General features: G+C 33.1%; 41 protein-coding genes, 1 pseudogene and 2 riboswitches. Of the genes and pseudogenes, 35 read left to right on the top strand and 7 right to left on the bottom strand.

The window, feature by feature from the left end:
- The 4 genes from ABJD66_RS13935 to ABJD66_RS13920 all read right to left on the bottom strand — a co-directional run.
- Positions 1-1,470, bottom strand: a 1,470-nt coding sequence (locus tag ABJD66_RS13935) for a nucleoside transporter C-terminal domain-containing protein (RefSeq protein ID WP_348132713.1), incomplete at its 3' end; no start/stop codon positions are given.
- Entirely contained in the window at positions 1,415-2,047 is a 633-nt protein-coding gene (locus ABJD66_RS13930) for a bifunctional nuclease family protein (RefSeq protein ID WP_303540721.1), read from the bottom strand. The genes ABJD66_RS13930 and ABJD66_RS13935, both read right to left, overlap by 56 nt.
- A 91-nt stretch (positions 2,048-2,138) precedes the next feature.
- Complete coding sequence (locus ABJD66_RS13925) at positions 2,139-3,107, bottom strand: electron transfer flavoprotein subunit alpha/FixB family protein (RefSeq protein WP_348132709.1); 969 nt, start codon at positions 3,105-3,107, stop codon at positions 2,139-2,141.
- Between the two features lie 3 nt (positions 3,108-3,110).
- Entirely contained in the window at positions 3,111-3,857 is a 747-nt protein-coding gene (locus ABJD66_RS13920; protein WP_348132707.1) for an electron transfer flavoprotein subunit beta/FixA family protein, read from the bottom strand.
- Positions 3,858-4,025: 168 nt separating this feature from the next.
- Between ABJD66_RS13920 and ABJD66_RS13915 the strand changes: the two genes are divergently transcribed.
- The 4 genes from ABJD66_RS13915 to ABJD66_RS13900 all read left to right on the top strand — a co-directional run bounded on the left by ABJD66_RS13915 (position 4,026) and on the right by ABJD66_RS13900 (position 10,775).
- Entirely contained in the window at positions 4,026-5,003 is a 978-nt protein-coding gene (locus ABJD66_RS13915; protein WP_100893806.1) for a pyruvate dehydrogenase complex E1 component subunit beta, read from the top strand.
- Positions 5,004-5,106: 103 nt separating this feature from the next.
- On the top strand, positions 5,107-7,605 hold the full coding sequence (locus ABJD66_RS13910; protein ID WP_348132704.1) for a DUF5686 family protein: 2,499 nt from the start codon (positions 5,107-5,109) through the stop codon (positions 7,603-7,605).
- An 84-nt stretch (positions 7,606-7,689) separates the two neighbouring features.
- Positions 7,690-8,217 (top strand): inorganic diphosphatase, encoded by a 528-nt coding sequence (locus ABJD66_RS13905; RefSeq protein WP_100893804.1) that lies wholly within the window; start codon positions 7,690-7,692, stop codon positions 8,215-8,217.
- 119 nt (positions 8,218-8,336) lie between these two features.
- The gene (locus ABJD66_RS13900) at positions 8,337-10,775 is read left to right on the top strand and encodes a sodium-translocating pyrophosphatase (protein ID WP_348132701.1); all 2,439 of its coding nucleotides are present in this window, start codon (positions 8,337-8,339) and stop codon (positions 10,773-10,775) included.
- 59 nt (positions 10,776-10,834) lie between these two features.
- On the opposite strand, the gene ABJD66_RS13895 is transcribed toward ABJD66_RS13900, so the two are convergent.
- Positions 10,835-11,455, bottom strand: coding sequence for a deoxynucleoside kinase (locus ABJD66_RS13895; RefSeq protein ID WP_100893802.1), 621 nt, complete (start codon positions 11,453-11,455; stop codon positions 10,835-10,837).
- 284 nt (positions 11,456-11,739) lie between these two features.
- Here ABJD66_RS13895 and ABJD66_RS13890 point away from each other — a divergent pair, with 284 nt between their 5' ends.
- From ABJD66_RS13890 to ABJD66_RS13790, 21 genes are all read left to right on the top strand, one after another.
- Positions 11,740-12,573: a GLPGLI family protein gene (locus ABJD66_RS13890; RefSeq protein ID WP_348132696.1), complete on the top strand. Its 834-nt coding sequence runs from the start codon at positions 11,740-11,742 to the stop codon at positions 12,571-12,573.
- Between the two features lie 28 nt (positions 12,574-12,601).
- A complete protein-coding gene (locus ABJD66_RS13885; RefSeq protein ID WP_348132693.1) occupies positions 12,602-15,370 on the top strand; it encodes an outer membrane beta-barrel protein in 2,769 nt (922 codons plus the stop codon).
- 278 nt (positions 15,371-15,648) lie between these two features.
- Positions 15,649-16,905, top strand: a complete 1,257-nt coding sequence (gene metK, locus ABJD66_RS13880) for a methionine adenosyltransferase (protein ID WP_100893799.1) — start codon at positions 15,649-15,651, stop codon at positions 16,903-16,905.
- Positions 16,906-17,237: 332 nt separating this feature from the next.
- Positions 17,238-17,352: riboswitch (SAM riboswitch) on the top strand.
- A gap of 140 nt (positions 17,353-17,492) precedes the next feature.
- The gene (locus ABJD66_RS13875; protein WP_348132690.1) at positions 17,493-18,785 is read left to right on the top strand and encodes an O-acetylhomoserine aminocarboxypropyltransferase/cysteine synthase family protein; all 1,293 of its coding nucleotides are present in this window, start codon (positions 17,493-17,495) and stop codon (positions 18,783-18,785) included.
- Between the two features lie 69 nt (positions 18,786-18,854).
- Positions 18,855-22,238, top strand: a complete 3,384-nt coding sequence (thrA, locus tag ABJD66_RS13870) for a bifunctional aspartate kinase/homoserine dehydrogenase I (RefSeq protein WP_348132687.1) — start codon at positions 18,855-18,857, stop codon at positions 22,236-22,238.
- A gap of 107 nt (positions 22,239-22,345) precedes the next feature.
- Positions 22,346-23,509 (top strand): aminotransferase class I/II-fold pyridoxal phosphate-dependent enzyme, encoded by a 1,164-nt coding sequence (locus tag ABJD66_RS13865; RefSeq protein WP_348132684.1) that lies wholly within the window; start codon positions 22,346-22,348, stop codon positions 23,507-23,509.
- A gap of 110 nt (positions 23,510-23,619) precedes the next feature.
- Positions 23,620-24,027 carry an Rrf2 family transcriptional regulator gene (locus ABJD66_RS13860; protein WP_100893794.1) on the top strand — a complete coding sequence of 136 codons (408 nt, stop codon included), beginning with the start codon at positions 23,620-23,622 and terminating at the stop codon, positions 24,025-24,027.
- Positions 24,028-24,244: 217 nt separating this feature from the next.
- A complete protein-coding gene (locus ABJD66_RS13855) occupies positions 24,245-24,508 on the top strand; it encodes a DUF2061 domain-containing protein (RefSeq protein WP_013621535.1) in 264 nt (87 codons plus the stop codon).
- 20 nt (positions 24,509-24,528) lie between these two features.
- The gene (locus tag ABJD66_RS13850; protein WP_348132680.1) at positions 24,529-25,152 is read left to right on the top strand and encodes a phosphoadenosine phosphosulfate reductase family protein; all 624 of its coding nucleotides are present in this window, start codon (positions 24,529-24,531) and stop codon (positions 25,150-25,152) included.
- A 65-nt stretch (positions 25,153-25,217) separates the two neighbouring features.
- Positions 25,218-26,144, top strand: a complete 927-nt coding sequence (gene cysD / locus ABJD66_RS13845; protein WP_100896775.1) for a sulfate adenylyltransferase subunit CysD — start codon at positions 25,218-25,220, stop codon at positions 26,142-26,144.
- Positions 26,145-26,254: 110 nt separating this feature from the next.
- Positions 26,255-27,502, top strand: coding sequence for a GTP-binding protein (locus tag ABJD66_RS13840; protein ID WP_348132677.1), 1,248 nt, complete (start codon positions 26,255-26,257; stop codon positions 27,500-27,502).
- Between the two features lie 107 nt (positions 27,503-27,609).
- Positions 27,610-29,700: a HEPN domain-containing protein gene (locus ABJD66_RS13835; protein ID WP_348132674.1), complete on the top strand. Its 2,091-nt coding sequence runs from the start codon at positions 27,610-27,612 to the stop codon at positions 29,698-29,700.
- A gap of 4 nt (positions 29,701-29,704) precedes the next feature.
- Positions 29,705-30,487 carry a uroporphyrinogen-III C-methyltransferase gene (cobA, locus tag ABJD66_RS13830; protein ID WP_348132671.1) on the top strand — a complete coding sequence of 261 codons (783 nt, stop codon included), beginning with the start codon at positions 29,705-29,707 and terminating at the stop codon, positions 30,485-30,487.
- A gap of 63 nt (positions 30,488-30,550) precedes the next feature.
- Positions 30,551-31,138, top strand: coding sequence for a bifunctional precorrin-2 dehydrogenase/sirohydrochlorin ferrochelatase (locus ABJD66_RS13825; protein ID WP_100893789.1), 588 nt, complete (start codon positions 30,551-30,553; stop codon positions 31,136-31,138).
- A gap of 49 nt (positions 31,139-31,187) precedes the next feature.
- The gene (locus ABJD66_RS13820) at positions 31,188-32,249 is read left to right on the top strand and encodes an NAD(P)/FAD-dependent oxidoreductase (protein ID WP_348132668.1); all 1,062 of its coding nucleotides are present in this window, start codon (positions 31,188-31,190) and stop codon (positions 32,247-32,249) included.
- A gap of 127 nt (positions 32,250-32,376) precedes the next feature.
- Positions 32,377-32,494, top strand: a riboswitch (SAM riboswitch).
- A gap of 200 nt (positions 32,495-32,694) precedes the next feature.
- Complete coding sequence (locus ABJD66_RS13815) at positions 32,695-33,702, top strand: homocysteine S-methyltransferase family protein (RefSeq protein ID WP_348132665.1); 1,008 nt, start codon at positions 32,695-32,697, stop codon at positions 33,700-33,702.
- The gene (gene metH, locus ABJD66_RS13810) at positions 33,702-36,392 is read left to right on the top strand and encodes a methionine synthase (RefSeq protein ID WP_348132662.1); all 2,691 of its coding nucleotides are present in this window, start codon (positions 33,702-33,704) and stop codon (positions 36,390-36,392) included. Before ABJD66_RS13815 ends, metH begins: the two co-directional genes overlap by 1 nt.
- Before the next feature lie 114 nt (positions 36,393-36,506).
- Positions 36,507-37,460: a methylenetetrahydrofolate reductase [NAD(P)H] gene (metF, locus tag ABJD66_RS13805; RefSeq protein ID WP_303540748.1), complete on the top strand. Its 954-nt coding sequence runs from the start codon at positions 36,507-36,509 to the stop codon at positions 37,458-37,460.
- A 62-nt stretch (positions 37,461-37,522) separates the two neighbouring features.
- On the top strand, positions 37,523-38,611 hold the full coding sequence (locus tag ABJD66_RS13800; RefSeq protein WP_100893784.1) for an acyloxyacyl hydrolase: 1,089 nt from the start codon (positions 37,523-37,525) through the stop codon (positions 38,609-38,611).
- Between the two features lie 4 nt (positions 38,612-38,615).
- A complete protein-coding gene (locus tag ABJD66_RS13795; RefSeq protein ID WP_348132658.1) occupies positions 38,616-39,422 on the top strand; it encodes a head GIN domain-containing protein in 807 nt (268 codons plus the stop codon).
- Positions 39,423-39,441: 19 nt separating this feature from the next.
- Positions 39,442-40,530 carry a serine hydrolase domain-containing protein gene (locus tag ABJD66_RS13790; RefSeq protein ID WP_348132655.1) on the top strand — a complete coding sequence of 363 codons (1,089 nt, stop codon included), beginning with the start codon at positions 39,442-39,444 and terminating at the stop codon, positions 40,528-40,530.
- On the opposite strand, the gene gldA is transcribed toward ABJD66_RS13790, so the two are convergent.
- Complete coding sequence (gene gldA, locus ABJD66_RS13785; RefSeq protein WP_348132652.1) at positions 40,520-41,410, bottom strand: gliding motility-associated ABC transporter ATP-binding subunit GldA; 891 nt, start codon at positions 41,408-41,410, stop codon at positions 40,520-40,522. The genes ABJD66_RS13790 and gldA overlap by 11 nt on opposite strands.
- Positions 41,411-41,823: 413 nt before the next feature.
- On the opposite strand from gldA, the gene ABJD66_RS13780 reads away from it, so the two are divergent.
- From ABJD66_RS13780 to ABJD66_RS13765, 4 genes are all read left to right on the top strand, one after another.
- Positions 41,824-42,651, top strand: coding sequence for a prephenate dehydratase (locus ABJD66_RS13780; protein WP_348132649.1), 828 nt, complete (start codon positions 41,824-41,826; stop codon positions 42,649-42,651).
- The gene (locus tag ABJD66_RS13775) at positions 42,648-43,793 is read left to right on the top strand and encodes an aminotransferase class I/II-fold pyridoxal phosphate-dependent enzyme (protein WP_348132647.1); all 1,146 of its coding nucleotides are present in this window, start codon (positions 42,648-42,650) and stop codon (positions 43,791-43,793) included. The genes ABJD66_RS13780 and ABJD66_RS13775 overlap by 4 nt, the downstream gene beginning before the upstream one ends.
- Positions 43,794-43,863: 70 nt before the next feature.
- A complete protein-coding gene (locus tag ABJD66_RS13770; RefSeq protein WP_348132644.1) occupies positions 43,864-44,724 on the top strand; it encodes a prephenate dehydrogenase in 861 nt (286 codons plus the stop codon).
- 6 nt (positions 44,725-44,730) lie between these two features.
- A complete protein-coding gene (locus ABJD66_RS13765) occupies positions 44,731-45,813 on the top strand; it encodes a bifunctional 3-deoxy-7-phosphoheptulonate synthase/chorismate mutase type II (protein WP_100893777.1) in 1,083 nt (360 codons plus the stop codon).
- Between the two features lie 63 nt (positions 45,814-45,876).
- Here the strand turns inward: ABJD66_RS13765 and ABJD66_RS13760 are convergent, their stop codons facing one another.
- Positions 45,877-46,320: a hypothetical protein gene (locus tag ABJD66_RS13760; RefSeq protein ID WP_100893776.1), complete on the bottom strand. Its 444-nt coding sequence runs from the start codon at positions 46,318-46,320 to the stop codon at positions 45,877-45,879.
- A gap of 110 nt (positions 46,321-46,430) precedes the next feature.
- On the opposite strand from ABJD66_RS13760, the gene rsgA reads away from it, so the two are divergent.
- The 6 genes and pseudogenes from rsgA to ABJD66_RS13730 all read left to right on the top strand — a co-directional run.
- Entirely contained in the window at positions 46,431-47,384 is a 954-nt protein-coding gene (gene rsgA / locus ABJD66_RS13755; protein WP_348132639.1) for a ribosome small subunit-dependent GTPase A, read from the top strand.
- The gene (gene dtd, locus ABJD66_RS13750; RefSeq protein ID WP_303540766.1) at positions 47,381-47,833 is read left to right on the top strand and encodes a D-aminoacyl-tRNA deacylase; all 453 of its coding nucleotides are present in this window, start codon (positions 47,381-47,383) and stop codon (positions 47,831-47,833) included. Before rsgA ends, dtd begins: the two co-directional genes overlap by 4 nt.
- A 64-nt stretch (positions 47,834-47,897) precedes the next feature.
- The gene (locus ABJD66_RS13745; RefSeq protein WP_348132635.1) at positions 47,898-49,811 is read left to right on the top strand and encodes a DUF3857 domain-containing transglutaminase family protein; all 1,914 of its coding nucleotides are present in this window, start codon (positions 47,898-47,900) and stop codon (positions 49,809-49,811) included.
- 45 nt (positions 49,812-49,856) lie between these two features.
- Positions 49,857-51,872: a DUF3858 domain-containing protein gene (locus ABJD66_RS13740; RefSeq protein WP_348132632.1), complete on the top strand. Its 2,016-nt coding sequence runs from the start codon at positions 49,857-49,859 to the stop codon at positions 51,870-51,872.
- Positions 51,872-52,198: a nucleotide pyrophosphohydrolase gene (locus ABJD66_RS13735; RefSeq protein WP_100893771.1), complete on the top strand. Its 327-nt coding sequence runs from the start codon at positions 51,872-51,874 to the stop codon at positions 52,196-52,198. The genes ABJD66_RS13740 and ABJD66_RS13735 overlap by 1 nt, the downstream gene beginning before the upstream one ends.
- 33 nt (positions 52,199-52,231) lie before the next feature.
- Positions 52,232-52,610: pseudogene (locus tag ABJD66_RS13730) on the top strand (3-phosphoshikimate 1-carboxyvinyltransferase); the annotation flags it as partial.

The following is a 52,610-nucleotide window of genomic DNA, read 5'->3' as shown; positions in this document are numbered from 1 at the left end:
ATTAGGAGCTAAAGATCCTATACCGCCTATTTGTATACCAATTGAAGCAAAGTTGGCAAAGCCACAAAGCATATAAGTAGCCATTAAAATAGATTTGTTGTAAGTAAAATGCGGATTAGCAGCAATATTTTTTAGTTCTGCTAATTGCTTGTATCCAATAAATTCACTGGCGGCCAATTTTACTCCTAGTAATTGTCCCATAAGCATTACATCTTCTTTTGCAACACCTATTAGCCACATTAATGGCGCAAAAATGTAGCCTAAAATAAACTCTAGTGACAAGCAGTCGTATTGTTTGTGATTGTTGTCTATTATGGTGTTTAATGATGTAAAATGCCAAGATATGTCTAAAGATTTTATTGTAATACCATCAAAGCCTGCAGCACCACTTAGGATTCCGTTAACCATTGCAATAAGGGCAACAAATACTAAAAGCATTGCGCCAACATTTACAGCTAATTTTAAACCTTCAGTTGTTCCGTTTGCAATAGCGTCTAATATATTAGCACCTATTTTGTCTTGTGAAACGTGTACATTTGTATCAACTTTTTCGGTTTGTGGGTATAATATTTTAGAAATTACAATAGCACCAGGAGCAGCCATTACAGAAGCGGCTAATAAGTGCTTAGCAAATTCTAATCTTAAACCAGGATCATTTCCTCCTAGAAACCCAATATAAGCAGCTAAAACAGCGCCAGCTACTGTTGCCATACCGCCAACCATAACTAATAAAATTTCAGACTTATTCATTTTTTCTAAATAAGCTTTTATTAATAGTGGAGCTTCAGTCTGGCCTAAAAATATATTACCAGCTACAGATAAACTTTCTGCGCCAGATATACCTAGTGTTTTTGTTAATAGTTTGGCTAGTGCTTTTACAACACGCTGAATTATTCCTAAGTAAAACAATACTGATGTTAATGCTGAAAAGAAAATGATAGTTGGTAAAACTTGAAAAGCAAATATGAATCCAAACTTATCCATATCTGTTACCAATCCTTCAAATAAAAATTTACTCCCTTTAGTGGTAAAATCAAGTATGCTAACAAAAACTTTACCTACGCTATCAAAAACAACGGCAATAAATTCAATTTTTAACACACCAATTGCAATAATTAGCTGCAAGCCCAGACCAATACCAACTGTTTTCCAGTTTATGGCTTTACGGTTTGCGCTAAATAAAAAGGCTATTAGTATTAAAACAGCCATACCTAAAAGTCCTCTTAATAAACTGCTAACGGAAAATCCTGCATTGTCTATAATAGGTTTTATTGTAGTATCTGTTGTTGTGGTTTGTATGGTCTCTACAGCTGCTTGCGCAGGTATAGAGTCTTGTGCTATAGATGGAAATATAACAAAAAAAGCAAATAGGAAAATCCAGTAACTTTTTTTCATAGTAAGTTTTGTGTAAGTGTTATTTTCTTTTTGAGATTTCATCTCGTAATTTTGCAGCTTTCTCGTAATCTTCATTTGTAACTGCTTTGTTTAATTCTTCGTGTAGCTCACTTAAATTTAATTCTCTGTAAGCATCAGAAGGGTTAGATTCTAGTTCTACGGTTTCTCCTTCTTGTAGAATTTCATCAACCATAATACTATCATCTTTATCTGGGTCATCATCTTCATCTTTAGAAGAGAATTTTAAGAAAATACCAGCTTTGTCTAAAATAGTTTTGTAAGTAAATATAGGGGCGTCAAAACGTAATGCTAATGCTATAGCGTCACTTGTTCTGGCATCTATAATTTCTTCAACCATATCTCTTTCGCAAATAATACTAGAGTAAAAAACGCCATCTACAAGTTTGTGTATTATAACTTGTTTAATTACGATAGCAAATCTATCTGCAAAATTTTTAAAAAGATCGTGCGTTAGTGGTCTTGGTGGTTTAATTTCTTTTTCTAAGGCAATTGCTATAGATTGGGCTTCAAAAGCACCAATAACTATAGGTAGTTTTCTATCACCATCTACTTCATTTAATATAAGGGCATAAGCGCCATTTTGTGTTTGGCTGTATGATATTCCTTTTATTTTTAGTCGTACTAAACTCATATTAAAATTTAAAATTACTAAGGGCTGCCTAAATAAAAGGGATTACCTTGTATTTAAGCAGCCCTTTAGTATGGGCACAATTTATAAAAAATTAAGCGTTTTGCGCTTTAAATTCTTTTAATTTTTCGATTAAGGTAGGAACTACTTCAAAAGCATCGCCAACAATACCATAATCTGCAGCCTTAAAGAAAGGAGCTTCTGGATCTGTATTAATTACAACTTTTACTTTAGAAGCGCTAATTCCAGCAAGGTGCTGTATAGCTCCAGAAATACCAATAGCAATGTATAAATTACTTGCTACAGGTTTACCTGTTTGTCCTACGTGCTCGCTGTGAGGTCTCCATCCTAAGTCTGATACTGGTTTAGAACAAGCTGTTGCAGCACCAAGTACGTCTGCTAATTCTTCAATCATTCCCCAGTTTTCTGGACCTTTTAAACCTCTACCACCAGATACAACTACATCTGCATCTGCAATAGTTGCTTTACCAACAACTTTATCTATTTCTATAGATTTTGTAGAAAAGTCTGCATCTGTAATAGCAGGAGAAAAATCTTCTACTGCTGCAGTTGCGCTATTTTCTTTAGCGCCAAATGCATTGTTAGATACGCCAACAACCTTAATATCTGTGTCTATAGTTGTGTGGGCAAAACCTTTGTTACTAAATACTGTTCTTTTTACTTTAAATGGTGATGTGCTTTCTGGAGCATCTACCACGTTTGGAGCATAACCAGCTTTTAATTTAGCAGCCACCATAGGTGCTAAATATTTACTGTCTGTGCTAGATCCTATTATAACAACTTTAGCTGTTTCTTTCTCAACTGCTTCTGTTAACGCGTGTGCATATGCTTTTGCGTTAAAAGTTTTTAGAGTGTCATTGCTAATATTTAACACTTTAGTAACACCATAGTTACCTAGAGTGTCATTACCTTCTGCATTAAAAGATACAGCGGTAACAGTTGTGCCTAATTGTTGAGCTACTGCGTAAGCATAAGAAGCTACTTCAAAAGCACTCTTTTTAAATTTTCCGTTTTCTGATTCTGTGTATACTAAAACTGACATAAATTAGATTGCTTTTGCTTCGTTATGTAATAAGTTAATTAACTCGTCTATGTTATCTGCATCAACTAGTTTTACAGCTCCTTTTGCAGCAGGCTTATCAAAACTAACATCGTTAGTTGCGGCATCTGCTCCGGTTGGTTCTACAACTGTTAGTGCTTTTTTACGAGCCATCATAATACCTCTCATATTAGGTATCCTTAAATCGCTTTCTTCAACTAAACCTTTTTGTCCGCCTATAACTAAAGGTAATGACGTACTTATTTTTTCTTTACCACCATCTATTTCTCTAGTAGCTGTAACAGTGTCGCCATCAATCTCTAAGCCGGTACAAGTATTTACAAAGTTCATGTCTAATAATGTGGCAATCATACCTGGTACCATACCTCCATTATAGTCAATAGACTCACGACCTGCAATTACAAGATCGTAACTTCCGTTTTTAATTACTTCGGCTAGTTGTTGTGCTACAAAAAAACCATCAGTAGGTTCTGCGTTAATACGTATTGCTTCATCAGCACCAATTGCTAATGCTTTTCTTATTGTAGGTTCTGTTGTTGCGGTGCCAACGTTCACAACATGTACAGTTGCTCCTTGTTTTTCTTTAAACCACATTGCTCTTGTAAGACCAAATTCATCATTTGGATTAATTACAAATTGTACACCGTTTGTATCAAACTTAGTATCTCCTTCTGTAAAGTTAATTTTAGAAGTAGTGTCTGGTACGTTACTTATGCAGACTAATATTTTCATCTTTTATCAATTTTATAATAACTTGGCTAAGATACCAATAAAATTTGTAATTTACTATGCATGCATAGTAAATTTTATCGTTTTTTTGCCAGTATGTTAACTGTAATTGAAAGATTATTTCCTATTTTTGCTAGCGTTTTTATCATTATATTAATTTATTCCACGTAAATGAAAACATTACAGTTTAGAGAGGCTATTGCTGAGGCTATGTCTGAAGAGATGCGAAAAGATGAATCTATCTATTTGATGGGTGAAGAAGTAGCTGAGTATAATGGTGCTTACAAAGCATCTAAAGGTATGTTAGATGAATTTGGCGCTAAAAGAGTAATAGATACTCCAATTTCTGAATTAGGCTTTGCTGGTATAGCTATTGGTTCTGCAATGAACGGAAATAGACCTATAGTGGAGTTTATGACATTTAACTTTTCTTTGGTTGGTATAGACCAAATAATAAATAATGCTGCAAAAATTAGACAAATGTCTGGTGGGCAATTTAATTGTCCTATAGTTTTTCGTGGTCCTACTGCTTCTGCTGGCCAGTTAGCTGCTACTCACTCACAAGCTTTTGAGAGCTGGTTTGCTAATTGTCCTGGTTTAAAAGTTGTTGTGCCGTCTAATCCTATGGATGCAAAAGGCTTATTAAAAGCAGCTATACAAGATGATGACCCTGTTATTTTTATGGAGTCTGAGCAAATGTATGGTGATAAAGGTGAAGTTCCTGAAGGAGAATATACATTGCCTTTAGGTGTTGCAGATATTAAAAGAGAAGGTACAGATGTTACTATAGTTTCTTTTGGAAAAATTATTAAAGAGGCTTACACTGCTGCAGATGAGTTGGCAAAAGAAGGCATTAGCTGTGAAATTATAGATTTAAGAACAGTTAAACCTTTAGATTACGATGCGGTTTTAAAATCAGTTAAAAAAACCAACAGATTAGTAGTATTAGAAGAAGCTTGGCCTTTTGGTAACATAGCAACAGAAATTACATACCATATACAGTCTAATGCATTTGATTATTTAGATGCTCCTGTAGAAAGAATAAACACAGCAGATACACCTGCTCCTTATTCTCCTGTTTTATTAGAAGAATGGTTGCCTAACCATACAGACGTTATTAAGGCAGTTAAAAAAGTTTTATATAAATAAGATTTTAGTTTTTTATAAAGAACTAAAGCTTTGCCTGTGTGGCAAAGCTTTTTTCTTTTTCTAAAAACTTTATAAATCAATAGGTTGCTTTTAAGAATTAGTTATGATAAAAAAATTCTTTTTTGTTCTATTTTGTTTTGTTTGCCTCTTAAATTATGCGCAAACAAAAGTAAGTGGTGTTGTTGTAGATGAATTTGGTGAGCCAGTTGCATTTGCCAATGTTTTATTTAAAAATTCTACCGAAGGTACCATAACTAACGATGATGGTCGCTTTTATATGGAGTCTGATAATAATCACAGTCTTTTACAAGTGTCATTTGTTGGATATGAAACTTTAGAGATAACACTTAAAACAAAGGTTACCTATAAAATTGAAGCAGTATTAAAAGAATCTGGAGAACAGTTAGACGAAGTTGTTATTTTTTCGGGCAAACTTTCTAAAAAAAATAATCCAGCAATAGATATTCTTAAAAAAATATGGGCTAAAAAACGAGAAAATGGCTTACGTAAATACAATCAATATGAGTATGATAAGTATGAGAAAGTAGAGTTTGACCTAAATACCATAGACAGTGCTTTAATAAAAAGTAAAATGTTTAGAGGTTTAGAGTTTGTTTTTAACGATTTAGATACCTCAAGAGTAACGGGTAAAACGTACTTGCCAATTTTTTTAAACGAAACTTTTCATAAAGTTAATGGTGATAATGTTTTAGGAGTTAAAAAAGAAAAGTTACAAGGAAGTAAAAATTCTGGCTTTTCTAATAATCAAGCTATATCAGCATTTGTAGAGGATTTATATTCAGATTATGATATCTACAACAATTACTTAAAGTTTTTTGATAAAAGCTTTACTAGTCCACTTTCTAAAACTGGTGTAGATGTTTACAACTATGCTTTAGCAGATAGTGCTTTTATAGACAATAAATGGTGTTACAATATTATTTACTATCCTAGACGTAAAAATGAGCTTACTTTTAAAGGAGATTTTTGGGTAAACGATTCTACTTACGCAATAAAAAAAATAAATTTAGAGGTTACAAAAAGTGCCAATATAAACTGGGTAAAAGAAATTTATATAGAGCAAGAGTTTGATGTTGTTAACGATTCTGTTTTTCTTTTAAAAAGAGATTATATGTTAAGCGATTTTAGTCTTAACAAAAAAGAAACTTCTAAAGGTATTTATGGTAAGCGTACTACTATTCATAATAACTATAAGTTTGATGTACCTAAAGATAAAAAATTCTATAAAGAGAGCGTGGACGAGTACAGTCCAGAAGCTTTTAGTAGGGATGATAATTTTTGGACAGAAAATAGGTTAGAGCAGCTTAATAAAGATGAAAAAGGTGTATATCAATTGCTAGACACCTTAAAAACAGTTCCTAAATTTAACACCTACTATAACATAGTTAGTATACTGGGTTCTGGTTATGTAGAGATTGATAAATGGAATTTAGACATTGGTGATGTATACAGTGTTTTTGGATATAATGATGCAGAAGGTGTTAGGGTAAGGGCAGGTGCGCGTACATACTTTGGGCAAAATGACCCTTGGCGTATAGAAGGTTATTTGGCTTATGGTTTTGGCGATGATAAAGTAAAACACGGTATTTCTGGAAAGTGGTTGGTAGATAAAAAAAGTAGACTAATAATCTCTGGAGGGCATAGGCAAGATGTTGAGCAAATGGGTTTAAGTTTAACAGCTACTAATGATGTTCTGGGTAGAAGTATTGCTTCTTCATCTGTATTTACTGTTGGTTCTAATGATAGGTTAACAAATATAGATTTATCTGCTTTTAGCGTAGAGGTAGAACCTGTAAACAATGTAAGACTAAGAGTTGGCAATTCGTATAGAAAACTTAGTTCTGCTTTACCAGATGCTTTTAGTTTAGATTATGTAGATGCAGAGTCTGCAACAGGAGTATCATCAGAAATTAAGCAATTAGATTTTACGGCTACCTTAATTTATACACCAGGAAAACGTACTATTGGTTATGGCGTTGAACGTAAAAGTATTAATGACGAGTATAGTACATTGTTGTTTAATTATTCTAAAGGATTTAAAGGTCCAATGGAGAGCAATTTTGATTATAATAAAGTGCAATTCTCTTACGGTCAGCCTTGGCAAATTGGCGGTTTTGGTAGGCTGTATAGTACTGTAGAAGTAGGTAAAACATTTGGTGAAGTGCCTTTGGGGCTGTTAAATGTTGTGCCAGGTAATCAAACATTGTTTTCAATATATAACACATTCCCAAATTTAGATTTTTACGAATTTGTAACAGATACATACGCATCTGTGCATTTAGAACATAATTTTAATGGAAGGTTGTTTTCTCGTATTCCTTTTATGAGAAAATTAAACTTAAGAGAAATTGTAGGTTTAAGAGGTGTTTGGGGAGAGTTGTCATCAGAAAATATTGCATTAAATGCTCCAACTAATATTCCGTTAATGGCACCATCTGATGAGATGTATTGGGAATATTCTTTTGGGATAGGCAATATATTTAAAATATTACGCGTTGATTTTAACTTTAGAGGGAACTATTTTGATAATCCAAATGCACGCCCTTTTAGTGTAACAGGCTCTTTTGGGTTTAATTTTTAATAGTAAGCTATCAATAATTTAAACTAAAAAATACTTTTTGTTCCTGTAGATTACACTATTTTTGTATAATAATTAATAATAAGAATGACTAAACACGGAAAAACATCTTTTGATGTATTAATAGAGATTCCAAAAGGAAGTAGAAATAAGTACGAATACGATTTTGATTTAAAAAAGATACGTTTTGATAGAATGTTGTTTTCTTCAATGATGTATCCTGCAGATTATGGTTTTATACCAGAAACACTAGCATTAGATGGTGACCCGTTAGATGTATTAGTTTTAGGAGGTGAACCAACTTTTCCTATGTGTGTTGTAGAAGTAAAGCCAATTGGGGTTTTTCATATGGCAGACGAAAAAGGTCCAGATGAAAAAATAATCTGTGTACCTGTATCGGATCCAATCTGGAATATATTAAATGATTTATCGGATATGAATCCTCACCAAATAAAAGAAATAGAACATTTCTTTCAGGTGTATAAAGATTTAGAAAAGAAAAAAGTAGACGTAGGTGCTTGGGGAGATGCCAAAGAAGCTTACCAAATACTAAATAAATGTATCGAAAGATATGATGAAAGTGAATTTAAAGCTAAAGACGCCTTTAAGATTTAAAATAGCAAATCATCAGTAATTTACTTAAAAACCCTTTCATATGATAAATATGAAAGGGTTTTTTTGTTAAGTTTCATTTTGTTACATTTACTAGGCTAATAATTAAACAATTACAAAATATGGAGTCAATGATTATTTATGCGCCAATTGTAATGGCGTTGTTGGGATTAGTTTATATGGTTGTAAAACAATCTTGGGTAATGAAACAAGATGCAGGTGATGGTAAAATGAAAGAAATTTCAGATCACATTTATGAAGGTGCTTTAGCTTTTTTAAAAGCAGAGTACAAGCTTTTAGCAATCTTTGTAGTAATTGTAAGTGTGCTACTTGCTATAGTATCTGTAGTAGTGCCCACTACTCATTGGTTAATTGTGGTTGCTTTTATTTTTGGAGCTGTGTTTTCTGCTTTTGCAGGTAATATAGGAATGAAGATCGCGACAAAAACAAATGTAAGAACTACCCAAGCAGCACGTACAAGTTTGCCAAATGCATTAAAAATATCTTTTGGTGGTGGTACTGTAATGGGACTTGGAGTTGCTGGTTTGGCTGTTTTAGGTTTAACAGCTTTTTTTATTATTTTTTATCAATTTGTTTTTATGCCAAACGGTTGGACGGGTGTAAAAGATATGACTATTGTTTTAGAGACGCTTGCTGGTTTTTCTTTGGGAGCAGAATCTATAGCTTTATTTGCTAGAGTAGGAGGTGGTATTTATACAAAAGCAGCAGATGTTGGTGCAGATTTAGTAGGTAAGGTAGAGGCAGGTATCCCAGAAGATGATCCTAGAAACCCGGCAACAATAGCAGACAATGTAGGTGATAATGTAGGTGATGTAGCTGGTATGGGAGCAGATTTATTTGGTTCTTATGTGGCTACAGTCTTAGCTGCTATGGTTTTGGGTAATTATGTTATTAAAGATATGGGAGGCTCTATACAAGATGCCTTTGGAGGTATTGGGCCAATTTTACTACCAATGGCTATTGCAGGTGCGGGTATTATAATCTCTATTATTGGTACAGTGTTGGTTAAAATTAAAAGTAACGACGCTAAAGAAGCACAAGTTATGGGGGCATTAAATTTAGGAAATTGGGTTTCTATAGGTTTAGTGGCTGCTTCTTGTTTTGGCTTGGTTACTTGGATGCTACCAGAGACTATGCAAATGGAATTTTTTGGAGAGGGTAAAATAGTAATCTCATCAATGCGTGTTTTTTATGCAACGTTAGTCGGTTTAGTAGTAGGTGCTGTAATTTCATCGGTAACAGAATACTATACAGGTTTGGGTAAAAAACCAATTTTAAAAATTGTACAACAATCTAGTACAGGTGCAGGTACAAATATTATTGCTGGTTTGGCAACTGGTATGATTTCTACTTTTCCGTCAGTATTATTATTTGCAGGAGCCATATGGGCTTCATACGCATTTGCTGGTTTTTATGGTGTTGCACTGGCAGCTTCTGCAATGATGGCTACTACGGCTATGCAATTGGCTATAGATGCATTTGGACCAATATCAGACAATGCAGGTGGTATAGCAGAAATGAGTGAGCAAGAACCAATTGTGCGTGAGCGTACAGATATTTTAGACTCGGTTGGTAATACAACTGCAGCAACAGGTAAAGGTTTTGCTATTGCTTCTGCCGCATTAACATCGTTAGCATTGTTTGCTGCTTATGTTACGTTTACAGGTATAGACGGTATTAATATTTTTAAAGCTCCAGTTTTAGCTATGTTATTTGTTGGCGGTATGGTGCCTGTAGTATTCTCTGCATTGGCAATGAATGCTGTTGGTAAAGCAGCTATGGAAATGGTACAAGAAGTACGCAGGCAGTTTAAAGATATTCCGGGTATTATGGAAGGTACAGGAAAACCAGAATATGATAAGTGTGTAGCAATTTCTACACAAGCATCTTTAAAGGAAATGATGTTACCTGGTTTGTTAACCATAGGTTTTCCGTTAGTAATAGCGTTTGTTCCTATGTTATTTGGAATGAATAATATGGCTATTGCAGAAATGCTTGGTGGTTATATGGCTGGCGTTACAGTAAGTGGTGTGCTTTGGGCTATTTTTCAGAATAACGCAGGTGGTGCTTGGGACAATGCTAAAAAATCTTTTGAAGCAGGAGTAGAGATTAACGGAGAAATGACATTTAAGGGGTCTGATGCACATAAAGCTGCAGTTACAGGAGATACAGTTGGTGATCCTTTTAAAGATACTTCTGGTCCGTCAATGAATATATTAATAAAATTAACGTGTTTAATAGGTTTAGTTATAGCTCCTATTTTAGGCGGACATATAGAGGATGGTTCAACGTCAACAGAGCATCAAACAAAAAAAGAATTGAATGTAAAAATTGATGCTAGTAATAATGATTTAGCTATGGCAACTATTACAACTATAATTACAAAAGAAGGAGAAGTAAATAAAAATATACAGGTTGTAAATGGTACTGTAGAAGAAATTACAGAAAAGATAAAACCTGCTAAGGAAAAAGAAGGGGTAGAGATTAATATTGTTAAAGACAATAACTCTAAAACTATAGAGGTAGACTATAAAAACTAATATTAGACTTTATTAAGGAAATAAAAAAACCACACTATTTAGTGTGGTTTTTTTATTTTTTATGGCTGAAATAATCCATTTATTTCTGCATCAATTTTATTAATTACAAATCCTAAATCCTCAGGATCATCAACAAAATTTAAATTATCTACATCAATAATTAATAAGTTTCCTTTGTCATAACCGTGTATCCAAGCTTCATAACGTTCATTTAATCTACTTAAATAGTCAATAGAAATTGTGTTCTCATAATCTCTTCCTCTTTTATGTATTTGGTTTACTAAATTAGGAATAGAACTTCTTAAATAAATAAGTAAATCTGGTGGTTGTACTAAACTTTCCATTAACTCAAAAAGACTTGTGTAGTTTTCAAAATCTCTGTTAGTTAATAAGCCCATTGCGTGTAGGTTAGGAGCAAAAATAAAGGCATCTTCATATATTGTTCTGTCCTGTATTATGTCTTTACCACTTTCTCTAATTTGTAAAATTTGTCTAAATCTGCTATTTAAAAAGTAAATCTGCAAATTAAAACTCCAACGTTCCATTTGGTTGTAAAAATCATCTAAGTAAGGATTGTCTACAACATCTTCAAAATTTGGTTGCCAATTAAAATGTTTGGCTAGCAATCTGGTTAAAGTTGTTTTCCCTGCACCTATGTTTCCTGCTACTGCAATATGCATATTCTGTATGTGTTTATATATTTTTATTAGACCGATATAGGGGTCGCACAATATACAAGATAAGACTAGTATCTAAAAATGTTTGCAGTATTAAAGCTAAAACTTTTTAAAAACAGTACTAAACCATTGTATTTATGCAAAGTTACAACGATAAAATAAGTCATATACGTATGTTTAAAGCGATTTTTTCAAAAAAAACACGAATAAGCATTAAACTAAATTGAAAGATGATAGTCTAAGTAGTTGAAAGCTAACTATCCGCTATGGATATAAAACATATAAATATGAAGAATATTTTTTTTGTTGCAATTACTTTAATTAGTTCTGTATTTGCAGTAACGGCACAAGACTTCCAAGGAAAAGCCATTTATGAAACAAAAGTTACAAAGGCTCCAGATTTTGGAGGTAGAGATATGCCAGAAGCTCGTAAAAAGGAAATTATGGAGCGTATGAAAAGCGCTATGGAAAAAACATATATTTTAACGTTTAACAGAACCGAGTCTTACTATGTAGAAGATGAAAAGTTAGAGGCTCCTGGAGGTGGCGGACCAGGTTGGTTGCGTTTTGTAGGTAGTGGTTCTACTGGTAAATATTATAAAAATATAAAGGAGCAAAATTACACCAACCAAGTAGAAATGTATAGTAAAAACTTTTTAATTAAAGATGAGTTAAAAAAGCCTGAATGGAAAATGGGCTCAGAGACTAAAAAAATAGGAAACTATACAGTTTACAAGGCAACACTTACAACTCCAATAGATACTACAGGTGTAGGTGCTATGACTAGAATGTTTAGGCGTGGTAGACAAGGAGAGCAGTCTGAACGTAAAATACCTACAGAAAAAACAGTTGTGGCTTGGTATACATTAGATATTCCTATTAGTCAAGGTCCAGCAGAATACTGGGGTTTACCTGGCTTAATATTAGAAATAGAGCAAGAAGGATCTACTTTGGTATGTAGCAAAATTGTTATGAACGCAGATGATGTTGTAGAGGTAAAAGCACCAACTAAAGGAAAAGATATTAACCAAAAAGACTTTGACGAGCTTATGATAAAAAAGCGTCAGGAGATGATGCAGAATTTTCAGCAGCGTAGAGGATCAGGTGGTAGAGGTCGTTAAATTTCATCAGTTTTAATATAAATTTATAATGAAAAAAATCATAAAGTTTTTTATGGTTATGGCTTGTATTGCCATAACCGGAGTGGTACACGCACAAAAAATTACAGTTACTGGTGTTGTTAAGGATAGTCTTAATAACCCTTTAGAAATGGCTAATGTAGTGGCTATTAATGCAGAAACTAAAGCGTTGGATGGTTTTGGAATTACCAATGAAAAAGGTATTTACAAAATGAATGTAGAGGAAAACTCTAAATACAATATTAAGGTAAGTTATCTAGGTTTTAAAACAAGGGAAATTATTTTAGAAACTAAAGAGGTAGATATTAAAAGAGATTTTACACTATTAGATGAAGCTGAAAGTTTAGATGGTGTAGAAATTACGTATGAGATGCCCGTTAATGTAAAAGGAGATACTATAGAGTATAATGCAGATTCTTTTGCCACAGGAACTGAAAAAAAGCTTGAAGACGTTCTTAAAAATTTACCAGGTGTAGAAGTTAATGATGATGGTGAAATAGAAGTAGAGGGTCAGTCTGTTGGTAAAGTAATGGTAGAGGGTAAAGACTTTTTTGATGGTGATAGTAAATTGGCATCAAAAAATATACCTGCAAATGCCTTGGATAAAATACAGGTTTTAAAAAACTACAATGAAGTTGGTCAATTAAAAGGCGTTACAGACAACCAAGACAGTTACGCAATTAATATTAAGCTTAAAGAAGGTAAAAAGAATTTTTGGTTTGGAGAAATAACTGCGGGTGTTGGTAATAAGGAACGCTACATAGCTCACCCTAAATTATTTTATTACAACCCTAATTATAGTGTAAACTTAATTACCAATTTTAATAATATTGGCGAGGTACCATTTACACGTAGAGATTATTTTAGGTTTACGGGTGGTTTTGGTAATGGCGGTAGTGCTAACACTGGTACAAGTTTTAATGTAGGTTCTAGTGATATGGGTTTTTTAACATTACAAAATAATAGAGCTCAAGAAATTAGTTCTAAGTTTGGTGCTGCTAACTTTAGTTATTCTCCTAAAAAAACTTGGGATTTAAGTGGTTTTGCAATCTACTCTGGTAACGTTACAGATATGCAGCAAAATACATTTAGACAATACAAAGCTAATGCAGATGGTAGCCAGCCTTCACCAGATGAATTAACAGAAAGTGTTACAAACCAAAGAAGTGATTTGGCTTTAATTAAGTTAAGTTCTAGCTACAAGCCTAATGCAGATAATCATTTTGATTATGATATTTTTGGTAGAATATCTAGCCAAAAAGAAGTACAAGATTTGTTCTCTAATTTAACAGGTAATATAGACGAGGTTCAAAAACAAGATCCATACAGTATAAATCAAAACGCTAATTACTATTACACATTAAACGCTAAAAATATATTTGCAGTAGAAGCGCAGTATCTAATACAAGAAGAAGACCCTTTTTATAATGCAGCGCTAGCACAGAGTGACCAGTTTAGGTTAGATGAGGTTTTAGGTATGGACCAAAACCAAGATGGTTATGATGTAGTACAAGACAAAAGAGTAAAAACCAATAAGCTAGATGCAAAAATAGATTACTGGTATATTACAGGCGATAAGAGTAATGTAAAGTTTACGCTTGGTTCTTTATTAAGTATACAAAAATTTAATTCAGAAATTTTTCAGATTCTAGACAACGGAAACAAGTTTACATTAAACGATGCTGTTAGCTCTGTAGAAAATGATGTAAAGTATAACTTTACAGATATTTATATGGCTTTTGAGTACAGAGTAAAAGCTGGTGCATTTACATTTACACCTGGTTTGTCTGTACATAACTACACTACAAAAAATGAACAATTAGGATCTACTGTTACAGATGACTTTGTTCGTTTACTACCAAGTTTTAATACAAGGTTACAACTAAAAAAGAGTGAAGATATCAACTTTAGTTACAGAATGATGACGAGTTTTTCTGATATTAACCAGTTTGCATCTTCTTTTGTTATGAACAATTATAACTCTCTTTTTCAAGGTAACAGAGATTTAGAAAGTGCACTATCTCATAACTTAAGCTTGCGTTACAATAATTTTAATATGTTTAATTTTAGTAATATTAGAGCATCACTTTCATATAACAAAAGGGTAGACCAAGTACGTAATATATCAGACTTCTTAAATTTCCCTAATCCAGATTATCCAGCAACATCAGATGATGAGTTTATACAAACATCTAACAGAATATCGTCTCCATTTAATTCTAACTTTGCAGACGAAACTTTTTCTGCAAACGGATCTTTTGAGCGTACTTTTGGTAAAATAAAAGCAGGTTTAGGAGCAACTATGAACTATTCTAAGTTTAACCAAATAGTAGATAATGAGCAGGCAATTAACGAATCTTTTACAACTACTTACAGAGGTAGTTTGGGAACACGTTTTTTAAATGCGCCAAATATAGAGTTTGGTTATAATTTAGCGGTAAACAATTACGAGCAGCCAAATGGCTCTAGTATAAAATATTATACACATCAGCCAAGTGTAAAACTAGATGCTACTTTTTTAAGAGATTTTATTTTTAATGCAGACTACTCTTACTACAATTATAAAAACGAGATAGAAAGTTTAAATACATATTCTTTTATGGATGCTACCTTAGGTTATCAAAAAAAGGATAGCAAATGGGAGTATATTTTAGGGGTAACTAACTTATTTAATACAGAATCTTTAAATCAGGATAGTGATAATACCTTGTTTGTTAGCACAAGCGAGTATTTTATACAGCCAAGATATGTAACCTTAAAAGTAAGGTACAACCTGTAATACAGCATTGTTTGTTAATAAAGAGGTTATGGTATACAAAGCAATTTGTAACTGTAGCCTCTTATTTTTTCGTTAAAACTATTTTAGAACCAATCTAATTTTATACTTTTGCAGTCTAAATTAAGAGGAAGGATTTGACTGATTGCAACCTCGTATACTGTTACTCAGTACTACAAAAAATGCTAAAACAGATTTTAGCTGATTTTTTATCAGCACCTTTTCCTGTTTTGTTGCAATCTACCTTAACATTCCTCTACTAACAATAGAAGTACAATATTATGGCATATTTATTCACATCAGAATCTGTAAGTGAAGGACATCCAGATAAAATTGCAGATCAAATTAGTGATGCATTATTAGATAATTTTTTAGCTTTTGACCCAGAAAGTAAAGTAGCTTGTGAAACACTAGTTACAACTGGGCAAGTAGTACTTGCTGGTGAGGTAAAAAGTAACACTTACGTAGATTTGCAAAACATAGCACGTGAGGTAATTAATAACATTGGTTACACAAAAGGAGCTTACCAATTTAGTGGAGATTCTTGTGGTGTTATTTCCTTAATTCACGAGCAGTCACAAGACATTAATCAAGGTGTAGACCGTGGTTCTAAAGAAGAACAAGGTGCCGGTGACCAAGGTATGATGTTTGGTTACGCAAGCAAAGAAACAGAAAACTATATGCCATTGGCATTAGATATTTCGCATAAAATATTACAAGAGCTTGCAGCATTGCGTAGAGACGGTAAAGAAATCTCTTATTTACGCCCAGATGCAAAGGCGCAGGTAACTATAGAATATTCAGATGATAACGTACCACAGCGTATAGATACTATTGTTGTATCTACACAGCATGACGATTTTGATGCTGACGATGAAAAAATGTTAGCGCAAATAAAATCAGATATCATTTCTATTTTAATGCCAAAAGTAATAGCGCAATTTCCAGAGAAAGTGCAAGCGTTATTTACAGACAAAATACAGTACCATATTAACCCAACAGGTAAATTTGTAATTGGTGGTCCTCACGGAGACACAGGTCTTACAGGACGTAAAATTATAGTAGATACCTATGGTGGTAAAGGTGCTCACGGAGGTGGTGCATTTAGTGGTAAAGATCCAAGTAAAGTAGACCGTAGTGCAGCATATGCAGCAAGGCACGCAGCTAAAAATTTAGTAGCAGCTGGTATTGCAGACGAGATTTTGGTACAAGTAAGTTACGCCATAGGCGTAGTAGAGCCAACTTCTATTTATGTAGACACATATGGTACAGCAAAAGTAAATTTAACAGACGGAGAAATAGCAAAAACAGTAGCGCAAATTTTTGATATGCGTCCGTTTGCAATAGAAGATCGTTTAAAGCTAAGAAACCCTATTTATTTAGAAACCGCAGCTTATGGTCATATGGGTAAAGAGCCAAAAACAATCACAAAAGTTTTTGAGTCTCCATACAATGGTAAGGTAGAAAAAGAAGTAGAACTTTTTACTTGGGAAAAACTAGATATGGTAAACGCAGTAAAAGCTGCTTTTAATCTTTAAAATAAAGTTTTTAATAATATATAAAAGTGCTTTGCTGTAATGGTAAAGCACTTTTTTTATACTCAATATTCTACTTTTTATTTGGGTGTTACCACAAGGGTCGGGCTTTTTGTTGCAATCTTTTTTAAGAAAAATAAAAAAGGATTTTCACTACAATCCCTAACACAAATAAAGTTTCAATTTAATAAATCGTTACAAAAACAAACAAAAATTATGTTTCTGTTATTTAACGGTACTTAGAAAGTAAATTTCAATATTTTTTCAAAAAAGATTAGGATATTAAATTTTTCTGAACATATATTTGTAACTCAAAGTTCAAAACACTTATTGAATAGTTATCAAGAAAGGCGGAGGGATTAGACCCAATGAAGCCTTAGCAACCCTTTGTGCAATACAAAGAAGGTGCTAAATTCTACCAAGTACAGCGGTACTATAGGCAGATAACGAAACAAGCTTTTTTATTTCAAAAAAAGTAAATTTCCAATTTCTTTTTAACTCATTTAATTTTTAAACCATCTTGCAAAGTCGGCAAGACGCGGTTTTGACTTTTTTATTTTATCAATTTTAATAATTAAAAAATCAAAATTATGAGTACTCAAAAATTAGCAACAAACGCATTACACGCAGGTCACAACCCATCAGAAACAGCAGGTACAAGAGCAGTGCCTATTTACCAAACGTCTTCATACGTTTTTAAAGATACAGACCACGCGGCAAATTTATTCTCGTTATCAGAACTAGGATTTATTTACACACGTTTAAACAACCCAACAAATCAAATATTGCAAGACAGGTTGGCTGCAGCAGAAGGTGGTGTAGGAGCAGTAGTATTTGCATCTGGTACAGCAGCAATTTCTACAGGCTTATTAACTCTTTTACGTGCAGGAGACCACATTGTAGCATCTAGCAGTTTATATGGTGGTACGTTTAATTTGTTAAATGTAACCTTGCCAAGGTTAGGTATTACAACCACTTTTGTAGATGCATCTAACCCAGAAAGTTTTGGTAAAGCTGTACAAGAAAATACAAGAGCATTTTTTGTAGAGTCGCTAGGAAACCCAAAATTAGACGTACTAGATTTAAAAGCAATTTCTAAAGAAGCAAAAGCAGCAAAGGTGCCTTTTATTGTAGATAATACAGTAGCATCACCAGCATTGCTAAACCCAATAGAGCACGGAGCAAATTTAGTAATACACTCACTAACAAAATACATAGGCGGACAAGGAACTTCTTTAGGAGGAGCAATTGTAGATGCAGGTACGTTTGACTGGACAAACGGGAAGTTTCCAGAGTTTACAGAGCCGTCTGCAGGTTACCACGGTTTAGTGTATAGTGAGGCTCTTGGTAATGCTGCATTTACGTATAAATTAATTTTAGAGGGGTTAAGAGATTTTGGTGGAGCTTTAAGTCCGTTTAATGCTTTCCAAATTATACAAGGGTTAGAAACTTTGCCTGTACGTATAAAACAACATAGTGCAAACGCATTAGAATTGGCTACTTGGTTAGAGGGTAGAGATGAGGTTGCTTGGGTAAATTACCCAGGATTAGAAAGTAATAAATACTATGACCTTGCCAAAGAATATTTGCCAAAAGGACAAAGCGGATTAGTAACGTTTGGTTTAAAAGATGGTTTTGAAGCGGCTAAAAAAGTAACAGATGCTACTAAAATATTTTCTCTTTTAGCAAACATAGGAGATACCAAATCTTTAATAATTCATCCGGCAAGTACAACGCATCAACAATTAACAGCAGAGCAGCAAGAGTCTGCTGGTGTTGGTCAAGATTTAATTCGTTTGTCTGTTGGTTTAGAAGATGTAGACGATTTAAAATTAGATTTAGAGGAAGCTTTTAAAGTCATAAAATCAGAAGTTACAGCTTAAGTTAGTTCCTCAATTTCATTAAAATTAAAAAATAATCTAGTGTAATTTTCTAGGTTAAAACAGCTTACTATGTTGCATCATATCAAACTAAAAAAATATACAACGCTTGGTGGTACCACACAAGATATAGACTTGTCTTACCAAATATTTGGAGCAGAGTTGCACACAGCTCCAATTGTACTTGTAAATCACGCTTTAACAGGTAACTCTAATGTGTCTGGGGAAGACGGTTGGTGGTCTACATTAATTGGCGAGGGCAAATGTATAGATACCACAAAATATACAGTGCTATCTTTTAACATCCCTGGCAATGGTTTTGATGGTTTTGTAATAGAAAACTACAAAGATTTTGTTGCTAAAGATATTGCTCATTTGTTTTTGTTAGGTTTAGATGAATTAAAAATAAATTCGCTTTACGCAATTATTGGAGGCTCTTTAGGTGGAGGTATTGCTTGGGAAATGGCAGCATTAAACCCTAAATTAACAACACATTTAATACCTGTGGCTTCCGACTGGAAATCTACAGACTGGTTAATAGGTAATTGCCAAATTCAAGAACAGTTTTTGGTAAATTCAAAACAACCAGTGCATGATGCTCGTATGCACGCTATGTTGTGCTACCGCACGCCAGAATCTTTTAAAGCACGTTTTAATCGTAGTACAAATACAGAGGAACAGCTGTTTAATGTAGAAAGTTGGTTAACGCATCATGGTAAAAAACTACAAGAACGTTTTCAGTTATCTGCCTATAAATTAATGAACCAGTTGTTAAAAACCATAGACATTACTAGAGATGGTAACGAGGCTTTTATCAACCTACAAAATAGCAAAACCTCTATACATATTATTGGTGTAGATTCTGATTTGTTTTTTACGGCTAAAGAAAATAAAGATACGTTTAAGCAACTAGCACAAGCTAATAGTAATGTTACCTATGGAGAAATACACTCACTACATGGTCATGATGCTTTTTTAATAGAGTTTAATCAGTTAGAGCAATTATTAAAAGGAATTTTTAGTGACCAAAAAAGCACCGAAGATTTAAAAGTAATTAAGTTTGGTGGTAAATCTTTAGGAAACGGAGAGGGTATTTCTAATGTGGTGCGCAAAATAGAATCTAAGATTAAGGCACAAGAAAATATTGCGGTAGTAGTTTCTGCTCGTGGAAGTTCTACAGATACACTTGAGGAATTATTAGATTTAGCAGCAGAAGGAGAAGCATATATTTCAACTTTTGAGGATTTTAAAGGTTATCAGCAAAATGGTTTAGAGTTAGATTTTTCTGCGGAATACAAAGAGATATTAAAAATTTTAGAAGGGGTTGCGCTGCTAGGAGATTATAGCTTAAAAATTAAAGATCAAGTATTGGCATACGGAGAGTTACTTTCTGCACAATATGTAGTAAAAGCATTAGGTGAAAAGGGTGTAAAGGCAACCGTTGTAGATTCTAGAAAAATTTTAAAAACAGATGCTAATTTTGGTAATGCAAACGTATTAGAAGAGGTTTCTAAAGCAAATACGCAACAATTATTTTCTAGTATAACAAGTGATGTATTGCCTGTAATTACTGGTTTTATTGGGTCTACAGAAGATGGTAAAACCACAACCTTGGGTAGAAATGGTAGTAACTATTCTGCATCTTTATTTGCAAACTTTTTAAATGCTGTAGAGTTACAAAGTTACACGCACGTAGATGGTATTTTTACTGCTAATCCAGATTATGTTTCCGATGCCAAAAGAATAGAACAATTAAGCTATTCTGAGGCTAATGAACTGGCAAATTTTGGTGCGACTATTTTGCACGCAAAAACAATTATTCCGTTGTTAGAAAAAAATATCCCACTACGTATTCTAAATACATTCAACGGTGATAATGAAGGTACTTTAATTAGTGCAAAAACAACCAAAGAAGGTATAAAATCACTTTCTGTTATAGAAAATGTGGCGCTAATTAATTTAGAAGGCCGTGGTTTGTTAGGTAAAGCAGGTATAGATGCGCGTATATTTAAAACTCTTGGTGATGAAAAAATTAGTGTTAGTATTATTTCCCAAGGTTCATCAGAACGTGGAATTGGTTTGGTGGTAGATGCAGAAAGTGCAGAAAAAGCAAAGCAGGTTTTAGAGCGTGAGTTTGCTTCAGATTTTTACTCTAAAGACATCAACCTAATAACTGTACAAAAAGATGTGTCTGTAATATCTATTGTAGGTCAGGATTTAAGTACGTTTCATAAACCATACAATGCATTAATAAAAAACCAAATTGTACCATTGTTGTTTAATAATACGGTGTCTGGTAAAAACGTGAGTTTGGTAGTTAAAAAATCTAGCTTACACAAAGCTTTAAATGTAATGCACGGACAAATATTTGGTGTTGCTAAAAAAGTAAACATAGCCATTTTTGGTCACGGAACTGTTGGTGGTACATTAATAGAGCAATTATTAAAATCTGCTAAAGCCATAGAAGAACGTAAAGGGGTTAACCTTAATGTTTTTGCAGTTGCCAACTCTAAAAAAGTATTACTAAGTAAAAAAGGAATTGGAGAAGATTGGACTTCTAAGTTAGATGAAAAAGGAAAACCCTATGAGCTAGCAGATATTTTTGAGTATGCAGAAAAACATCATTTAGAAAACTTAATTGCTATAGATAATACTGCAAATGAAGCTTTTGTAGCCAATTATGTAGATTTAGTAGAAAACGGATTTGACTTGGTTTCTTCTAACAAAATAGCAAATACGTTAGGGTTTGATTATTACAAAAAACTTAGAGAAATATTAGCTAAAAATCAAAAGCAATACTTGTATGAAACTAATGTTGGTGCAGGCTTACCTTTAATAGATACTATTAGGTTATTGCATTTGTCTGGTGAAAATATTACCAGAATTAAAGGGGTGTTCTCCGGATCTTTAAGCTATATTTTTAATACGTATTCTGAAGCAGATGTACCTTTTTCTGCTATTTTAAAAGAGGCTATGGAAAATGGTTACACAGAGCCAGATCCGCGTGAAGATTTATGTGGTAATGATGTTGGTAGAAAATTATTGATTTTAGCACGTGAGTTAGAATTAAGTAATGAGTTTGCAGATATCAATATTCAAAATTTAATTCCAGAAGCATTAAGAGAAGGTAGTAAAACAGAATTTTTAAGTCAGTCTGATGCTCTAGATACCGAATTTGACAAAATTAAAGCAGACCAAAAACCAAATCACGTTTTACGTTATGTTGGCGATTTGCACGGTAATCTTCAGGAGGAAAAAGGAATTTTAGATGTGAAGCTAGTTTCTGTGCCAAAAGAAAGTGCATTGGGACAAGTAAAAGGTTCAGATTCTATCATAGAAATTTATACCGAGTCTTACGGAGAAAATCCATTAGTAATACAAGGAGCAGGTGCTGGTGCAGCCGTAACTGCAAGAGGTGTATTTGGAGATATTTTAAGAATTGCAGAAAAAGGATAGCTTTTGTTTAGAGATAAGTAAGGGACAATAGACAGGAGAATTGAGTAAAGAAAATAGAATATAGCGCTAATGACTAAAAGTAGGTAGTCACTAACAAAAAGAATACTATGGATAATAAATTTGAAACCAACGCAATACGCACACAAATAGAACGCTCACAATTTTTAGAGCATTCGGCACCTTTATATTTAACATCTAGTTATGTTTTTGAGGATGCAGAAGATATGCGTGCGTCTTTTGCAGAGGAAAAGGATAGAAACATTTACTCTAGATATTCTAATCCTAATACATCAGAATTTATAGAGAAAATATGCCAAATGGAAGGGGCAGAGACTGGCTTTGCTTTTGCTTCTGGTATGGCTGCTGTATTTTCAACCTTTGCTGCGTTAGTAGAAAGTGGAGATCATATTATTTCATCTAAAAGTATATTTGGCTCTACGCATAGTTTATTTGTTAACTTTTTCCCCAAATGGAACGTGACTACAAGTTACTTTGATGCTCATAACTTAGAGAGTATAGAGGCTTTAATCACCCCAAAAACTAAAATTTTATATGCAGAGTCACCTACCAATCCTGCTGTAGATATTTTAGATTTAGAAGTACTAGGAGCTATTGCTAAAAAACACAATCTTATTTTAATTATAGATAATTGTTTTGCATCGCCTTATTTACAACAACCTATAAAATTTGGTGCAGATTTGGTGATACATTCTGGCACAAAATTAATAGATGGTCAAGGTCGTGTACTAGCAGGCATTACGGTTGGTAGTGCAGATCTAATAGATAAAGTGTATCGTTTTTCTAGAATATCAGGGCCAGCATTGTCTCCTTTTAACGCGTGGGTATTGTCTAAAAGTCTAGAGACATTAGCAATTAGAGTAGATAGGCATTCTGAAAATGCATTAAAGTTAGCAGAGTTTTTAGAGGCGCACCCAAAAGTAAACTGGGTTAAATACCCTTTTTTAAAATCGCACCCACAATACAAAGTAGCTATAAAACAGATGAAAGCAGGTGGTTGTATTGTTGCTTTTGAAGTAAAAGGAGGTTTGCAAGCAGGACAAGAATTTTTTAATGCTATAAAGTTGTTATCACTTTCTGCAAACTTAGGAGATTCTAGGAGTATTGTAACTCACCCAGCATCTACAACACATAGCAAACTGGCAGCAGAAGATAGGGTAGCTGTAGGTATTACAGATGGTACAGTTAGAGTTTCTGTAGGTTTAGAACATATAGATGATATTATTGCAGATATAAAACAAGCATTGGGATAATTTATAGCAATAAAGTATATATTTAGGCATTTAATTAAAAGGTTAATTTAAAATTAGTTGCAGTATTTAACAGCACTTTTTTAAATCCCAATTTTGCCTATCTTTGTACTATGCTATCCAAAAAAACCAAATACGGGCTAAAAGCCTTAACTTATTTAGCTCAAAAAGAAGATAGGAATCCTGTTCCTATTGGAGAAATTGCACAACAGAATAATATTTCTCAGAAATTTTTAGAGAGTATACTATTAATGTTGCGTAGAACTGGTGTTTTGTCATCTAAAAAAGGCAAAGGTGGTGGTTACTATCTTATAAAAGAACCAGCAGAAATTTTAATGACAGATGTTATTAGAGTTTTAGAAGGCCCTATTGCAATGGTACCCTGTGTTAGTTTAAATTTTTATGAAAAGTGTGATGACTGCCCAGATGAAGGTACTTGTTCTGTTCATAAATTAATGCTTAAGGTAAGAGACAGTGCACTAGAAATATATAGGAATACAACACTTAACGACTTAATCTAAAGCTTCTATTTTCATTTTTTAAATTTGTAAATACTGTTTTTGATACAATTATTCTATTGTGTTCTCTTACAGATACTTCAGATTCATCAATAAAACTTCTTATTTTTTATTAATCTACTAAAACCATAGGATTTATGCGTTTTTTAACAACTTATGTCATATAAAGTTTTACATTTGTAATTCCTACTAATTAAATAGGGTAATAAAAATTAACAAAATGATTGCTGATCAATTGATTTTAAATAAAGAAACTTCTAAAGGAAGTTACAAGTCAGACAAACAGTCAGAGAGTCCAAAAAGGAGTATAGTTAAGTCTATTAGCTGGAGAGTAGTTGGTACAATAGACACGGTTTTAATTTCTTGGTTTGTTACAGGAACATTAAAATTGGCTTTCTCTATTGGTTTAATAGAATTAGTTACAAAAATGGTATTGTATTTTTTTCACGAACGTGTTTGGAATTCAATTAAGTGGGGTAAATAATAACGTATAAGTATAGCAAAATGGGTTTTACAGAAGATATAATAAAAAATTTAAATGCTCAGTTTAGAGGTATTCCGCCAGAAGAAATTATTTCTTGGGCTGTAGAATATGCAAGAAATGCTGTAGTTACAACTAATTTTAGACCGTATGAGGTTGCTATACTAAATGCAGTTACAGCAATTAAAAAAGATATTCCTGTTGTTTGGTGTGATACTGGTTACAATACGCCAAATACATATAAGCACGCAGAAGAGTTAATTTCTACATTAAATTTAAACGTAAAACTATATGTGCCTTTACAAACTAGTGCTCATAGAGATGCTATAATGGGTATACCATCTATAGACGATCCAAAGCATAAAGAGTTTACAGAGCAAGTTAAGTTAGAGCCTTTTAAAAGAGCTATGGCAGAACACAAGCCAGATGTATGGTTTACTAACCTAAGAAAAGGACAAACTGCACTTAGAGATTCTTTAGGGATTTTAAGCTTAAGCAAAGACGGAGTTTTAAAAGTTAGTCCGTTTTACCACTGGTCAGATGCGCAATTAGATGCATACTTAGCAGAACGTAATTTACCAAATGAACATAAATATTTTGATCCTACTAAGGTATTAGAAAATAGAGAGTGTGGTTTGCACACTTAGGATAAAATAGGATTTAAAAAGATATAAAATAAAACACCAATATTTTGGAAACATTGATAAACGATATAAAATCACAAACAACAACTAGCACTTCATTACAAGGGTTAGGTAATGCTTTAGAAAACGAAGCTATATACATTTTTAGAGAAGTAGTAGCTCAGTTTGAAAAGCCAGTTTTGTTATTTTCTGGAGGAAAAGACAGTATTACGCTTGTGCGTTTGGCGCAAAAAGCATTTTGGCCAGCAAAAATTCCTTTTCCATTAATGCATATAGATACAGGACACAACTTCCCAGAGACTATAGAATTTAGAGATAAATTGGCTAAGGAATTAGGCGTAGAGCTTATTGTTAGAAATGTACAAGATTCTATAGATCAAGGAAAAGTAGTAGAAGAAACAGGTAAGTATGCAAGTAGAAATATGTTGCAAACAACCACGCTTTTAGATGCTATTGAAGAATTTAAGTTTGATGCTTGTATTGGTGGTGCTCGTAGAGATGAGGAAAAAGCCAGAGCAAAAGAACGTATTTTTTCTGTTCGTGATGATTTTGGACAATGGGATGAAAAGAACCAGAGACCAGAATTGTTTGATATGTTAAACGGTACTATAGAAATAGGACAAAATGTACGTGTTTTTCCTATTAGTAACTGGACAGAATTAGATGTGTGGAGCTATATTCAAAAAGAACAAATTGAAATTCCATCTATTTATTTTGCACACAAAAGAAACATCTTTTTAAGAGATGGTTTAATCTGGTCTGCAGAAGATGATGTTGTTTTTAGAGCCGAAGATGAGGTAGTAGAGGAACGTTGGGTAAGATTTAGAACCGTTGGTGATATGTCTTGTACGGCAGCAGTTTTATCTAAAGCGGATTCTATAGATAAAGTAGTAGAAGAAATTAGAGATTCTAAAATATCTGAACGTGGAGCACGTATAGATGACAAGCGCTCCGAGGCTGCTATGGAAAAAAGAAAACAACAAGGATACTTTTAAAAAGTACAGCGTACTTAGTCTAAAGTATATAAGTTAAAAAGAAGTTTAAAATAAAAAAGTAAGAGTAACAAAGTCTTTGTACTTGCTACTTTATACTTAATACACATAAAATGAACGTACTAAAAATAGCAACAGCAGGTAGTGTAGATGATGGTAAAAGTACCTTAATTGGTAGGTTACTTTACGATACAAAATCGCTTACTGAAGATAAATTAGAGGCCATAAAAAAGAGCAGTGAACAACGTGGGTATGATTACCTAGATTTTTCATTAGCTACAGATGGTTTAGTTGCAGAACGTGAGCAAGGTATTACTATAGATGTTGCTCATATCTATTTTTCAACACCAACAAAGAGTTACATTATTGCAGATACTCCTGGTCACGTAGAGTATACCAGAAATATGGTTACAGGTGCATCAACATCTCAGGTGGCTATTATTTTAATAGATGCCAGAAAAGGAGTTATAGAACAAACATACCGACACTTTTTTATCAATAATTTATTACGTGTTAAAAACGTAATAGTTGCTGTTAATAAAATGGATTTGGTAGACTATTCTGAAGAGGTATTTAATAATATCAAAAAAGATTTTGAAGCCTTAAATGCAAAAAGTACTTATGCAGAACAAATTGTAAGTTACATACCTGTAAGCGCACTTAAAGGGGATAATATTGTAGACAAAACAGATGCAATGTCTTGGTACAATGGTGATACAATTTTAGGGCATTTAGAAGAATTAGAGGCGCAAGATGTATATGATGCTGGTAAAGTACGTTTTCCTGTGCAAACCGTAATCAGGCCAAAAACAGATGAGTTTCACGATTTTAGAGGCTATGCAGGTAAAATTACAGGTGGAAGCTTAAAAGTAGGAGATGCTGTAACTGTTTTACCTTCTTTAACTCAGTCTAAAATAAAAGAGATATTCTTTTTTGATAAGACTTATAATGAGGCACCAGCAGGTAGTTCTGTTAATATCACTTTAGAAGATGATATTAACATTACAAGAGGAGATATGCTTGTTAAAACAAATGAGCTTCCTAAAATTGAAAAGCAGGTTACCGCTACAGTTTGTTGGATGGATAGTAAAAACCTAGTGCCAGGAACAAAGTATATAGTACAACACAACACCAACCGTGTATTATCTAAGATAGATAGCATAAACAGTGTTATAGCAACAGATTATACTGGTGAACAGGAAAACAATAACAAGCTATCTTTAAATGAAATAGGAGAAGTGAGTATAAAACTTAGTAAGCCTATTTATTTTGATAGTTATAACGATAATAAATCTAACGGAGCTTTTATTTTAATTGATGCGCAAACCAATACAACGGCTGGTGCAGGATTTATAAATTAAGCCAAAAGATATAGTAAAGAGTGTTTATTTTAAGCACTTTTTTGTCTAAAATCCTATTATATCTATAGGATAATAGTAATTATAAAAAAAGCCATAATCACAAGCAAATGCAAAGTTTTAGAACAGAAATAGAAAACCCAGTAGTAGCTAAAGATATTATAGATTTAGAAGCTAAAATTAGACAGTTTAATGACGGTAAGTTAGACGAAGAAAAGTTTAGAAGTTTGCGTTTGGCTCGTGGTATATATGGTCAGCGTCAGCCAGGCGTACAAATGATTCGTATAAAATTGCCATATGGTAAAGTAACATCTACACAGCTTAAGCGTATTTGTGATGTATCTGAAGAATATTCTACAGGACGCTTGCACATTACTACGCGTCAAGATATACAAATACATTATGTAGATATAGAGCGTACACCAGAGCTTTGGGCACAACTAGCAAAGGATGATATTACAATTAGAGAAGCTTGTGGTAATGCAGTACGTAATATAACTGCTAGTGAAACTGCAGGTATAGATGTAGATGAACCTTTTGATGTATCTCCATATGCACACGCAATGTTTCAATACTTTTTAAGAAACCCTATTAGTCAAGAAATGGGAAGAAAATTTAAAGTTTCTTTCTCTTCTAGTGATACAGATACAGGACTTTCTTATATGCATGATCTTGGTTTTATTGCTAAAATTGAAAACGGAGTTAGAGGTTTTAAAGTGCTTTTAGCAGGTGGTTTAGGTTCGCAGCCACGTCACGCAGAAGAATTATATACTTTTTTAGAGGCCGATAAAATTATTCCGTTAATGGATGGTGTTATTCGTGTTTTTGATAGATATGGTGAACGTAAAAGTAGAGCAAAAGCCAGAATGAAGTTTTTGCTTAAAGATATTGGTCTAGACGGATTTAGAGCATTGTTAGAAGAAGAGCAAAATGCAATTCCGCAAAATTCTTTTCCTGTAGATGTAGATGCATATCCTAAGGTAAAAGTTGCAGATGCTAAAGCTCCAGAGGTAGCTATTAATAATAGAACTGCTTTTGAGCAATGGAAAAGCACAAACCTTGTGCCTCAAAAACAACAAGGCTATGTAGCTATTGGTATAAAAGTAAAATTAGGAGATTTTTATATTGAAGAGGCACGACAATTAGCAGATTTAGTAGATGCGTATGCAGCCGGAGAATTTCGTTTGTCATTGCGCCAAAACATACTAATACCGTATGTAAAAGAGGAGTTAGTTCCTTTCTTTTATACAGAGTTAGAAAAACTTGGCTTTGTAGAGGCAGGTTATAACAAAGCATCAGATATTACTGCTTGTCCTGGTACAGATACGTGTAATTTAGGTATTGCAAGTAGTACTGGTATTGCAGCAGAATTAGAGCGTGTTATTACAGCAGAATACCCACAGTACATAAACAATAAAGATGTTGTTATAAAAATTAGTGGATGTATGAATGCCTGTGGTCAGCACAATATGGCAAACATAGGTTTTCAAGGAATGTCTGTGCGTACAAAAGATAAACTAGTAGCGCCTGCTTTACAAGTATTGTTAGGTGGTGGTAATTTAGGTGATGGTAATGGTGTTTTTGCAGATAAAGTTGTAAAAGTACCAAGTAAAAGAGGTCCAGAAGCATTGCGTTTAATTTTAAACGATTTTGATGCCAATGCAAACGGACAATCATTTACTGAGTATTACAAAGAAAAAGGAGAGCATTATTTTTATGATTTTCTAAAACACCTTACAGCTATAGATAATTTAACTCAAGAAGATTTTATAGACTGGGGAAATACAGAACGTTATGAAAAAGCTATTGGTGTAGGTGAGTGTGCAGGTGTGGTTATAGACTTAATAGCAACCTTGTTGTTTGAAAGTGAAGAAAAAATTGAAAACGCTGCAACGGCATTAGAAGATAAAAAATGGTCTGCTAGTATTTTTCATTCATATTCTGCAATGGTAAACTCTGCTAAAGCATTGCTTACAGCACAAAACACAAAAACAAACACACATATTAGTATTATTAAAGATTTTGATACCCATTTTGTGTCAAACGGATTAATAGAGTTACAAACTTCTTTTGAGGATTTGGCTTTGCAAATAAAAAGCAACAAGCCAACACAAGAGTTTGCAGAAGCATACCTTAAAGATTCTAAAGTATTTTTAGAGGTAGTGCAAAAGTTTAGAGAAAAAGAATTAGCAGAAGCTTAAAATTATGGCAAACAAACAAAATACAAACGGACTACTTACAGTAGTTGGTGCAGGTCCTGGAGATGCAGAGCTTATTACGCTAAAAGCCATAAAAGCATTGCAAAATGCAGATGTTGTTTTGTTTGATGCTTTGGTGAATAAGGAGTTGCTAGAGTATGCAGTAAGTGCAGAGCAAATTTTTGTAGGTAAAAGAAAAGGGTGTTATGCGTACCAACAAGATCAAATTAACGAGCTTATTGTAAGTAGAGCAAAAAGTCACGGTAATGTAGTACGTTTAAAAGGTGGCGACCCATTTATTTTTGGTCGTGGCTCAGAAGAAATGGAATATGCCGCTAGTCACGGTGTAGCTGTTGCTATGGTTCCAGGAATATCATCTTCAATAGCAGTACCAGCTTTTCAAAATATACCAGTAACAAAAAGGGGAGCTTCAGAGAGTTTTTGGGTTATTACTGGAACAACAAAAAACCATAAATTATCTACAGATGTGCATTTGGCAGCAAAGTCTAGTGCAACAGTAGTAATTTTAATGGGTATGGGTAAATTATCAGAAATTGTACAACTGTTTCAACAACAAGGTAAAGCAGAAACACCTGTGTCTATTATACAAAACGGAACAACTGTTAACGAAAAAGTTGGCGTTGGTACCATATCAACCATAGAAAAAGTAGTGCAAGAAAATGAGTTGTCTAATCCTGCAATTATTGTAATTGGTGATGTTGTTAGGCATAGAGCGCAATTGCATAAAGTACAACAAGAAGTAAAAACAAAAGAAGCAGCAGTAAATTAAGTGGTACAGTTATTTGGTTATTTTTGATGAGGTAAACAAAACAGTAACACTAAAAATTAAGTAATGGAACGTAACAATTTATATCCAGTTTTTTTAAAAACGTCTCAACTACACGTGCTAATAGTAGGTGGCGGTAATGTGGCAGAAGAAAAACTACGCTTTTTAACCAAGTCTAGTCCAGATGCTGTGGTAACAATGGTGTCTCCTTGGTATGCAGAAAAAACGTTGCAACTGGCAAATAAATTTAATGTTACAACTATTACAGATGTTTACAATGTTAGTTATTTAGATGGCAAACATATGGTAGTAGCAACTACAGATAATGTAGATGTTAATGTGCAAGTGTATAAAGATTGTAGAGCACAATTTAAATTGGTAAACGTAGCAGATAATCCTCCGTATTGCGATTTTTATATGGGCGGAATTGTAACCAAAGGCAATGTAAAAATTGGTATTTCTACCAACGGTAAGTCGCCAACAACTGCAAAACGTTTGCGTCAGTTTTTTGAAGACGTAATACCAGAAGATATTAGTAAAATGGTTCAGAATTTAAACGATTACAGGAAAACCATAAAAGGAGATTTTGAAGAAAAAGTAGATAAAATGAATCAGATTACAAGTTCCTTAGTAGATAAAAAAGAAAATAATTAAAACATTAGAATGAGGATAAATACTCATTAGTAAGTACTAAATTAAAATTATGATTAAGACAGATATATTAATTATTGGCGCAGGACCAACAGGATTGTTTACCGTTTTTGAGGCAGGTTTGTTAAAACTTAAATGCCATTTAATAGATGCATTGCCGCAACCAGGCGGACAGTGTGCAGAGATATATCCTAAAAAACCAATTTATGATATTCCTGCTTTTCCAGAAATTTTAGCAGGCGATTTGGTTACTAATCTAATGGAGCAAATAAAATCTTTTGAGCCTGGTTTTACATTAGCAGAAAGAGCAGATACTTTAGATAAGTTAGACGATGGTACTTTTGTAGTAACCACAAATAAAGGAACAAAGCATAATGCACCGGTAGTTGTAATTGCAGGTGGTTTAGGATCTTTTGAGCCTAGAAAACCGCAAATAGAGAACATTCTTAATTTTGAAGATAAAGGTGTTGCTTATATGATTAAAGATCCAGAAGTATACAGAGACAAAAAAGTTGTTATTGCTGGTGGTGGAGATTCAGCATTAGACTGGGCAATTTTTTTAGCAGACGTAGCAGCAGAAGTATCTTTAGTACACCGTAGAAATGAGTTTAGAGGCGCTTTAGATTCTGTAGAAAAAGCATCAGAACTTGCAAAAGCAGGTAAAATAAAATTATTTACAGAGGCACAAGTAACCAAGCTATACGGAGACGATAATTTAGAGGCCGTAGTTGTAAAATATAATGACGAGGAAAAAGGAGAAAGCTACGTAGAAGTAGACAATTTTATTCCTTTATTTGGACTATCACCTAAATTAGGTCCAATAGGAAATTGGGGATTAGAAATAGAGAAAAATGCCATAAAAGTAGACAACTCTTACGACTACCAAACCAACATTCCTGGTGTATACGCAATTGGCGATGTTAACACCTATAAAGGAAAACTAAAACTAATTTTATCTGGTTTTCATGAAGCAGCCGTAATGTGTCAAAGTGCATACCAACGCATAAATCCAGGTAAACGTTATGTAATGAAATACACAACCGTAGGTGGTGTAGAAGGTTTTGATGGTTCTAAAAAAGAAGCCAAAAAAGAAGTTGTACAAAGCATTTCGTAAAAATATTACAATTTTAAGCCTATATGTGTAAAAAACACGTGTAGGCTTAAAAATTACCAGCAATATTTGGTTATAAAAAAGTTGTGCTGTTAATTTGTAGCTCAATTAGTTCATTAATAGACTGAAAACGTTATCAAGAAAGGTGGAGGGATTAGACCCTATGAAACCTTAGCAACCCTTTATTCTTATTTAAAGAAGGTGCTACATTCTACTACGTTGTTACAAAACAACACGGCAGATAACTCACAAATTAGAAAGACATTCACAGTCTTATCTCATTTACCTTACTTGATATTTTATTTATAGCGTTCCATTTGTTTGCAAGCACAAATGGTCGGGTTTTCTGCTGTATTTTTTGGTTTTAGCAAACAGGTTTTACAAACCGTTGCCACCAAAAAGATGCCGCATCAATCCCTAACGCACAAAAAAGAGATTAAACGGTACAATGAAAAGTATACAAGACATATTAAAAGAAAGAATTTTAGTGCTAGACGGTGCAATGGGTACAATGTTACAGCGCTACAAATTCACAGAAGAAGATTTTAGAGGCGAGCGTTTTGCAGACTGGGAACACCCATTACAAGGTAATAACGATTTACTCTCCCTAACTCAACCAGAAGCTATAGCAGAGGTACACCGCAAATATTTTGCCGCTGGTGCAGATATTGTAGAAACCAACACTTTTTCTGGTACAACCATAGCAATGGCAGACTACTTTATGGAAGATTTAGTGTACGAGCTAAATTATGAGTCGGCACGTATTGCAAAGCAAGTAGCAGATGAGTTTACAGCAAAAGAACCACACAAACCAAGGTTTGTAGCAGGTAGTATAGGGCCTACCAATAAAACAGCAAGTATGTCTCCAGATGTTAACGACCCAGGTTTTAGAGGTGTTACTTTTGATGAGCTTAGAATAGCCTACAAACTACAAGTAGAAGCTTTACTAGATGGTGGCTCAGATATTTTGTTGGTAGAAACCATTTTTGATACTCTTAATGCAAAGGCTGCATTATTTGCTATAGAAGAAGTAAAAGAAGAACGCAATATAGATGTTCCTATAATGGTAAGTGGTACAATTACAGATGCTTCTGGCAGAACATTATCTGGACAGACAGCAGAAGCTTTTTTAATATCAATAAGTCATATTTCTATTTTAACTGTTGGTTTTAATTGTGCTTTAGGGGCAAACGAATTGGTGCCTCATTTAGAGGTTTTGGCAGCTAAAACAAGTTTTGGAGTATCTGCACATCCAAACGCAGGATTGCCAAATGCCTTTGGAGAGTATGATGAGACTGCAGAGGAAATGGCTGCACAAATAAAAGAATATTTAGACAAGAGTTTGGTAAACATTGTTGGTGGTTGCTGCGGTACAACACCAGAACATATTACAGCAATTGCCAATTTAGCAAAAGATTACAAACCCAGAAGTATTTCTGCAGAAATGGCATCGTAATGAAAAATGAAAAACCTAAATACTTAAAACTATCCGGACTAGAACCTTTAATTGTTACGGAAAACACCAATTTTATAAATGTTGGTGAGCGTACCAATGTTGCTGGTTCTAAAAAGTTCTTAAGGTTAATAAAAGAAGAAAAGTTTGATGAAGCTTTGGCTATTGCGCGTCACCAAGTAGATGGTGGAGCTCAAATAATAGACATTAATATGGATGACGGACTTATAGATGGCAAAGAGGCTATGGTTAAGTTCCTAAATCTAATTATTGCAGAACCAGATATCTCTAGAGTTCCTATAATGATAGACAGTTCTAAATGGGAAATTATAGAAGCTGGTTTGCAAGTTGTACAAGGTAAGTGTGTGGTAAATTCTATTAGTCTAAAAGAAGGCGAAGCAGAATTTATACACCACGCAAAACTTATTAAGCGTTATGGTGCAGCTGTAATTGTAATGGCCTTTGATGAGGTTGGTCAGGCAGATAATTACGAGCGTAGAATAGAAATAGCTAAACGATCTTATGACGTTCTAGTTAATAAAGTAAACTTTGCACCAGAGGATATTATTTTTGATCTTAATATTTTTCCTGTTGCCACCGGTATGGATGAGCACAGACGCAACGCCATAGACTTTATAGAAGCTACGGCTTGGGTAAAAGAGAATTTGCCGCATTGTAGTGTAAGTGGTGGCGTTAGTAATGTATCGTTTTCTTTTAGAGGTAACAATCCTGTACGTGAGGCTATGCACTCGGTGTTTTTATACCACGCCATACAGGCAGGTATGAATATGGGAATTGTTAACCCTACTATGTTAGAGGTTTATGATGATATTCCTAAAGATTTATTAGAGCGTGTAGAGGATGTAATGTTAGACCGTAGGGATGATGCTACAGAGCGTTTGCTAGATTTTGCAGATACGGTAGTTGGCAAGGCAAAGGAAAGCACGGTAGATTTATCTTGGAGAGAAGAACCTATACAAAACCGTATAACCAGAGCCTTGGTAAAAGGTATAGACCAGTATATTGTAGAAGATGTAGAAGCAGCTAGGCAAAGTGTAGACAAACCTATTGAGGTTATAGAAGGTCATTTAATGACAGGGATGAACGTTGTTGGTGACTTGTTTGGTAGCGGAAAAATGTTTTTACCACAGGTTGTAAAGTCGGCACGAGTAATGAAAAAAGCGGTTGCTTACTTATTGCCTTACATAGAAGAGGAAAAGCTTAAAAATCCGCAAGAAGGAGGATCTTCTTCAGCTGGGAAAATTTTAATGGCTACTGTTAAAGGAGATGTACATGATATAGGTAAAAATATTGTGGGTGTTGTTTTGGCTTGTAACAATTATGAGATTGTAGATTTAGGGGTAATGGTGCCGCCAGAAAAAATTATACAAGCAGCAAAAGAACATAATGTAGATGTTATTGGTTTAAGCGGGTTAATAACACCGTCTTTAGATGAAATGGTCTTTTTAGCAAAAGAAATGGAACGCCAAAATTTTAGTGTACCATTGCTTATTGGAGGTGCAACTACAAGCAAAGCACATACTGCCGTAAAAATAGATCCGCAATATAAAAATGCTGTGGTATATGTTAATGATGCCTCTAGAGCGGTAACCGTTGTTGGTGATTTGTTGCAAAAAGAAACAGGAGAAAAATACAAAGAGACTATAAAACTAGATTACGAAGAGTTTAGAAAACAGTTTTTAAAGCGTACGAAACATAAAGAGTATTTGCCTATAGATGCAGCACGTAAAAACAAGTACAAAATAGATTGGAAAACATCAGAAATTATAAAGCCAAATACACTTGGAATACAAGTTATAGAGGAATATGATTTAAGTAAGTTGGTAGAGTTTATAGATTGGACTCCGTTTTTTAGAAGCTGGGAGTTGCACGGTAAATTTCCAGATATTTTAACCGATGAAATTGTAGGTACCCAAGCCACAGATTTATTTGCTGAAGCGCAAGAAATGCTCACAAAACTTATTGATGAAAAATTGCTTACTGCAAAAGCTATTTTTGGTTTGTTTAAGGCCAATACAATTAATGATGATGATATTGAACTAGATACCCCAAACGGTAAACATACGTTTAGAACCTTGCGTCAGCAATTAAAAAAGTATGCTGGTAAGCCAAACTTTGCATTAGCAGATTTTATTGCGCCAACAGATGCTGGTGTAGATGATTACATGGGGTGCTTTTGTGTTAGTACAGGTTTTGGAGCAGAGGAAATTGCAGAGCAGTACCGTAAAGATTTAGACGATTACAATTCTATCATGGTAAAAGCTTTAGCAGATAGGCTAGCAGAGGCTTTTGCAGAATGCCTGCATAAAGACATTAGAACTACTCATTGGGGATATGCTAGTAATGAAACTTTAGATAACGAAGCTCTAATAAAAGAAGAGTATAAAGGTATTAGACCTGCACCAGGATACCCTGCTTGTCCAGATCATTTAGAAAAACCTACTATTTGGGACATTTTAAAAGTAAAAGAAACTATTGGTGTAGAACTTACAGATAGTTTGGCAATGTGGCCAGCAGCATCGGTTTCTGGGTATTATTTTGCTAATCCAGAGGCACGTTATTTTGGAGTAGGAAAAATAAAAGAAGATCAAGTTGAAGATTTTGCAACTAGAAAAAATATAGAGTTAGAGACGGCTTTAAAATGGCTTGCTCCAAATATTGCAGATGATTAAAGTTTTGTTGATGCGTTAGGGATTAAGGTATTGTTGAAGCTCTTTTGTGGTTTTTTTTACCATAAAAAGCGACTACCGAAAGCCCGACCGTAGGAACGCCAAAAAAATATAAAAATGAAAGTAACCGACCATATTAAAAACGCAAACGGAAAAACATTGTTTTCTTTTGAGATTATACCGCCTGTAAAGGGTAGAAATATTCAGGAATTGTACGGAAATATAGATCCTTTAATGGAGTTTAAACCGCCCTTTATAGATGTTACTACGTCTAGAGAAGAGTATATTTATATAGACCGTGATGGTTTGTTAGATAAAAAACTTACGCGTATGAGACCTGGTACTGTGGGTATTTGTGCGTCTATAAAACACAAGTATGATGTAGATACCGTGCCACATGTTCTATGTGGTGGTTTTACTAGAGAAGAAACCGAGTATTTGTTAGTAGATTGCCATTATTTGGGTATTGATAATGTTATGGCATTACGAGGAGATGCTATGCGAGAAGAGCAGTATTTTGAACCTACAAAAGGAGGGCATAAATATGCGGTTAGTTTGGTAGATCAAATACAGAAACTTAATTGCGGATCTTACTTACATGAGGTTATAGAGACCGATAATTGTGCTGATTTTTGTATTGGGGTTGCAGGTTACCCAGAAAAACATATGGAAGCACCATCTTTATTAACAGACTTAAAACGCTTAAAACAAAAAGTAGATGCTGGTGCAGATTACGTAGTTACACAAATGTTTTTTGATAATAATAAGTATTTTGAGTTTGTAAAAGCAGCTAAGGATTTTGGAATTAATGTGCCAATTATACCAGGTATAAAACCAATTGCTGTTAAAAAACATTTACAATTACTACCACAAGTTTTTAAAATTGATGTGCCACAAGATTTAGTAGATGCTGTTGAAGACTGTAAGGATAATAAAGCAGTACGCCAAGTTGGTATAGATTGGGCAGTGCAACAATCTAAGGAGTTAAAAGCAGCAGGTGTACCTGTATTGCACTACTACTCTATGGGTAAGTCTGATAATATTAAGGCAATAGCAAAGGAACTTTTTTAAATTTTGTAAGTATTAGCTTATAAAGATTTGCTGTGGATGTAAAATTGCTATTTTTGCACGCAATGAATATAAGAATCCTTTTTGTTGCTTTATTTTCTGTGGGATGTTTTGCCCAGCAGAAAAGTAAAATAGTAATAGATGCTAGTCAGTTTTACGGCTCTATTGCATTACATAATAATAGTATTGCACACTTAATATCTGCGCATCCGGCTGGTTTAATTTTAAGTTACAATAAAAAAACTTTTGGAGATGAGGCTTGGGAACAATTGTACAATTATCCAGATTTAGGGTACTCGTTTATTTACCAAGATATGAATAATAGCACCTTGGGTAAAAACTATGGTGCGTATGCACATTATAACTTCTATTTTTTTAAGAGAAATGTACAGCTTAGAGTGGGGCAAGGTATTGCCTATACTACAAACCCTTATGATAAAGTAACTAACTTTAGAAACAATGCATATGGGTCTGATATTTTAAGTAGTACTTACGCAATGGTTAATTACCATAAAGAAAATATTTATAAAGGTTTGGGTTTTAAAGCCGGGCTAACATTGGTACACTATTCTAATGCAAATTTTAAGGCGCCAAATACATCTACAAACACCATTGCATTAAATGCAGGTTTAACGTATGACTTAGATGGAGGTGAGAAATTACCATATAAGACCATTACAGATACTACAAATTACAACCAACCTATACACTTAAATGTTGCCTTTAGAGGAGGTGTTAATGAGAGTGATGTTATTGGTTTAGGACAGTCTCCTTTTTATATTTTATCGGCTTATGCAGATAAAAGGATTGGCAGAAAAAGTGGGTTTCAGTTAGGTGCAGATGTTTTCTTTTCTAAGTTTTTAAAGGAGTTAATAACATACAATTCTATTGCTTTTCCAGAGAAAAATGTAGATGCTAATGACGATTATAAACGTGTAGGTGTTTTTGTTGGTCACGAGTTATATATTAACCAAATGTCTGTAGTAACACAGTTAGGTTATTATGTGTATTATCCGTTTGATTTTGAAGGAAGAATGTACAACAGAATGGGATTGAAACGTTACTTTGGCGATAAAATGTTTGCAGCTGTAACTTTAAAATCTCACGCAGCTAAAGCAGAGGCAGTGGAATTTGGAGTTGGAATCCGTTTTTAAAAATATGAAGATGATTACAAGAAGACAGATTAAAAATATAGGATTGCAAATTACAACTAAATCAATTTTGCTATACACTTTAACACTTGTTTTAGTGTATGGTTGTAATAGCGAAAATGCATCTGATTGTTTCCAGAATGCAGGCGATATCATAAGAGAAGAAATTGTGGTAGAACCTTTTACAACTATTACTGTTTTTGAAAATTCAGCTTTAGTTATAAAAGAAGGTCCAGTACAAAAGGTTGAGGTAGAAACAGGAGAATATTTGCGTAGTGATATTGATGCTAAAGTTGTAGATGGTAAATTGATACTTACCAATACAAACGGATGTAATTTTACTAGAGACTATGGTTTAACTACTTTTTATGTTACCGCGCCAAACTTAACATCTATACGTAGTAGTACTGGTTTTGATATTAGTAGTGATGGGGTTTTAAGTTATCCAAGTTTAGCTCTTTTATCTGAAGATTTTGGAGATTCTGAAGCAGACTTTACTACCGGATCTTTTACTTTAGAGTTGTTAGATGCTAAAGTGTCTATAGTTTCTAACGGTGCTGCTTATTTTGATTTGAAAGGAACGGCAGAAAGTTTAAATGTCGTTTTTGCAGCAGGTGACTCTAGGCTTAATGCAGAAAATTTAATAACTAAAAGTGTAAATGTAAACCACAGAAGCTCTAACGATATATTGGTAAATCCGCAAGAGAGTATATCTGGTACAATTAGAGGTGTTGGTGATGTTATTAGTTATTATAAGCCAGCTAATATAAATGTAGAAGAGCTTTACAAAGGAAAGCTTATCTTTAAAGAGTAATAACTAAAGTTGTTTTACATTGAGTTTTAAAAGATTCTTATCTTATTTTACAAAAAGAATTAGCAGTTCTAAAGATAATGGTGTTGCTAATAATATTAATTACAGTAAGGTTGATGAGTTACTGCAATCGTTGGTAAATAATTCCAAAATTCCAGGTATTGCAATTAAGGCTACACAACACAATAAAACTATTTTTAATAAGGGATATGGGTTTTCTAACTTAGATAATAAAACACCTATAAACCCAGACGATTCTGTATTTAGAATTGCTAGTGTGTCTAAACCCATTGCAGCAACTGCATTAGCTATTATGGTGCAAGATGGTTTAATAGATTTAGAAGAGTCTTTTTATACCTATGTTCCTTATTATCCTAAAAAAAAGTACGACTTTACAATTAGGCAATTGGCTAGTCATACCGCAGGTATACGTGGTTACAAAGGTAAAGAGTATGGTTTAAATATGCCATATACTATTAAAGAGAGTATTGCTATTTTTAAGGATGATGATTTACTTTTTAAACCAGGAACAAATTACCATTACAATAGTTATGATTGGGTTTTATTGTCATTAGTTATGCAAGAGGCAAGTGGTGTACCTTTTGAAGAATATGTGCAAAAAAAAGTTTTAGAGCCTTTGCAAATGCAAAATACATATGCAGAGGTAAAAGAGGAACCTGTTTTAAATACAACAGCATTTTACTCTCAAAAAAGACTTGGTTTTAGAAAAGCATTGGAAGTAAATAATTATTACAAGCTTGCTGGTGGCGGATTTTTATCTACAACTACAGATATTGTAAAACTAGGAAACGCATATTTAAAAGGTGATTTTTTACAAGAAACTACACAGCAACAATTTTTAACAGCACAAGAAGTAAATGGCGAGTCTACCTATTACGGTTTAGGTTGGCAAGTAAGCACAGATAAAAAAGGTAATGCGTACTATGGCCATATTGGTAATGGCGTAGGCGGCTACTCTAACTTTTTTGTGTACCCTAAACAAGGTTTAGTAATAAGCATACTAACCAATTGTACAAATCCTAATATACAAGATGTTTTAGATGAAATTGTATTGGAGTTTGTAGAAAAAGCAAATGAGTCTACCCTGTAATCTCAGTAAATAAACTTTCTAAGTTTTTGTTTTTACGGCTAAGTTGTAATGTTTTTAATTCGTTGTCGTGAGCAAAGTCAAATACAGCAGGGCGCATATCTACATCTGTATTAAAAGTAATTTCATACACAAAACCAGCAGTGTTTTTAACAGCAACCACATTTGGCAACCTGTTTAGTAATTGCTCTTCAACCCTATAATCAAATTCTACTTCTATAATTTGTTCTTTAGCGTCTCTTAAGTCAGTTAATTTTTTATCAGCTACAACTACACCTTTATTAATAATTACAACACGGTCACAAACGGCTTCTACCTCTTTCATAATATGGGTAGATAGTAAAATGGTTTTTTCTTTGCCAATCTCTTTAATCAGTTTACGTATTTCTAATAATTGATTAGGATCTAAACCAGTTGTAGGTTCATCTAAAATTAAAACTTCAGGATTGTGCAGTAAAGCAGCAGCTAAACCAACACGTTGTCTGTATCCTTTAGATAGTTGGTCTATTTTTTTGTGAGCTTCAGGAGTTAAACCAGTTTGTTCTATAACTTCAGCAATTCTTGCTTTAGATACCTTATATACATTTGCGTTAAAAGCTAAGTACTCTTTTACATACATATCTAAGTACAAAGGATTGTGCTCTGGTAAGTATCCAATACTTTTTTGAACGTTAATTCTGTCTGCAACACTAAATTCGTTTACAGCAGCTTCTCCGCTATCTGCTAAAATATAAGTAGTAAGTATTTTCATAAGTGTAGACTTACCAGCTCCATTAGGGCCTAAAAAGCCAACAATTTCTCCCTTATTTATGGCGAAAGAAACGTTATCTAATGCTTTTTGGCTTCCAAAAGTTTTACTGATGTTTTGTACGGAAATAGACATACTTATATTTTTTTATCAAAAATAACGTAAATAAGTGAATTTTGTTTTTAAAAGGAATAGGAATTATAAGCCTTTTTTTGGTGTTAAGTTAATTACGATTAACGGAATTTTAACGTTTTAAAAAATTGATATCTTAATTATTTGTTAAAAAAATTATTGTTATATTAAATAATGTGAGAAGAGTGAAAAAAAATAATAATAAAATTTGTTTTTTAAATTTAATAATTACCTTAGCCGTATAATACAAGAATAATGAATACAAGATATTTCTGGAACGGTTTTTATTTTTACTTCTTTTTTAAGAGAGGTGCGGGACTGTTGTAGTATATTTTAAATATAGATATAAATTAAAGTCCCGTATATAACGGGACTTTTTTTATGCGAAAAATTGACGTTTAAGTAGATAAAAAGAAATGGCATTAAAAATTGCAATACAAGGTATAAAGGGGTCTAATCACCACCAAGTAGCTAATGAGTTTTTTGGTGAGGATGTGCAGTTGGTAGAATGTCTTTCTTTTGATGAGTTAATTCACCAATTAATGACTGGTTACGCAGACAAGGCGGTTATGGCTATAGAAAACTCTATTGCGGGTTCTATAATTCCTAATTATGCGCTTGTTTACAATAACGATTTACACGTTATTGGTGAGCACTATCTTAATATTCATCATCATTTAATGGCTTTAAAAGGTCAAAAAATTGAAGATATAAAAGAAGTGCACTCGCACCCAATGGCTTTATTGCAGTGTAAAGATTTTTTAAAAGCGTACTCGCACATTAAGTTGGTAGAATCTGTAGATACTGCAGAAACTGCACAGCGTATAGAAAAAGATAATTTAAAAGGTATTGCGGCTATTGCGCCAAAAGTTGCATCAGAATTATACAATTTAGAAGTTGTAGCATCAGAAATACAAACTATTTCTAATAATGCAACCCGTTTTATCATTCTTAAAAAAGAAAATAAAGAGTTGCCAGAGGAAGAGATAAATAAGGCATCATTACGTTTTGTTTTAGATCATAAGCGTGGGAGTTTGGCAGCCGTTTTAAATGTGATGAGTGATTGTAACCTAAACTTAACAAAAATACAATCACTACCAGTAATAGAACAACCTTGGAAGTATTCGTTCTTTGTAGATGTTACTTTTTTAAAGTATAAAGACTATAAAAAAGCCAAAGCATTGCTAGAGATAATGGCAGAAGAATTTAAAATTTTAGGTGAATACAAAAACGGAAGAGAATGAAAACTGCAGATAGACTAGAACAAATACAAGAATATTATTTTTCTAAAAAACTTAGAGAAGTACGTGGTTTAATGGCAGACGGTAAACCTATAATAAATATGGGAATTGGTAGTCCAGATTTAGCGCCTTCTGCAATAGTGGTAGATGCTATAAAAAATGCAGTAGAAGATGCAGGTGCACACCAGTACCAAAGTTACCAAGGCTTACCAGAGTTAAGAGAAAGTATGGCGGCTTTTTACAAAGCTAACTTTAATGTTACAGCAGATCCAGTTAATGAAATTTTACCATTAATGGGTTCTAAAGAAGGTATTTTACATATTAGTATGGCTTTTTTAAATGTAGGTGATGCAGCATTAATTCCAAATCCAGGTTACCCAACGTATACATCTGTTACAAATTTAGTAGGAGCAGAGCCTAAGTATTATGACTTGGTAGCGGAAAATAATTGGTTTCCAGATTTAGACGCTTTAGAAGAACAAGATTTGTCTAAGGTAAAAATAATGTGGGTATGTTACCCGCATATGCCTACAGGTGCTGTTGCAACAAAAGAACAGTTGCAGAAGCTAGTTGCATTTGCTTTAAAAAACAATATTTTATTGGTAAATGACAATCCATATAGTTTTGTTTTAAACAATGCGCCAACAAGTATATTAAGTATAGAAAATGCTAAAGATTGTGCTTTAGAATTAAACTCGCTTAGTAAAACTTTTAATATGGCAGGCTGGCGTGTGGGTATGGTTTTGGGTAGCGCAGAACATTTAAACGCGGTATTAAAAGTAAAAAGTAATATGGATTCTGGTATGTTTTACGGCATACAAAAAGGAGCTATTGCAGCATTAAAAAGTAGTAAAGATTGGTTTGCAGAATTAAATGAAATATACGCTACCCGTAGAGATTTAATTTTTCAGTTAGCAGATAAATTAAATTGTACTTATGATAAAAATGCAGTAGGAATGTTTGTATGGGCAAAGTTGCCAGCCGGTAGTGTTTCATCAGAAGAGTTTATAGATGACGTGTTATATAGTAAAGATGTATTTATAACGCCAGGAACAATTTTTGGTAGTAATGGAGAAGGTTATATACGCTTTTCTTTATGTGTTACACAAGAAAAAATAAGAGAAGCAATAAGTAGATTTAAATAAAGAAGTTAAAAGTGAGTTTGGTTAAAGTTTATATTACGACCAATAGCTTTTGTATCATATAAAATAAGTAATGAACGTATTTATAATTGGCATAGGATTAATAGGTGGCTCAATGGCCAAGGATATTAAAAGGATAAATGCTGATGCTAAAATTTATGGTGTAGATATTAATGATGCACACGTAGAAGAAGCATTGTCTTTAGGTGTAATAGACCAAAAGGCAAGTTATCAAGACTTGGAATTGGCAGATGTTGTAATTGTGAGTATACCTGTAGATGTTATGGTGGTAGAATTGCCAAAAATATTAGATGCAATTACTGATGATGCTATTGTTTTAGATGCGGGGTCTACTAAAGGTTTAATTTGTAAACAAGTAGAAAATCATCCTAAAAGAAGAAATTTTATTGCGTGCCACCCAATTGCAGGAACAGAATTTTCTGGACCATCTGCAGCTATAGAAAACCTGTTTAAAGGCAAAACAAATATTATTTGTGAAGTAGAGAAAACAGCATTTAAGTTGCAGGAAAAGGCTTTAGAACTTTTTAGAGAAATGGGAATGCGCATAAGATATATGAATGTAGAAGCGCATGATAAACACATAGCATACGTGTCTCATTTATCTCATATTAGCTCTTTTATGTTAGGAAAGACGGTTATTGAGAAAGAAAAAAATGAACGTGATATATTTGATATGGCGGGCAGTGGATTTGAGAGTACAGTACGTTTGGCAAAAAGTTCGCCAGCAATGTGGACGCCAATTTTTAAGCAGAATAAAACCAATGTTTTAGAAACATTAGAAGAATATATTCAGAATTTAAATGCCTTTAAAAAAATGATTGAAGAAGACAATTATAAAGGTATTTATGATGAAATGGAAAACGCAAACAAAATAAAAGAAATATTAAACGGAATACCCCAGAATAAAAATTAAGTAAAGATGGAAAATTCAAAAGAAATGAGAACATGGTTGGATGACATGAAACTAGATCATCCACTAGTAATAGCAGGGCCGTGTAGTGCTGAAACAGAAGAGCAAGTTTTAAAAATTGCTCATCAATTAAAAGATACCGATGTAAGTTATTATAGAGCAGGTATTTGGAAGCCAAGAACTCGTCCAGGGAATTTTGAAGGTGTAGGCTTGTTAGGTCTTAAGTGGTTGCAAAAAGTAAAAGAAGAAACAGGAATGAAAACCTGTACGGAGGTTGCAAATAGAGCCCACGTAGAATTGGCATTAGAACATGATATAGACTTATTATGGATTGGTGCGCGTACATCTGTAAGTCCGTTTATCATGCAAGAAATTGCAGATGCTTTAGCGGGTACAGATAAAATTGTATTGGTAAAAAACCCAATTAACCCAGACTTATCTTTGTGGTTAGGTGGTATAGAGCGTTTACATACTGCGGGAATTAAAAATTTAGGTGCAATACACAGAGGTTTTTCTACTTACGAGAAAACAAAATATAGAAACATACCAGAATGGCAACTGGCTATTGAGTTTAAAAATAGATTTCCAGATTTACCATTAATTAACGATCCGTCTCATATTACAGGAAATAGAGATATGATTTTTGATGTGTCACAAACAGCATTAGATCTTAATTTTGATGGATTAATGGTAGAAACTCACTTTGACCCAGATAATGCATGGAGTGATGCTGCACAACAAGTAACACCAGAAAAATTAGTGCAAATTATGCGCGATTTAAAAATAAGAAAAGAATCAGATCCTGAAGCGGAATACAATAAAGATTTAAGTAATTTACGTGCACAAATAGATGTTATTGATGCACAGTTAATTGAAACTTTAGGAAAAAGAATGAAAATTTCTGACGGAATTGGAGCGCTTAAAAAAGAAAAAAACGTTGCTGTTTTGCAATCTACAAGATGGAACGAAATTTTAGGAGCTATGATTTTAGAAGGTGAGTCTAAAGGCTTAAGTGAAGAGTTTGTTTTAAAAATGTTTAAAGCAATACACCAAGAGTCTATAAACCACCAAGAAAAAATTATTAAAGGATAATTTTAGAGATAAAAAAATCCCGATGTAAAATGCATCGGGATTTTTATAAAAAGGTTTAATAAATTATTTTTTCTTAAAAATATATCTGGTAATAAAAATACCTTTACCATCACCTTTACCAGCTTCACTTTCTACAGCACTAGTTACAAAGGCTAGCTCCCAACCTTCTGCAACCATTGCATTAATTTTTGAAGTTATAATGGCGTCATTAGCAGCTATATTTTGAAATCTGATTCCACCGATGTTATAAAAGTTAAGTAATTTAGTTTCATCAAAACCTTTAACTCTAATATCACCTCTTTTAGATTTGTTCCTTGTATTATCTTCTTCAGTCTGTGTAGAAGTATACTCTTTGTAATCTTTCTCTTCGTTGGCAGAAATTATTCTAGATCTTCCTAATCCGTTAGGAACAATAGACTCAACACTAGTAATAACTTTAAATTGTTGGGCAGATAAATCTACCGTTGATAAGCAAAGGATAAATGCAAAAAATAATAATTTTTTCATAATTGTTAATTTGTTTGTTGTTTATATATTTTTTTAACGATAAAAAAAAGACTGTAGTATAACACATATATTGTTTCTTTGTAAAAAGAAAGTAAAATAAAGAATACAAAATGATAGGAACTGTTTATAAATCTACTGGAAGTTGGTACACTGTAAAAACAGATGATGGTGTGTTTTATGACTGTAGGATAAAAGGTAAGTTCCGTTTAAAAGGTATAAAAAGTACCAATCCTATTGCAGTAGGAGATAAAGTTGTTTTTGAGCTTGAAAAAAGTGGAGATGAAACCAATGCAACCATTACAGAAATTAAAGACCGCAAAAATTACATTGTACGTAAGTCTGTAAACTTATCTAAGCAAACACATATAATTGCATCTAACTTAGATCAGGTTTTTTTAATGATAACGTTAAATAATCCGCAAACATTTACAAGTTTTATAGATCGTTTTTTAGTGACGGCGGAAGCTTATGGCATACCTGCAGTTCTATTATTTAATAAGATAGATTCCTATAACGAAGATGAGCTTTTAGATGTTAAATATTTAGCCGCATTGTACCGTAGTATTGGTTATACTTGCGTAGGTATTTCTGCAAAAACAGGTAAAAACGTAGATAAGGTAAAAGAAATGATGAAAGGAAAAATAAGTATGTTTTCTGGTCATTCTGGTGTAGGTAAATCTACCTTGGTAAATACTATAGATAAAGATTTAAATATAAAAACCAAAGAAATATCTGAACAGCATATGCAAGGGCAGCACACCACAACATTTGCAGAAATGTACGATTTGGATTTTGGAGCTCAAATTATAGACACACCTGGTATACGTGGTTTTGGAATAGTAGATATGGAAAAAGAGGAGATAGGTGACTATTTTCCTGAGTTTTTTGCTTTAAAAAGTGAATGTAAGTTTAATAACTGCTTGCATATAGATGAGCCCAAGTGTGCTGTAAAAGATGCGTTAGAGAATGATGAAGTTGCTTGGAGCAGGTATAAAAGTTATGTACAAATGATTACAGGTGAAGAGGAAAACTACAGACAGGATATTTACGGAGAAAAAAAATGAGAGCAGTAATACAAAGAGTAACAAGAGCAAGTGTTACTGTTAACGAAAAACTAATTTCTAAAATAGATTCAGGTCTTTTAATTTTATTAGGAATAGAAGCAGAAGATACTAAAGAAGACATAGATTGGTTGACTCGTAAAATTGCAAATCTCAGAATTTTTAATGACGAAAACGGAGTAATGAATAACTCTCTTTTAGATAGTAAAGGAGATGTAATAGTTGTAAGCCAGTTTACACTACACGCTGCAACAAAAAAAGGTAATAGACCTTCTTATATAAAAGCAGCAAAGCCAGAACTTGCAAAACCTTTATATGTTACTTTTGTTAAGCAATTAGAAACTACTATGGGTAAGTCTGTGGGCACAGGTGTCTTTGGCGCAGATATGAAAGTAGATTTACTTAATGATGGCCCTGTAACAATAATAATGGATACAAAAAATAAAGAATAATCGTATATATTTTTGTAGGTTTTTTAAGGGTTTTTATTAATTTAGGCTCAACCAAAACCAACCAATGAGAGTATTTTTTTTCTTTATATTATTTCTTTGCATACAACTATCTGAAGCACAAGAAATTAATCATCAGTCTTTATTAATTAATTCCAATTTAACCAAAAATGCAAATGCTGTTGTTAGGTTAGATCAAATGGATATTCATATTAGTTCTAAAACTAAAATGAGTATTAAATTAAGACGAATTGTTACTGTTTTAAATAAGTATGGAAATGGTGCAACACATGCGTCTGTGGGGTATGATTTAGACAGGAAAGTAGTTTCTGTACAGGCCTTAGTATACAATCAGTTTGGTAAACAAATAGGTAAGTTTAAAGAAAAAGACTTTAAAGATGTTAGTGCAGTAAGCGGTAGTACATTATACTCAGACTCCAGAGTAAAATATTTAGACTATACTCCAATAGCTTACCCTTACACAATGGAGTTTACTTATGAGTACACCAACTCTAATACTGGTGAATTAATACCTACTTGGTACTTTTTAGATTCATTTTATTTAAGTACAGAAAAAAGTAGTATCACATTAACTTATGATGATGAAAGCTTTAAGCCAGAAGTTAAGGAGCAGAATTTGACAGGTTTAGATGTTGAAAAAATAATAAAAAATGGAAGTACTTCTTATACAGTAAAAAATATACCTGCATTAAAAAAAGAAAGTTTAAGTCCGGCTTTTCATAAGATTTCACCACAACTGCAAATAAGACCTATAAACTTTACATATGGTGGTTACGATGCTTCAATAAAATCTTGGCAAGATTTAGGTAAATGGATGTACTCTAATTTATTAGTTAATAGAGATAAGTTACCAGAATCTACCATAAATACAATAAAATCATTAACAAAAGAAGCTAAATCCGATATTGAAAAAGCAAAAATTGTATATAAGTATGTGCAGGATAATACAAGGTATATAAGTGTACAGGTAGGTATTGGAGGTATGCAGCCTATATCTGCTTTAGATGTAGATAGGGTAAAGTATGGAGATTGTAAAGGATTATCTAATTACACAATGGCCTTATTACAGGCAGTTGGCGTAAAAGCATTTTATACTCACGTAGAGGCTGGTAATTATAAAGAAAGTTTTAAAAAAGATTTTGCATCACTGGCAGAAGGTAACCATGTAATTTTAGCAATAGAAAGCAGTGATAAGTATTATTGGATTGATTGTACGTCTCAGATACATCCATTTGGATTTTTAGGAGATTTTACAGATGGTAGAATGGTACACGTAATAAAGCCAGATGGAGGTGAGTTGGTACAAACGGATAGTTATGTTAATGAAAATAATTATCAGAAAACAGAAGCTCGTATTACATTGTCTAATACAGGAACAATTTCTGCAGATGCAGTTATTACTACAAAGGGAATACAGTATGATGATAGGTTTAGTATAGAAAGAAAGGCATCTACTGATGTTAAAAAGCATTATGCATCTTACTGGAGTTATATAAACAACTTAACTATTAATAATTATAATTTTTTAAATAATAGAGACAGTATTGTGTTTACAGAAAAAGATAGTTTAGAGGCAGTAAACTACGCTTCTGTAAGCGGAGAGAGATTGTTGTTTAGGGTAAATGTATTAAATAGAAATAATGGAGTACCAGATAGGTACCGAAGTAGAAAGTTGCCTTTAGAAATACAAAGAGGCTATTTAGATGAAGATGAGTTTAATATTTTGCTTCCTAATAGTTTTAAAGTTGAGGCAATGCCTAATGACACTTCAATAGAAAACGAATTTGGAATGTACAGTGTATCTTATAAGTTATCAGAAGACTTAAAAAATGTAGAGTACAAAAGAAAATTACTTATTAAAGAAGGATATTATCCAAAAGAGAAATACAAAGACTATCGTGACTTTAGAAAAAAAGTATCATTACTAGATAATACTAAAATTGTTTTAGCGAAAAAATAAACCAAAAGTTAGCTAAAACCCCACAACCAAATAACCCAATTTATTATGATTAAAAAATACAGTTTAGTAGTACTATTCAGTTTAACCATTAGCTTAATTTCTGCTCAAGATTTTGATTTTGGAAAAGTTTCATTAAAAGAATTAAAAGAAAAAGGTCACCCAATAGACTCGTCAGCAAATGCAGCATACTTGTATAAAAGTAAAAAATGTTATTTTAGATATTTAGATAATAGTGGTTTTGAGCTAGTAACCGAAGTTTTTGAAAGAGTAAAAATTTATAATAAAGAAGGGTATGATTTTGCAACTAAAGCAATACCACTTTATAAAGCATCACAAGGAAATAGAGAAAAAATAATAGGATTAAAGGCTGTTACTTATAACCTTGTTGGTAATAAAATTGAAGAATCTAAATTAAAGAAGGATGGAATTTTTGAGTCTGAGATGTCAGAGTTTTATGACCAAACAAAATTTACTATGCCAAACGTTAAAGATGGTAGTGTAATTGAATACAGGTATAAAGTTAATTCTCCTTTTATTTTTAATGTAGATGAATTTGTTTTTCAACATAGTGTACCAGTAAACAATTTAGAGTTTAGCTTTTCTTCTCCAGAATATTATAAGTATAAACTAAATTCTAAAGGGTATTTGGGTATTTACCCTAAAAAGACTAGTGTAAACTCTAGTGTTAATATTAAGAGTAAAACAAGGTCAGATATGCCATCTAAAACAGTAACAACAACTTTTAATAATGATAAAATAAATTTTATAGAAGACAGGCATATATATAGTTTAACTAATATACCAGCTTTAAAAGAAGAACCTTATATTAATAATATTGATAATTATAGAGCAGCCGTAAAGTACGAACTTTCTTATGTGCAATACCCAAATAGTATTCCTAAGTATTACTCTTCAACTTGGAAAGACGTTGTAAAAACAATTTATGATAGTCCTAGTTTTGGAGTAGAGCTAAACAAATCTGGCTATTATAATAAGGATATAGATGCATTAGTAGCTTCAACATCAGATCCAATACAAAAAGCGGCATTAATTTATAATTTTGTAAAAAGTAAAGTAAAGTGGAATGGTATTTATGGTAAGTACACATATAATGGAGTACGTAAAGCTTATAAAGAAAGTGTTGGTAATGTTGCAGATATAAACTTAATGCTAACCTCCATGTTTAGGTATGTAGGCTTAAATGCAAATCCTGTGTTGGTTAGTACAAGGGGCAACGGAGTTCCTATTTTTCCAACAAGAGAAGGTTATAATTATGTGATATCATCAATAGATACAGGTGCTGGGATAGTTTTATTAGATGCAACCAGTATGTATAGTATGCCAAATGTTCTTCCAACAAGAGTACTTAATTGGGAAGGTCGAATTATAGGTAAGGATGGTTTGTCGTCTACAATAGATTTATATCCAAATTCGCAATCATCTTCAGTTATTATGATGACAACAGAGTTGACAAATAATGGAGATTTGACGGGGTCTTACAGAAAAGTTGCTAAACTTCATAATGCAAGTGATTACAGACGTAATTACAATGAGTCTGACGAAGAAAGTTATATCGATGAAATTGAAAAGTCATTAGATATAGAAATATCTGATTTTGAAGTAAAAAATAGCTTAGATTTAGGTAAACCAATCTTGGAAAGTTATAAATTTGTAAAAGAGAGTCAGGCAGATGTTATTGGTGATAAAATTTATTTTTCTCCAATGTTTTTTTACAGATCTAAAAGCAACCCTTTTAAGTTAGAAAAAAGAAACTACCCTATAGATTTTAGTTATCCATCAGAAACAACCTATAGAATTATAGTTGAAATTCCTGCAGGATATAAAGTTGAAACTCTACCTGAGTCTAGAAATATTGGTTTGCCAGATCAGTTAGGATCTTTTAAATACAGTATTAATCAAAAGAATAATCAAGTGCATTTATTGGTTAAAAAGTCAATAAATAAAGCGGTTTTAACGCCAGAATATTACACGGCTGTAAAAGATTATTTTAAAATTTTAATGGAAAAAGAAAACGAAAAGGTAGTTTTAACAAAAATATAATGAACATAGAAAACGCACAAGAAGCCGTAGATAATTGGATTAAGGAACACGGAGTTCGCTATTTTAACGAGCTTACAAATATGGCTCAGCTTACAGAGGAAGTAGGTGAGGTGGCACGTATTATTGCGCGTAGATACGGAGAACAAAGCGAAAAAGAGTCTGATAAAAATAAAGATTTAGGTGAAGAACTAGCAGATGTTATGTTTGTTGTGCTTTGTCTTGCAAACCAAACAGGTATAAACTTGCAAGATGCTTTTGATAAAAAGTTAGATCTTAAAACAAAAAGAGATCACGATCGTCATCACAATAATAAAAAATTAAAATAAGTTCTTATTTTTAATCACTTAAAGTCTTTTACATTGAAATTACATTTATCAGCCCCAGAAAACAAAACATTAAATTCTGCTATTAAAATAACAGGAAGTAAAAGTGAGTCTAATCGTTTGTTATTGTTACAGGCCCTGTATCCAAATATAAAAATAGAAAACCTTTCTAATTCTGATGATGCAGTTGTTATGCGTAAAGGGATTAAGGTATCTAAAGGAGAAGTAGATATTCATCACGCAGGTACAGCAATGCGTTTTTTAACTACGTATTTTTCTTGTCAGGATGGTAAAGAGGTTGTGCTTACAGGGTCTAAACGTATGACAGAGAGGCCAATTGGTGTTTTAGTAGATGCATTAACATCTTTAGGGGCAGATATTACTTATTTAGAAAACAGTGGTTATCCTCCCTTAC

This window comes from Cellulophaga sp. (assembly GCF_039943695.1).
Classification (GTDB): domain Bacteria; phylum Bacteroidota; class Bacteroidia; order Flavobacteriales; family Flavobacteriaceae; genus Cellulophaga.
The sequence above is the reverse complement of the archived record's forward strand: the minus strand, read 5'-3'. Positions and strand labels throughout refer to the sequence as shown.

What these genes read in the sequence shown, in the direction of transcription:
- ABJD66_RS13930 (WP_303540721.1), bottom strand. Translation starts at nt 2,047, where the DNA reads ATGAGTTTAGTACGACTAAAAATAAAAGGAATATCATACAGCCAAACA.
- ABJD66_RS13925 (WP_348132709.1), bottom strand. Translation starts at nt 3,107, where the DNA reads ATGTCAGTTTTAGTATACACAGAATCAGAAAACGGAAAATTTAAAAAG.
- ABJD66_RS13920 (WP_348132707.1), bottom strand. Translation starts at nt 3,857, where the DNA reads ATGAAAATATTAGTCTGCATAAGTAACGTACCAGACACTACTTCTAAA.
- ABJD66_RS13915 (WP_100893806.1), top strand. Translation starts at nt 4,026, where the DNA reads ATGAAAACATTACAGTTTAGAGAGGCTATTGCTGAGGCTATGTCTGAA.
- ABJD66_RS13910 (WP_348132704.1), top strand. Translation starts at nt 5,107, where the DNA reads ATGATAAAAAAATTCTTTTTTGTTCTATTTTGTTTTGTTTGCCTCTTA.
- ABJD66_RS13905 (WP_100893804.1), top strand. Translation starts at nt 7,690, where the DNA reads ATGACTAAACACGGAAAAACATCTTTTGATGTATTAATAGAGATTCCA.
- ABJD66_RS13900 (WP_348132701.1), top strand. Translation starts at nt 8,337, where the DNA reads ATGGAGTCAATGATTATTTATGCGCCAATTGTAATGGCGTTGTTGGGA.
- ABJD66_RS13895 (WP_100893802.1), bottom strand. Translation starts at nt 11,455, where the DNA reads ATGCATATTGCAGTAGCAGGAAACATAGGTGCAGGGAAAACAACTTTA.
- ABJD66_RS13890 (WP_348132696.1), top strand. Translation starts at nt 11,740, where the DNA reads ATGAAGAATATTTTTTTTGTTGCAATTACTTTAATTAGTTCTGTATTT.
- ABJD66_RS13885 (WP_348132693.1), top strand. Translation starts at nt 12,602, where the DNA reads ATGAAAAAAATCATAAAGTTTTTTATGGTTATGGCTTGTATTGCCATA.
- metK (WP_100893799.1), top strand. Translation starts at nt 15,649, where the DNA reads ATGGCATATTTATTCACATCAGAATCTGTAAGTGAAGGACATCCAGAT.
- ABJD66_RS13875 (WP_348132690.1), top strand. Translation starts at nt 17,493, where the DNA reads ATGAGTACTCAAAAATTAGCAACAAACGCATTACACGCAGGTCACAAC.
- thrA (WP_348132687.1), top strand. Translation starts at nt 18,855, where the DNA reads ATGTTGCATCATATCAAACTAAAAAAATATACAACGCTTGGTGGTACC.
- ABJD66_RS13865 (WP_348132684.1), top strand. Translation starts at nt 22,346, where the DNA reads ATGGATAATAAATTTGAAACCAACGCAATACGCACACAAATAGAACGC.
- ABJD66_RS13860 (WP_100893794.1), top strand. Translation starts at nt 23,620, where the DNA reads ATGCTATCCAAAAAAACCAAATACGGGCTAAAAGCCTTAACTTATTTA.
- ABJD66_RS13855 (WP_013621535.1), top strand. Translation starts at nt 24,245, where the DNA reads ATGATTGCTGATCAATTGATTTTAAATAAAGAAACTTCTAAAGGAAGT.
- ABJD66_RS13850 (WP_348132680.1), top strand. Translation starts at nt 24,529, where the DNA reads ATGGGTTTTACAGAAGATATAATAAAAAATTTAAATGCTCAGTTTAGA.
- ABJD66_RS13840 (WP_348132677.1), top strand. Translation starts at nt 26,255, where the DNA reads ATGAACGTACTAAAAATAGCAACAGCAGGTAGTGTAGATGATGGTAAA.
- ABJD66_RS13835 (WP_348132674.1), top strand. Translation starts at nt 27,610, where the DNA reads ATGCAAAGTTTTAGAACAGAAATAGAAAACCCAGTAGTAGCTAAAGAT.
- cobA (WP_348132671.1), top strand. Translation starts at nt 29,705, where the DNA reads ATGGCAAACAAACAAAATACAAACGGACTACTTACAGTAGTTGGTGCA.
- ABJD66_RS13825 (WP_100893789.1), top strand. Translation starts at nt 30,551, where the DNA reads ATGGAACGTAACAATTTATATCCAGTTTTTTTAAAAACGTCTCAACTA.
- ABJD66_RS13820 (WP_348132668.1), top strand. Translation starts at nt 31,188, where the DNA reads ATGATTAAGACAGATATATTAATTATTGGCGCAGGACCAACAGGATTG.
- ABJD66_RS13815 (WP_348132665.1), top strand. Translation starts at nt 32,695, where the DNA reads ATGAAAAGTATACAAGACATATTAAAAGAAAGAATTTTAGTGCTAGAC.
- metH (WP_348132662.1), top strand. Translation starts at nt 33,702, where the DNA reads ATGAAAAATGAAAAACCTAAATACTTAAAACTATCCGGACTAGAACCT.
- metF (WP_303540748.1), top strand. Translation starts at nt 36,507, where the DNA reads ATGAAAGTAACCGACCATATTAAAAACGCAAACGGAAAAACATTGTTT.
- ABJD66_RS13800 (WP_100893784.1), top strand. Translation starts at nt 37,523, where the DNA reads ATGAATATAAGAATCCTTTTTGTTGCTTTATTTTCTGTGGGATGTTTT.
- ABJD66_RS13795 (WP_348132658.1), top strand. Translation starts at nt 38,616, where the DNA reads ATGAAGATGATTACAAGAAGACAGATTAAAAATATAGGATTGCAAATT.
- gldA (WP_348132652.1), bottom strand. Translation starts at nt 41,410, where the DNA reads ATGTCTATTTCCGTACAAAACATCAGTAAAACTTTTGGAAGCCAAAAA.
- ABJD66_RS13780 (WP_348132649.1), top strand. Translation starts at nt 41,824, where the DNA reads ATGGCATTAAAAATTGCAATACAAGGTATAAAGGGGTCTAATCACCAC.
- ABJD66_RS13775 (WP_348132647.1), top strand. Translation starts at nt 42,648, where the DNA reads ATGAAAACTGCAGATAGACTAGAACAAATACAAGAATATTATTTTTCT.
- ABJD66_RS13770 (WP_348132644.1), top strand. Translation starts at nt 43,864, where the DNA reads ATGAACGTATTTATAATTGGCATAGGATTAATAGGTGGCTCAATGGCC.
- ABJD66_RS13765 (WP_100893777.1), top strand. Translation starts at nt 44,731, where the DNA reads ATGGAAAATTCAAAAGAAATGAGAACATGGTTGGATGACATGAAACTA.
- ABJD66_RS13760 (WP_100893776.1), bottom strand. Translation starts at nt 46,320, where the DNA reads ATGAAAAAATTATTATTTTTTGCATTTATCCTTTGCTTATCAACGGTA.
- rsgA (WP_348132639.1), top strand. Translation starts at nt 46,431, where the DNA reads ATGATAGGAACTGTTTATAAATCTACTGGAAGTTGGTACACTGTAAAA.
- dtd (WP_303540766.1), top strand. Translation starts at nt 47,381, where the DNA reads ATGAGAGCAGTAATACAAAGAGTAACAAGAGCAAGTGTTACTGTTAAC.
- ABJD66_RS13745 (WP_348132635.1), top strand. Translation starts at nt 47,898, where the DNA reads ATGAGAGTATTTTTTTTCTTTATATTATTTCTTTGCATACAACTATCT.
- ABJD66_RS13740 (WP_348132632.1), top strand. Translation starts at nt 49,857, where the DNA reads ATGATTAAAAAATACAGTTTAGTAGTACTATTCAGTTTAACCATTAGC.
- ABJD66_RS13735 (WP_100893771.1), top strand. Translation starts at nt 51,872, where the DNA reads ATGAACATAGAAAACGCACAAGAAGCCGTAGATAATTGGATTAAGGAA.